The sequence below is a fragment of the Ruegeria sp. CE9 genome (assembly GCF_056537425.1).
The window spans coordinates 387,342-442,630 of sequence record NZ_JBQFRO010000002.1 but is presented as its reverse complement, the minus strand read 5'-3'; the positions used below and the strand labels follow the sequence as shown (position 1 = coordinate 442,630).

General features: G+C 55.6%; 58 protein-coding genes, 1 tRNA gene and 2 riboswitches (1 of these 61 only partly in view). Of the genes, 24 read left to right on the top strand and 35 right to left on the bottom strand.

Features of this window, described 5'->3' with window-relative positions; all coding sequences use genetic code 11:
• The 6 genes from ACR0B3_RS06820 to ACR0B3_RS06795 all read right to left on the bottom strand — a co-directional run.
• A protein-coding gene (locus ACR0B3_RS06820; RefSeq protein ID WP_480808395.1) for a hypothetical protein crosses the window boundary here: on the bottom strand, positions 1 to 223 show its 5' portion. The gene continues 116 nt to the left of window position 1, outside the view; 223 of the gene's 339 nt are visible here — the first part of the coding sequence; it begins with the start codon at positions 221 to 223; the stop codon falls past the left edge of the window.
• Between the two features lie 110 nt (positions 224 to 333).
• On the bottom strand, positions 334 to 933 hold the full coding sequence (gene cobO / locus ACR0B3_RS06815) for a cob(I)yrinic acid a,c-diamide adenosyltransferase (RefSeq protein ID WP_480808394.1): 600 nt from the start codon (positions 931 to 933) through the stop codon (positions 334 to 336).
• Between the two features lie 58 nt (positions 934 to 991).
• Positions 992 to 1,927: a DMT family transporter gene (locus tag ACR0B3_RS06810; protein WP_480808393.1), complete on the bottom strand. Its 936-nt coding sequence runs from the start codon at positions 1,925 to 1,927 to the stop codon at positions 992 to 994.
• Between the two features lie 54 nt (positions 1,928 to 1,981).
• Entirely contained in the window at positions 1,982 to 2,644 is a 663-nt protein-coding gene (locus ACR0B3_RS06805) for an HD domain-containing protein (protein ID WP_480808392.1), read from the bottom strand.
• Complete coding sequence (gene aroC, locus ACR0B3_RS06800) at positions 2,628 to 3,728, bottom strand: chorismate synthase (protein WP_480808391.1); 1,101 nt, start codon at positions 3,726 to 3,728, stop codon at positions 2,628 to 2,630. The genes ACR0B3_RS06805 and aroC overlap by 17 nt, the downstream gene beginning before the upstream one ends.
• Before the next feature lie 125 nt (positions 3,729 to 3,853).
• On the bottom strand, positions 3,854 to 4,300 hold the full coding sequence (locus ACR0B3_RS06795; RefSeq protein WP_480808452.1) for a 6,7-dimethyl-8-ribityllumazine synthase: 447 nt from the start codon (positions 4,298 to 4,300) through the stop codon (positions 3,854 to 3,856).
• A gap of 65 nt (positions 4,301 to 4,365) precedes the next feature.
• Positions 4,366 to 4,564: riboswitch (FMN riboswitch) on the bottom strand.
• 55 nt (positions 4,565 to 4,619) lie between these two features.
• On the opposite strand from ACR0B3_RS06795, the gene ACR0B3_RS06790 reads away from it, so the two are divergent.
• Positions 4,620 to 5,234 carry an FMN-binding negative transcriptional regulator gene (locus tag ACR0B3_RS06790; RefSeq protein ID WP_480808390.1) on the top strand — a complete coding sequence of 205 codons (615 nt, stop codon included), beginning with the start codon at positions 4,620 to 4,622 and terminating at the stop codon, positions 5,232 to 5,234.
• Positions 5,235 to 5,258: 24 nt separating this feature from the next.
• On the opposite strand, the gene ACR0B3_RS06785 is transcribed toward ACR0B3_RS06790, so the two are convergent.
• A complete protein-coding gene (locus ACR0B3_RS06785) occupies positions 5,259 to 5,705 on the bottom strand; it encodes a cytochrome c family protein (protein WP_170722479.1) in 447 nt (148 codons plus the stop codon).
• A gap of 485 nt (positions 5,706 to 6,190) precedes the next feature.
• Here ACR0B3_RS06785 and petA point away from each other — a divergent pair, with 485 nt between their 5' ends.
• Genes petA through ACR0B3_RS06770 form a run of 3 tightly spaced genes read left to right on the top strand, consistent with a single transcriptional unit; the run spans position 6,191 to position 8,921 of the window.
• Positions 6,191 to 6,775, top strand: coding sequence for a ubiquinol-cytochrome c reductase iron-sulfur subunit (petA, locus tag ACR0B3_RS06780; RefSeq protein ID WP_170761039.1), 585 nt, complete (start codon positions 6,191 to 6,193; stop codon positions 6,773 to 6,775).
• 14 nt (positions 6,776 to 6,789) lie between these two features.
• The gene (petB, locus tag ACR0B3_RS06775; RefSeq protein ID WP_170684503.1) at positions 6,790 to 8,121 is read left to right on the top strand and encodes a cytochrome b; all 1,332 of its coding nucleotides are present in this window, start codon (positions 6,790 to 6,792) and stop codon (positions 8,119 to 8,121) included.
• A 17-nt stretch (positions 8,122 to 8,138) separates the two neighbouring features.
• Complete coding sequence (locus ACR0B3_RS06770) at positions 8,139 to 8,921, top strand: cytochrome c1 (RefSeq protein WP_170684501.1); 783 nt, start codon at positions 8,139 to 8,141, stop codon at positions 8,919 to 8,921.
• Positions 8,922 to 9,057: 136 nt separating this feature from the next.
• Here the strand turns inward: ACR0B3_RS06770 and mtaB are convergent, their stop codons facing one another.
• On the bottom strand, positions 9,058 to 10,314 hold the full coding sequence (gene mtaB / locus ACR0B3_RS06765; protein WP_480808389.1) for a tRNA (N(6)-L-threonylcarbamoyladenosine(37)-C(2))-methylthiotransferase MtaB: 1,257 nt from the start codon (positions 10,312 to 10,314) through the stop codon (positions 9,058 to 9,060).
• A complete protein-coding gene (gene dapF / locus ACR0B3_RS06760) occupies positions 10,311 to 11,153 on the bottom strand; it encodes a diaminopimelate epimerase (RefSeq protein WP_480808388.1) in 843 nt (280 codons plus the stop codon). Before dapF ends, mtaB begins: the two co-directional genes overlap by 4 nt.
• Before the next feature lie 210 nt (positions 11,154 to 11,363).
• On the opposite strand from dapF, the gene ACR0B3_RS06755 reads away from it, so the two are divergent.
• Together ACR0B3_RS06755 and ACR0B3_RS06750 are read left to right on the top strand one after the other, a co-directional pair.
• Positions 11,364 to 11,439: transfer RNA gene (locus tag ACR0B3_RS06755), tRNA-Lys, on the top strand.
• A gap of 234 nt (positions 11,440 to 11,673) precedes the next feature.
• Positions 11,674 to 12,342: an AP2/ERF family transcription factor gene (locus tag ACR0B3_RS06750; protein ID WP_480808387.1), complete on the top strand. Its 669-nt coding sequence runs from the start codon at positions 11,674 to 11,676 to the stop codon at positions 12,340 to 12,342.
• A gap of 187 nt (positions 12,343 to 12,529) precedes the next feature.
• On the opposite strand, the gene ACR0B3_RS06745 is transcribed toward ACR0B3_RS06750, so the two are convergent.
• Positions 12,530 to 13,279: a hypothetical protein gene (locus ACR0B3_RS06745; protein WP_480808386.1), complete on the bottom strand. Its 750-nt coding sequence runs from the start codon at positions 13,277 to 13,279 to the stop codon at positions 12,530 to 12,532.
• Positions 13,227 to 13,682, bottom strand: a complete 456-nt coding sequence (locus tag ACR0B3_RS06740) for a hypothetical protein (RefSeq protein ID WP_480808385.1) — start codon at positions 13,680 to 13,682, stop codon at positions 13,227 to 13,229. The genes ACR0B3_RS06745 and ACR0B3_RS06740 overlap by 53 nt, the downstream gene beginning before the upstream one ends.
• Before the next feature lie 440 nt (positions 13,683 to 14,122).
• Here ACR0B3_RS06740 and ACR0B3_RS06735 point away from each other — a divergent pair, with 440 nt between their 5' ends.
• Positions 14,123 to 14,329 (top strand): cold-shock protein, encoded by a 207-nt coding sequence (locus ACR0B3_RS06735; protein WP_010443199.1) that lies wholly within the window; start codon positions 14,123 to 14,125, stop codon positions 14,327 to 14,329.
• A 114-nt stretch (positions 14,330 to 14,443) separates the two neighbouring features.
• On the top strand, positions 14,444 to 15,415 hold the full coding sequence (locus ACR0B3_RS06730; protein ID WP_480808384.1) for a fatty acid desaturase: 972 nt from the start codon (positions 14,444 to 14,446) through the stop codon (positions 15,413 to 15,415).
• On the opposite strand, the gene ACR0B3_RS06725 is transcribed toward ACR0B3_RS06730, so the two are convergent.
• From ACR0B3_RS06725 to ACR0B3_RS06705, 5 genes are all read right to left on the bottom strand, one after another.
• On the bottom strand, positions 15,407 to 15,655 hold the full coding sequence (locus ACR0B3_RS06725; protein ID WP_039524390.1) for a ParB N-terminal domain-containing protein: 249 nt from the start codon (positions 15,653 to 15,655) through the stop codon (positions 15,407 to 15,409). The two genes, ACR0B3_RS06730 and ACR0B3_RS06725, sit on opposite strands and share 9 nt — an antisense overlap.
• A gap of 74 nt (positions 15,656 to 15,729) precedes the next feature.
• On the bottom strand, positions 15,730 to 16,419 hold the full coding sequence (locus tag ACR0B3_RS06720; RefSeq protein ID WP_170403725.1) for a hypothetical protein: 690 nt from the start codon (positions 16,417 to 16,419) through the stop codon (positions 15,730 to 15,732).
• Positions 16,420 to 18,033: 1,614 nt separating this feature from the next.
• Entirely contained in the window at positions 18,034 to 18,306 is a 273-nt protein-coding gene (locus ACR0B3_RS06715; protein ID WP_480808383.1) for a helix-turn-helix domain-containing protein, read from the bottom strand.
• A gap of 70 nt (positions 18,307 to 18,376) precedes the next feature.
• Positions 18,377 to 18,775 carry a helix-turn-helix domain-containing protein gene (locus ACR0B3_RS06710; protein ID WP_480610368.1) on the bottom strand — a complete coding sequence of 133 codons (399 nt, stop codon included), beginning with the start codon at positions 18,773 to 18,775 and terminating at the stop codon, positions 18,377 to 18,379.
• A 38-nt stretch (positions 18,776 to 18,813) separates the two neighbouring features.
• Positions 18,814 to 19,344 carry a GNAT family N-acetyltransferase gene (locus ACR0B3_RS06705; RefSeq protein ID WP_480808382.1) on the bottom strand — a complete coding sequence of 177 codons (531 nt, stop codon included), beginning with the start codon at positions 19,342 to 19,344 and terminating at the stop codon, positions 18,814 to 18,816.
• 209 nt (positions 19,345 to 19,553) lie between these two features.
• On the opposite strand from ACR0B3_RS06705, the gene ACR0B3_RS06700 reads away from it, so the two are divergent.
• Positions 19,554 to 20,030 carry a MarR family winged helix-turn-helix transcriptional regulator gene (locus tag ACR0B3_RS06700; RefSeq protein WP_480808381.1) on the top strand — a complete coding sequence of 159 codons (477 nt, stop codon included), beginning with the start codon at positions 19,554 to 19,556 and terminating at the stop codon, positions 20,028 to 20,030.
• A gap of 660 nt (positions 20,031 to 20,690) precedes the next feature.
• Positions 20,691 to 21,380 carry a hypothetical protein gene (locus ACR0B3_RS06695; RefSeq protein ID WP_480808380.1) on the top strand — a complete coding sequence of 230 codons (690 nt, stop codon included), beginning with the start codon at positions 20,691 to 20,693 and terminating at the stop codon, positions 21,378 to 21,380.
• A 209-nt stretch (positions 21,381 to 21,589) separates the two neighbouring features.
• On the opposite strand, the gene ACR0B3_RS06690 is transcribed toward ACR0B3_RS06695, so the two are convergent.
• From ACR0B3_RS06690 to ACR0B3_RS06670, 5 genes are all read right to left on the bottom strand, one after another.
• On the bottom strand, positions 21,590 to 21,907 hold the full coding sequence (locus ACR0B3_RS06690) for a hypothetical protein (RefSeq protein ID WP_480691725.1): 318 nt from the start codon (positions 21,905 to 21,907) through the stop codon (positions 21,590 to 21,592).
• A 15-nt stretch (positions 21,908 to 21,922) separates the two neighbouring features.
• Positions 21,923 to 23,497: a relaxase family protein gene (locus ACR0B3_RS06685; protein ID WP_480808379.1), complete on the bottom strand. Its 1,575-nt coding sequence runs from the start codon at positions 23,495 to 23,497 to the stop codon at positions 21,923 to 21,925.
• The gene (locus ACR0B3_RS06680) at positions 23,491 to 23,820 is read right to left on the bottom strand and encodes a plasmid mobilization protein (RefSeq protein ID WP_480808378.1); all 330 of its coding nucleotides are present in this window, start codon (positions 23,818 to 23,820) and stop codon (positions 23,491 to 23,493) included. Before ACR0B3_RS06680 ends, ACR0B3_RS06685 begins: the two co-directional genes overlap by 7 nt.
• Positions 23,821 to 23,938: 118 nt before the next feature.
• Positions 23,939 to 24,715: a helix-turn-helix domain-containing protein gene (locus ACR0B3_RS06675; protein ID WP_480808377.1), complete on the bottom strand. Its 777-nt coding sequence runs from the start codon at positions 24,713 to 24,715 to the stop codon at positions 23,939 to 23,941.
• Between the two features lie 851 nt (positions 24,716 to 25,566).
• A complete protein-coding gene (locus tag ACR0B3_RS06670) occupies positions 25,567 to 26,706 on the bottom strand; it encodes a helix-turn-helix transcriptional regulator (protein WP_480808376.1) in 1,140 nt (379 codons plus the stop codon).
• A 1,122-nt stretch (positions 26,707 to 27,828) separates the two neighbouring features.
• On the opposite strand from ACR0B3_RS06670, the gene ACR0B3_RS06665 reads away from it, so the two are divergent.
• Positions 27,829 to 28,935: a saccharopine dehydrogenase family protein gene (locus ACR0B3_RS06665; protein ID WP_480808375.1), complete on the top strand. Its 1,107-nt coding sequence runs from the start codon at positions 27,829 to 27,831 to the stop codon at positions 28,933 to 28,935.
• Between the two features lie 3 nt (positions 28,936 to 28,938).
• Positions 28,939 to 30,450: an L-piperidine-6-carboxylate dehydrogenase gene (gene amaB / locus ACR0B3_RS06660; RefSeq protein WP_480808374.1), complete on the top strand. Its 1,512-nt coding sequence runs from the start codon at positions 28,939 to 28,941 to the stop codon at positions 30,448 to 30,450.
• A gap of 39 nt (positions 30,451 to 30,489) precedes the next feature.
• Here the strand turns inward: amaB and ACR0B3_RS06655 are convergent, their stop codons facing one another.
• Entirely contained in the window at positions 30,490 to 32,067 is a 1,578-nt protein-coding gene (locus ACR0B3_RS06655) for a DUF5928 domain-containing protein (RefSeq protein ID WP_480808373.1), read from the bottom strand.
• A 140-nt stretch (positions 32,068 to 32,207) separates the two neighbouring features.
• Here ACR0B3_RS06655 and ACR0B3_RS06650 point away from each other — a divergent pair, with 140 nt between their 5' ends.
• Entirely contained in the window at positions 32,208 to 33,026 is an 819-nt protein-coding gene (locus tag ACR0B3_RS06650) for a sulfotransferase family protein (protein WP_170725388.1), read from the top strand.
• Between the two features lie 165 nt (positions 33,027 to 33,191).
• Here ACR0B3_RS06650 and ilvD read toward each other — a convergent pair whose 3' ends face one another.
• Positions 33,192 to 35,024, bottom strand: a complete 1,833-nt coding sequence (gene ilvD / locus ACR0B3_RS06645; RefSeq protein WP_480808372.1) for a dihydroxy-acid dehydratase — start codon at positions 35,022 to 35,024, stop codon at positions 33,192 to 33,194.
• Between the two features lie 104 nt (positions 35,025 to 35,128).
• On the opposite strand from ilvD, the gene ACR0B3_RS06640 reads away from it, so the two are divergent.
• Together ACR0B3_RS06640 and ACR0B3_RS06635 are read left to right on the top strand one after the other, a co-directional pair.
• Complete coding sequence (locus ACR0B3_RS06640; RefSeq protein WP_480808371.1) at positions 35,129 to 35,677, top strand: helix-turn-helix domain-containing protein; 549 nt, start codon at positions 35,129 to 35,131, stop codon at positions 35,675 to 35,677.
• 2 nt (positions 35,678 to 35,679) lie between these two features.
• On the top strand, positions 35,680 to 35,949 hold the full coding sequence (locus ACR0B3_RS06635) for a CBU_0592 family membrane protein (protein WP_480808370.1): 270 nt from the start codon (positions 35,680 to 35,682) through the stop codon (positions 35,947 to 35,949).
• 15 nt (positions 35,950 to 35,964) lie between these two features.
• Here the strand turns inward: ACR0B3_RS06635 and ACR0B3_RS06630 are convergent, their stop codons facing one another.
• Positions 35,965 to 36,642 (bottom strand): energy-coupling factor ABC transporter permease, encoded by a 678-nt coding sequence (locus tag ACR0B3_RS06630; RefSeq protein ID WP_480808369.1) that lies wholly within the window; start codon positions 36,640 to 36,642, stop codon positions 35,965 to 35,967.
• Between the two features lie 54 nt (positions 36,643 to 36,696).
• A riboswitch (cobalamin riboswitch) is annotated at positions 36,697 to 36,908 on the bottom strand.
• Positions 36,909 to 37,049: 141 nt separating this feature from the next.
• Here ACR0B3_RS06630 and sseA point away from each other — a divergent pair.
• Positions 37,050 to 37,904: a 3-mercaptopyruvate sulfurtransferase gene (gene sseA, locus ACR0B3_RS06625; RefSeq protein ID WP_480808368.1), complete on the top strand. Its 855-nt coding sequence runs from the start codon at positions 37,050 to 37,052 to the stop codon at positions 37,902 to 37,904.
• Complete coding sequence (locus ACR0B3_RS06620; RefSeq protein ID WP_480808367.1) at positions 37,904 to 39,088, top strand: amino acid aminotransferase; 1,185 nt, start codon at positions 37,904 to 37,906, stop codon at positions 39,086 to 39,088. Before sseA ends, ACR0B3_RS06620 begins: the two co-directional genes overlap by 1 nt.
• Positions 39,089 to 39,157: 69 nt before the next feature.
• Here the strand turns inward: ACR0B3_RS06620 and ACR0B3_RS06615 are convergent, their stop codons facing one another.
• Both ACR0B3_RS06615 and ACR0B3_RS06610 read right to left on the bottom strand, forming a co-directional pair.
• Positions 39,158 to 40,480, bottom strand: a complete 1,323-nt coding sequence (locus tag ACR0B3_RS06615) for an ammonium transporter (RefSeq protein ID WP_480808366.1) — start codon at positions 40,478 to 40,480, stop codon at positions 39,158 to 39,160.
• Between the two features lie 34 nt (positions 40,481 to 40,514).
• Positions 40,515 to 40,853: a P-II family nitrogen regulator gene (locus tag ACR0B3_RS06610; protein ID WP_170675441.1), complete on the bottom strand. Its 339-nt coding sequence runs from the start codon at positions 40,851 to 40,853 to the stop codon at positions 40,515 to 40,517.
• 257 nt (positions 40,854 to 41,110) lie between these two features.
• Here ACR0B3_RS06610 and ACR0B3_RS06605 point away from each other — a divergent pair, with 257 nt between their 5' ends.
• Positions 41,111 to 43,297 (top strand): transglycosylase domain-containing protein, encoded by a 2,187-nt coding sequence (locus ACR0B3_RS06605; RefSeq protein WP_480808365.1) that lies wholly within the window; start codon positions 41,111 to 41,113, stop codon positions 43,295 to 43,297.
• 52 nt (positions 43,298 to 43,349) lie between these two features.
• On the opposite strand, the gene leuB is transcribed toward ACR0B3_RS06605, so the two are convergent.
• Positions 43,350 to 44,453: a 3-isopropylmalate dehydrogenase gene (gene leuB / locus ACR0B3_RS06600; RefSeq protein ID WP_480808364.1), complete on the bottom strand. Its 1,104-nt coding sequence runs from the start codon at positions 44,451 to 44,453 to the stop codon at positions 43,350 to 43,352.
• A gap of 91 nt (positions 44,454 to 44,544) precedes the next feature.
• Between leuB and ACR0B3_RS06595 the strand changes: the two genes are divergently transcribed.
• A complete protein-coding gene (locus ACR0B3_RS06595) occupies positions 44,545 to 45,072 on the top strand; it encodes a redoxin domain-containing protein (RefSeq protein WP_480808363.1) in 528 nt (175 codons plus the stop codon).
• A gap of 6 nt (positions 45,073 to 45,078) precedes the next feature.
• Here ACR0B3_RS06595 and ACR0B3_RS06590 read toward each other — a convergent pair whose 3' ends face one another.
• Positions 45,079 to 45,972: a LysR family transcriptional regulator gene (locus tag ACR0B3_RS06590; RefSeq protein ID WP_480808362.1), complete on the bottom strand. Its 894-nt coding sequence runs from the start codon at positions 45,970 to 45,972 to the stop codon at positions 45,079 to 45,081.
• A gap of 83 nt (positions 45,973 to 46,055) precedes the next feature.
• On the opposite strand from ACR0B3_RS06590, the gene ACR0B3_RS06585 reads away from it, so the two are divergent.
• A complete protein-coding gene (locus tag ACR0B3_RS06585) occupies positions 46,056 to 46,961 on the top strand; it encodes a Rossmann-fold NAD(P)-binding domain-containing protein (RefSeq protein WP_480808361.1) in 906 nt (301 codons plus the stop codon).
• 22 nt (positions 46,962 to 46,983) lie between these two features.
• Here the strand turns inward: ACR0B3_RS06585 and ACR0B3_RS06580 are convergent, their stop codons facing one another.
• The 6 genes from ACR0B3_RS06580 to ACR0B3_RS06555 all read right to left on the bottom strand — a co-directional run bounded on the left by ACR0B3_RS06580 (position 46,984) and on the right by ACR0B3_RS06555 (position 51,950).
• Positions 46,984 to 48,006, bottom strand: a complete 1,023-nt coding sequence (locus ACR0B3_RS06580; protein ID WP_480808360.1) for an endonuclease/exonuclease/phosphatase family protein — start codon at positions 48,004 to 48,006, stop codon at positions 46,984 to 46,986.
• Positions 48,003 to 48,782, bottom strand: coding sequence for a hypothetical protein (locus ACR0B3_RS06575; protein WP_480808359.1), 780 nt, complete (start codon positions 48,780 to 48,782; stop codon positions 48,003 to 48,005). The genes ACR0B3_RS06580 and ACR0B3_RS06575 overlap by 4 nt, the downstream gene beginning before the upstream one ends.
• Before the next feature lie 383 nt (positions 48,783 to 49,165).
• Complete coding sequence (leuD, locus tag ACR0B3_RS06570; RefSeq protein ID WP_480808358.1) at positions 49,166 to 49,771, bottom strand: 3-isopropylmalate dehydratase small subunit; 606 nt, start codon at positions 49,769 to 49,771, stop codon at positions 49,166 to 49,168.
• A gap of 42 nt (positions 49,772 to 49,813) precedes the next feature.
• Entirely contained in the window at positions 49,814 to 50,368 is a 555-nt protein-coding gene (locus tag ACR0B3_RS06565; protein WP_010438761.1) for an HdeD family acid-resistance protein, read from the bottom strand.
• Between the two features lie 38 nt (positions 50,369 to 50,406).
• Positions 50,407 to 51,810 carry a 3-isopropylmalate dehydratase large subunit gene (leuC, locus tag ACR0B3_RS06560; protein WP_480808357.1) on the bottom strand — a complete coding sequence of 468 codons (1,404 nt, stop codon included), beginning with the start codon at positions 51,808 to 51,810 and terminating at the stop codon, positions 50,407 to 50,409.
• Between the two features lie 44 nt (positions 51,811 to 51,854).
• Positions 51,855 to 51,950 (bottom strand): isopropylmalate isomerase, encoded by a 96-nt coding sequence (locus ACR0B3_RS06555; RefSeq protein ID WP_260023663.1) that lies wholly within the window; start codon positions 51,948 to 51,950, stop codon positions 51,855 to 51,857.
• A gap of 103 nt (positions 51,951 to 52,053) precedes the next feature.
• On the opposite strand from ACR0B3_RS06555, the gene ACR0B3_RS06550 reads away from it, so the two are divergent.
• The 4 genes from ACR0B3_RS06550 (at position 52,054) to ACR0B3_RS06535 (ending at position 54,932) form a co-directional block, all read left to right on the top strand.
• The gene (locus ACR0B3_RS06550; RefSeq protein ID WP_480808356.1) at positions 52,054 to 53,406 is read left to right on the top strand and encodes a mechanosensitive ion channel family protein; all 1,353 of its coding nucleotides are present in this window, start codon (positions 52,054 to 52,056) and stop codon (positions 53,404 to 53,406) included.
• Positions 53,407 to 53,570: 164 nt separating this feature from the next.
• Positions 53,571 to 53,930, top strand: coding sequence for a ribosome silencing factor (gene rsfS, locus ACR0B3_RS06545; RefSeq protein ID WP_039541351.1), 360 nt, complete (start codon positions 53,571 to 53,573; stop codon positions 53,928 to 53,930).
• 44 nt (positions 53,931 to 53,974) lie between these two features.
• Complete coding sequence (gene rlmH, locus ACR0B3_RS06540; protein WP_480808355.1) at positions 53,975 to 54,445, top strand: 23S rRNA (pseudouridine(1915)-N(3))-methyltransferase RlmH; 471 nt, start codon at positions 53,975 to 53,977, stop codon at positions 54,443 to 54,445.
• A 1-nt stretch (position 54,446) separates the two neighbouring features.
• Positions 54,447 to 54,932, top strand: a complete 486-nt coding sequence (locus ACR0B3_RS06535; RefSeq protein ID WP_480808354.1) for a flavodoxin family protein — start codon at positions 54,447 to 54,449, stop codon at positions 54,930 to 54,932.
• Positions 54,933 to 54,935: 3 nt separating this feature from the next.
• On the opposite strand, the gene ACR0B3_RS06530 is transcribed toward ACR0B3_RS06535, so the two are convergent.
• On the bottom strand, positions 54,936 to 55,283 hold the full coding sequence (locus ACR0B3_RS06530) for a hypothetical protein (RefSeq protein ID WP_480808353.1): 348 nt from the start codon (positions 55,281 to 55,283) through the stop codon (positions 54,936 to 54,938).
• Positions 55,284 to 55,289 lie beyond the last annotated feature (6 nt).

Below are 55,289 nucleotides of genomic sequence, written 5' to 3'. Positions count from 1 at the left end.
AAATAATCAGATTAAAGACAAGGCCAGATGATACCATCAAGCACACCTTTCCGGGGCGATCTGTAGGCTCAGCAAATGAGATGTGATAGCCTGCCATCGCCTCGGGAATGATCAAAGGAACCCATGAGTGCGCGATCGATTCGAAGAACTGATGGCAGATCCCTGCTGCGCATCGTGTGATTGCGACGCGCTCACCTCGGATGTCGCCGCCTATCTGGATCAAAAGACCTGCAATGCCGAACGATGCCGAGCGCTTGAAGAACGCTCAGCCGCCAGGGGGCATGCGATCAGACGCCCCTCGATACGATCACTGAATGAGGGCAGTGCGCGGGCTTAGAAATCCACACCGCGTTGAGCTTTGATGCCAGCCTGAAACGGATGTTTTTCTTCTGTCATTTCAGTTACCAGATCCGCATATTCCCGCAGGGCCTGTGGTGCGTCACGCCCTGTCAGAAACACGCTGGTTTTGTCCGAGCGCGCCCGAAGTCCCTCAATAACAGTGTCTACTGAAAGGTATTCGTAGCGCAGAGCAATATTGATCTCGTCCAGAACGACCAGATCGTACTCACCGCTTTTCATCAGCTCACATGCCTTGTTGAAGGCCGAAGTTGCGGCCGCGATGTCGCGTTCGCGGTCCTGCGTATCCCAGGTAAACCCTTCGCCCATCGTGTGCCAGGTGACCAGATCGCGTTCCTCAAAGAACCGGCGTTCACCCGTCTTCCATTTGCCCTTTATGAACTGAACCACGGCCACTTTCTGACCCCAGCCCAAGGCACGGATCACAACGCCAAACGCAGCCGAGGATTTGCCTTTGCCCTTGCCGGTATTGATCAGCACCAAACCCCGTCCGGGATCGACCGCTTCTGAGACCTTCTTGCGGTGCTTGGCCTGCACCTCTTGCATCTTTTCTTTGTGGTTTTGTGCGTCACTCATCGGGAAACCTCATAGCCGTATCGCGCCCCAACCTAGGGGAAGTTTGTGAAAGGTAAAGTCACGCTTTTGGGTCTGTCACGGACCGCGCCTTGGTGCGATCCAGACCCAGCTGACGCTCGCGCAGGATAACGACGACGTTGCCGGCGATCACCAAGGCCGCACCGGCCAGCATGACCAAAGTTGGAAGCTCATCAAACCAGATGTAGCCGATGATGATGGCGAAAAGCATTGTGGTGTAATCGTAGGGCGCCAGCATCGATGCCTGGCCGAACTTGTACGAGGATGTCACGAGAATCTGTGCCACCCCACCAATCAAGCCGATGGTCACCAGCAGGACAGCTTGCTCCCAGCTAGGAAGGACCCAGCCCCAAAACACAGTCAGGCCCGAAAGTAAGGTTGCGGTGAGCGAGAAATAAAACACGATCGCGGCGGGATGATCCACCTGCACCAACTGGCGGATATGGATCTGAACAAAGGCTCGGGCGACCGTGGCTGCCAGCACGCACAGCGCGCCGAGTGTTGCGGCAGCTTCAGCCGTGCCTGATCCCAGTCGCGGCCAGATCATGATAAGAACTCCGACGAGGCCAAGGGCGACGGCACCGATACGGATCATCCTTATCCGCTCACCCAGCATGATTGCAGCCAGAATCAGCGTGAAGATCGGGGTTGCGTATCCGATGGCCGTGACTTCCGGCAAAGGCAACAGGCTGAGGCCGGTAAAGGTCAGTCCCATTGCCGACGTGCCCAAAACACCGCGCCAGAAATGGCCCATCGGCTTCTTGACGATGAATCCGTGCGACAACTCTCCACGCCAGGATAACCAAGCGATGATGACTGGAATGGCAAAAAGCGAGCGGAAGAACACCATCTCGCCTGGGGGGAAATCTTCCGACAACGCCTTTACCAAAGCAGACATCACTGTAAACAGCACAAGCGCACTGAGTTTCAGCGCCACGGCCAATGCCGGACGATGCGATGTTAAGGATTTCGCCATGGCGCGAACCTGCTATTTTGCGTGGGAAAGATCAACCTGCTCTGTGAGAGGGTATTACTGTGCCGCCCAGTCCGGTGGCAATGGGGTGCCGATCTCGTTCGACAAGTCATTCAAAAACCGGATCATCCGCGCCGCGCGTTCTTGCGCGATAGACCTGCCTTTTTCGGTCAACATGTCATGTGGCAGGTTCAGCAGTTTGATCTTCCAGTGATCGATCGAGAACTGAAGATCATCCATTGGGCGGGATTTGCCGAACGGATCTGCCGGGTCATACAGCGCCCGCCCCAGCGCACCTGAGACCGAGAAGTTGCGGGCAATTCCGATCGCGCCAAGCGCATCCAGACGATCAGCATCTCGTAAGATACGCGCCTCTGGCGTCTCGGGTGGGATGTTGGCGGAATAACTGTGTGCCGTAATGGCGTGTTGTGTGCGGCAAATGTCTGAGGCCGAAAAGCCAAGATTGGCAAGAATAGGCTCTGATTCTACGGCCGAACGTTGTGATGCCAGATGCCGATCAGGATCATCTTTCGGCAAGTTAACCAAATCGTGCAGATAGCTGGCCGCCAGCAGCACAGTCGTATCGGTTTGCGTATCTGCAATCGCTTGGGCGTTCACCCAGACGCGATCCAGATGGGCCAGATCGTGGGCGGGGTCAGTTTCCATCCGCTGCACGACGACGCCGCGCAGTCGGCTGCGCAGATCAGCCGATCCGTCCACGGTTCTCACCGATTTGGCCACGATGCAGCAGCAGATGGTCGAGGATCGTGCAGGCCATCATGGCCTCACCCACGGGCACGGCACGGATGCCGACGCAGGGATCGTGGCGGCCTTTGGTGATAATCTCGGTCTCTTCGCCTGATTTGGTGATGGTTTTGCGGGTGGTCAGGATCGACGAGGTTGGTTTGACCGCAAAGCGCACCACAATGTCTTGTCCGGTCGAGATACCGCCCAGAATGCCACCCGCATGGTTCGAGCTGTATTGAGGGCCGTTCTGCCCCATGAAAATTTCATCAGCGTTAGCTTTACCGGTCAGTTCTGCGGCGGCCATGCCTTCGCCGATTTCAACACCTTTCACGGCGTTGATCGACATCATCGCGGCGGCCAGATCAGTGTCTAACTTGGCGTAAACGGGCGCCCCGATCCCGGCGGGGACGCCGCGAGCGACCACCTCAACCACCGCACCGACCGAATTGCCAGACTTACGCAGGTCATCCAGATAGGTCGCCCAATCTTCTGCCGCCTGAGCATCGGGCGTCCAGAACGGGTTCTGCTCGATCTCGGACCAGTCGAAATTGGCGCGGTCGATTTTGTGAGGACCGATCTGGGTCATATAGCCTGTGATCTGCACATTTGGCGCGATCTGTTTGATCGCCTCGCGGGCCAGCCCGCCTGCGGCGACACGAGATGCAGTTTCGCGGGCCGAGCTGCGCCCGCCACCGCGATAGTCGCGGATGCCATATTTTTGCCAGTAGGTGATATCGGCATGACCGGGGCGAAACTTGTCCATGATATCGCCGTAGTCTTTCGACCGCTGGTCGGTATTTTCGATCATCAACTGCACCGGGGTCCCGGTTGTTTGGCCCTCGAAGACGCCTGACAGAATTTTCACCTGATCAGGCTCGCGCCGCTGGGTGGTGAACTTGTTCTGCCCCGGTTTGCGCTTGTCGAGCCACTGCTGGATCATCGCCTCGTCGATCGTGACACCGGGCGGGCAGCCGTCGACAGTTGCGCCAAGGGCTGGGCCGTGGCTTTCACCCCAGGTGGTGACGCGGAAGAGGTGTCCAAAGCTGTTCATCGACATGGGGCATGCTCCTTTGAGCGATGTGATTAGCGGTCGCGAGGCTTGGCCTCAAGCGGATTTGCATTTGCGATGGGGTAGCACCGCCCGGTGGGCAGTGCGTTTGAGTATTTGCAAAAAGATGAAGATCAGGCGGCTGCAGAAATCTTTGTCCGGGTCTCGGTTACTTTAAGTGCGGCTTGGGCGGCCTCTCGCCCCTTTTGCACGAAGTGATCCTGGTAGATCGCGTCGTGATGATCGGTCTCCTGGTACTGATGTGGGGTTAGCGACACCGAGAGGACCGGGACACCGGTGTCCATACCTGCGCGCATCAGGCCATCAACCACGGCCTGAGCAACGAAATCGTGCCGATAGATGCCCCCATCTACCACAAAAGCGGCGCAGGCCACGGCGGCATAACGCCCGGTCTGGGCCAGATCGCGAGCCAACAAGGGCATCTCGAACGCGCCGGGGACGTCGAATACATCGAAGTGGTCGGCGGGAATCAGTTCGAGAAACCCATCCAGCGCGCGATCCACGATGTCGGAATGCCAATTGGCTTTGATGAAAGCGTAGCGGGTGTGTGTCATTTGAATCTCCTTGGTTTGCAGACACGTCACCCAAGGCGATCACGAGCAGCCGCGCCGGTCTGCGGCGCGCTGCACGTTCTCTTTCATCCGGACTGTAACCGTCGGCTCTGGCCTCTCACCAGATCTGCTGACATCCTTTGGTGATTCCACAACTTGCCCGAAAACTGGTTTCCACTTTTCGGATCGTGGACACTGCTGAGCCGCTCGCGGGCTTACGGGTCACGCCCGCATACCGCCGGTGGGGAATTTCGCCCCGCCCTGAGAACGAGGTGGACCTTGCCAATCAGATGCCGCTTCTGCAAGAGGAATTGGCAGGAGGATCAAAATGCACCCCAATCCCGCTTTTCGGGCCGAAGCCCGGACCCGCCACGTCGATTTTGCCCGCGCTCGTGCGTTTGGTGTTCTGGCGGTGTCGACCTCGGATGCGCCCTTGCTGAGCCACATTCCCTTCCTGCTGAATGAGGATGCCACTTGGGTGGACCTGCATCTGGTGCGTTCCAATCCGATTGTCCGTGCGCTTAAGCAGCCGCAGCCAGCGCGGATCGCCGTTTCGGGCCCCGATGGGTACATCTCGCCCGATTGGTATGGCATTGATGATCAGGTCCCGACCTGGAACTATGTGGCGGTGCATTTGACCGGGGTCTTAGAGATGCGCCCAGTGGAAGAGCTGCGAAGCGTGTTGGATCGGCAGGCGGCTGATTTTGAGAATCGCCTGCAGCCCAAGCCGCCGTGGCTAGCGTCGAAGATGACACCTGAAGCATTGGAACGGATGATGCGCATGATCGTGCCGTGCCGCTTGATGATCTCAGAGATCGACGGCACCTGGAAACTGAACCAAAACAAGCCGGATGCCGCGCGCCAAAGCGCTGCGGATCATGTGCAATCTGCCGGGGTCGGGGCTGAGGTGGCGCAATTGGCCTCGCTCATGCGCGAGGCCTGAAGTTTCTGGTAGACAGCGACGGAATTACGGCGCCACGAAGGTCGCGAGATAGGCGGCGATGTCATCCGCCCCTTTCTTCAACTTAACGGTCATGTTCGGGCGCGCGGTGTCATCGTTCAGATATTCCTTAATGAACCCGACCGGGTCCTTGGAATAGGCGGCGATGTTTTCTTCGGTCCACACCAGCCCTTCCTGCCCGGCGCGGATCATGTCATCGGTAAACATACCGATGGGCAAACGCTCACTCCCGTAGAGATAGTCGTTCTCAGTCCCTGCGATGCGACCAATCACGCCAAAGAGATTCGGCCCTGTGATGCCACCTTTGACCAGAACTTCGCCATCTTTGATGATCGCGTGGCACGAGGAGCATCGGTTATAGAGTTGTTCGCCCTTTGCTGGATCACCGGCCGCGATCACCTGTGATGAAGTTAGAAGCGAAACAAAAACTGCAGTTGTTGCTATCTTTGGCATTGGACATCTCGGGTTGGAAAGTTTGCTTGGCTGGCCTTTCACGTATTCCCGTTTAAAGTGCAACAGGATTCATGCAGAGATCACGTAAATGAAATATCTATTTTAAAATGAATGATTTAGAAGCATTTGAGTCTCCTCAAAGTAGATATAACCTTATCATCCAGATGCAGCTTTGAATAAGGGCGACATTTTGCGCCGTAGGGGAATCCAGGACTGTTCAGATGTGTTCAGGCAGGTGATTCCCGCGAATCAGTTCGCGTCTGGATTACGGCGATCTGCTGCTTCAAAGCGTCAAAATCTGCATTTGAAATTGAAATTTGGCCTTCTTATCGTGACATGAATGCTTAGATGCGGCGTAATGCGCGTTTAACAGCGCTGGACGAACTCTATTCTCCCCGATAGATACCCCGTTTAAGACGCCGCAGTTCATGCGGTGCGCGAGCTTTATGCCCGTTCGCGGGCGCCAGAAAATCGGAGATAACCTCGTGTCCCAAGCTGAAGACCACGAAGGCACCCGCAGAGATTTCCTCTACTACGTCGCTGGCGGCGCAGGTGTCGTTGTCACCGGGGCTGCCGTTTGGCCCCTGGTAAATCAAATGAACCCCTCGGCAGACGTTCAGGCCTTGTCCTCGATCCGCGTGGATGTAAGCGGTGTTGAGCCGGGCACGCAGCTGACCGTGAAGTGGCTGGGCAAACCCGTTTTCATTCGCCATCGCACCGGTGCCGAGATTCAGGAAGCTCAGGACCAGGATGCCGAAGGCATTGACGCCTTGCCCGATCCATTGGCCCGTAACTTTAATATCGCAGCAGATGCACCGGCAACCGACGCCAACCGCGTCATGCCGTCGCCCGAAGGCGAAGCGCCGGGCGCTTGGATCGTGCAGATGGGCGTATGTACCCACCTGGGCTGTGTGCCGCTGGGCGATGCCGGTGACTTCGGTGGCTGGTTCTGCCCCTGCCATGGTTCGCACTACGATCTGGCGGGCCGTATCCGTAAGGGCCCCGCGCCCGAGAACCTTCCTGTGCCGCCCGCTGAGTGGGTGGATAACAGCACCATCAAACTCGGCTAAGGGAGACCTCACTTATGTCCGGAATTCCCCACGATCATTACGAGCCGAAGACAAACGGCGAAAAGTGGCTGAACAGCCGCCTACCGATTGTCGGCCTGCTGTATGACACCCTGATGATTCCAACACCAAAGAACCTGAACTGGTGGTGGATCTGGGGCATCGTTCTGGCATTCTGCCTGGCGTTGCAGATTGTCACCGGCATCGTTCTGGTGATGCACTACACCCCGCATGTCGATCTGGCCTTCGCCAGCGTCGAACACATCATGCGCAACGTGAATGGTGGCTATATGCTGCGCTATCTGCACATGAACGGCGCATCGCTGTTCTTTGTTGCGGTGTACATTCACATCTTCCGTGGCTTGTTCTACGGCTCGTACAAAGCCCCGCGTGAGATCACGTGGATCATCGGGATGCTTATCTACCTGATGATGATGGGCACCGCCTTCATGGGTTACGTTCTGCCCTGGGGTCAGATGTCCTTCTGGGGTGCGACAGTTATCACCGGCCTGTTTGGTGCGATCCCGTTTGTGGGTGATGCGATCCAGACCTGGTTGTTGGGCGGACCTGCAGTGGATAACGCCACGCTGAACCGCTTCTTCTCGCTGCACTATCTGCTGCCCTTCGTGATTGCAGCGCTGGTGATCGTGCATATCTGGGCTTTCCACACCACCGGCAACAACAACCCCACGGGTGTTGAGGTGCGTCGTGGATCGAAAGCCGAGGCCGAGAAAGACACGCTGCCGTTCTGGCCCTACTTCGTGATTAAGGATCTGTTCGCGCTGGCGGTCATCCTGGTCGTGTTCTGGGCTATTGTGGGCTACATGCCGAACTATCTGGGCCACCCGGATAACTATATCGAAGCGAACCCGCTGGTTACACCTGCGCACATCGTTCCTGAATGGTACTTCCTGCCTTTCTACGCGATCCTGCGCGCCTTCACCGGTGAGGTTTGGGTCGTTCAGTTCGCCAGCTTCATCACCGGCGGCATCATCGACGCGAAGTTCTTTGGTGTTCTGGCCATGTTCGGCGCGATCCTGGCCATGGCGCTGGCACCCTGGCTGGACACCTCGACCGTGCGTTCGGGCAAATACCGCCCGATGTTCAAATGGTGGTTCTACTTGCTGGTCATCGACTTCTTTGCCCTGATGTGGCTGGGTGCGATGCCCGCGGAAGAGCCCTATGCAACCTTCTCGCTGATCGCATCCGCCTACTGGTTCGCCTATTTCTTTGTGATCCTGCCGATCCTGGGTGTCATCGAAAAACCCGATGCCCAGCCGGAAACGATCGAAGAAGACTTCAACGCGCATTATGGCAAGGCAAACGCCGACGCCACGCCGGCCGAGTAAGAAGAGGGACCGGAATCATGTTCAAGAAACTTGCAATCGGTGCCGCGTTTGCCCTCGCATTTACCCCTGCTGCGTCTTTCGCAGCAGGTGGCGAAGGGCATGTCGAGGACTTCGACTTTTCCTTCGAAGGACCTTTCGGAACCTGGGATCAAAACCAGCTTCAGCGCGGTCTGCAGATCTATACTGAGGTCTGCGCCGCCTGCCATGGTCTGCAATACATCCCACTGAGGACGCTTGAGGATCTGGGATATTCGGAAGAGCAGGTCATCACCTATGCGGCCGACAATTTCGAAGTGTTCGACCCCGAGTTGGATGATTTTCGCCCGGCCATCCCGACCGATCATTTCCCGATGTCGAATCTGGAGAACGCACCTGACCTGAGCTTGATGGCAAAGGCGCGCGCGGGCTTCCATGGCCCTTACGGGCTTGGCATCAACCAGCTGATCAAAGGCATGGGAGGTGCGGAATACATCGCCTCGCTGCTGGATGGTTATACCGGTGAAGAAAAGACCGAAGCGGGCGCGACTCTGTATGAAAACACCGCCTTTCCTGGCGGCTGGATTTCGATGGCCCCACCACTGTCAGATGAACAAGTCGAATTTGCCGATGGTCACGCGAACTCGGTCGAGCACATGGCCGAGGATGTCGCTGCCTTCCTGATGTGGACAGCCGAGCCCAAGATGATGGAGCGCAAGAATGCCGGTTTCGTCGGCGTCCTGTTTCTGACGGTCTTGTCTGTTCTGCTGTATCTGGTGAACAAGCGTCTGTGGGCGCCTGTGAAGGGTAAACGTCTGGACTAACGCCACGACGATCCTGATGAATAGCCCCGCGCCTTTTTGGAGCGGGGTTTTTTTGCCTAAGTATTTAAGGGGCCAGCCCCTTCTTGGCCTGCGGCCAATTCATCCCCGGGATATTTTTGGCCAGATGAAGTGCGGATCAGACTGTAAGCTGGGTCGCAGTGTGCGCTTGAATCGTTGCAGTAACGATCTGGCCTTCGGGTTGGGCTGAGTTGAATGTCACCTCAGTGAATTGTTCAGTGCGACCCATCGTTGGGTTTTCCATCAGGATGTGATGGGTTTTGCCAACCTGCGCGGATAGGTGTTTGGTGACCTGCGCTTCTCCGGCGGCGCGCAGGCGCGCGGCGCGTTCTTTGATGATGTTCCCGTTTACCTGCTGCGGGATGCGGGCGGCAGGGGTGCCCTCGCGTTTTGAGTAGGGGAAGACATGCAACCAAGTCAGGTTGCAGTCACTTACCAATTTGATTGAATTCTCGAAATGAGCATCACTTTCGGTTGGGAAGCCTGCGATGATATCGGCGCCGAATGTCATATCCGGGCGCAGTTTGCGGGCCTCTTCCGTAAAGCGGATCGCGTCGTCGCGCAGGTGGCGGCGTTTCATCCGCTTCAGGATCAGATCGTCACCGTGTTGTAGGGATAAGTGCAGATGCGGCATCAGGCGCGGTTCGGTCGCGATGGCCTGCATCAGGTTCTCATCCACTTCGATTGAATCGATTGAGCTGATCCGAAGGCGACGCAGGTCCGGAACCAGCTTTAGGATGCGCATGACCAGATCGCCCAGTTTAGGTGCGGCAGGAAGGTCCGCCCCCCACGAAGTAAGGTCAACGCCGGTCAGGACGACCTCGTTATAGCCTTTGTCTACCAGCCGTTTGATTTGATCCACTACAACGCCCGCTGGGACACTGCGCGAGTTTCCGCGGCCATAAGGAATGATACAGAAGGTACAGCGGTGGTCGCAACCGTTCTGGACCTGAACATAAGCACGCGACCTTGTGCCAAACCCGTCAATCAAATGACCAGCCGTTTCGGTAACCGACATGATGTCGTCCACCTGAACAGCCTCGGTCTGTCCGATAAAGTCTGTGGCCATGCCTTTCCATGTTTCCGGCCGCATCTTTTCAGTATTGCCGATGACCGCATCAACCTCGTCCATCTGCGCGAAGGTATCGGGCTCGGTCTGGGCGGCGCAACCAGTGACGATGAGGCGGGCATCGGGGTTTTCGCGCCGCAGCTTGCGGATCTCTTGACGCGCCTTACGAACGGCTTCGGCTGTTACGGCGCAGGTATTCACGATCACTGCATCGCTGAGTCCGGCTTGCTGCGAAAGCTCTTTCATCGCTTCGGTCTCATAGGCGTTCAGGCGACAACCCAGAGTGCTGAATTTCGGAGGGTTCATCCCAGTGACCTCAGAAATTCCGATGTCAGAGTGCCGGAAAAGACATGGGCTGTGGGTCCGGTCATCCAAACACCATCATCTCGCCAGTCGATCCAGATGGTTCCACCGTCAAGATCCACCTGTACCTTGCGCCCTGTCAGGCCGCGCCGCGCGGCAGCCACGGCTGTGGCACAGGACGAGGACCCAGAGGCCAGCGTGATCCCCACGCCCCGCTCCCATACACGCATGCGGATCTGGTCAGGCCCGGTGATTTGGGCAACCTGCACATTGGTTCGCTCAGGATAAAGCGGGTGATGTTCGTAGCGCGCGCCAAACTCTGCCAGTGGGATAGCCTCGGCATCATCAACAAAGAAGGTACAGTGCGGATTGCCCATGCCCGTTGCACTGGGACCGCCTTCGATAGGCAGCTCAAGTGTATCAACATCTTCGGCCAGCGGAATCTCGTACCATTCAAGCTGAGGAGGCCCCATGTTCACCGATGTCAGCCCGTTGCCCATGTCACGTGCATGCAAAGCACCGCGTTCTGTCGTGAGCGTCAGTTGGGACTTACCCGTTTCTTCCATCAAGAACCGCGCAATACAGCGTGTGGCATTACCGCAAGCCGCCGAGGTCGATCCATCGGCATTGTAGAACACCAAATGCGCATCCGCGCTTCCGTTTTCGATCACTGCCAACTGATCGAAACCGACACCGAATTGACGATGCCCGATTCCCTTTGCCAGAGCAGCAGAGATGACTGCATCATGCGCACGCGCGTCGACAATGACAAAGTCATTGCCCAGCCCGTGCATCTTCATGAAGGGCAAACCGGTATCGTTTTGGCGTTGCATGGCGGGCATATAACCTTGGTCAGACCGTGAATCCACCCTGTGCGTAAGATTCCTCAAAAAAGGGGTTGACCCCCCCGCGCCACCTGCCTAATTAGGCCGCCTATCGGGACGCGGGATATGAATAATATTCTGGCGAAACGAGGCGCAAATTTGGACTTGAACCTGGGTGGCAGATAGTTTTAGAGAGCGCCACGGATCGAAGAGATCCAGCAAAAGAGTGGGCCGTTAGCTCAGTTGGTAGAGCAACTGACTTTTAATCAGTGGGTCGCAGGTTCGAATCCTGCACGGCTCACCACTTTTTACAATAAAATCAAAGAAATAGATGGATAGCTTTGCGCAAATGTTTCTGGCGCTTGCGTTGCCGGAAGCAATACGGAAGCACTAGGATCAGGAAAATAGCGTTGCGACTGAGTCACAGGTCTAAGGTTAAAGAGATCGCGTGGTAGCGGCCTTGCAGAGTTCAGTGAAAGAGTTGCCAAAGCACCATTTTTTAGAGATGGATTGACCCTGTATTCAATCTGATGGTGCCATGGCTGATTTTATTGATCGTACTCGTAGGTCCATTCTCGCACTAGCGGACACTTTGGATCCCGAAGAAATTTCCTTGGTCCCGACTAGTCGCGGTCTTGTAGCGCTGGTGGATAAAAGGTTTTTTAACCACGTGACAAAATACAATTGGTATGCGGTTATATCACGTGAAGAACACATGTATGCGGTTGCGGATATCAAGGGCCAACGCATCTCGCTGCAACGACTAGTGTTGTCATTGGCGCATCCAGAAAAATCAACTGCTGACTTCAAACAAGTATCATTTGAAAACAAGCTCAGTTTTGACTGTCGGGTGTCGAATTTAACCGATCGAGTTGGACGCCAGTCGGTTATGCGCAACCGTAAACCCAAGAAAAACACGTCCTCACAATACAAGGGTGTGTTCAAAGCTAAGCGCACAAATGGCTCCCACTACTGGGGATGCCAGATCAAGGGGGACCTTGGCAGGATTAGCTTAGGTGCTTTTGACGACGAAAAGTTGGCAGCGAAGGTCTATGATGCCGCCGCTTTTCTACTGTTTAACGGCGCAGGCTATTACAATTTTCCTGAACTCTGTCCCGACATCGATGCTTTAGATGTAGCAAGCTCTCGAATACAGCGTTTTAAGAACCGTAAGAGAATGCGGAAGAAAACTACCAATACGGAATAGTTCGGCTGCCGCTCAATGCCATTTGGCCACCAAGCAGACTTTCGCTGCCCTTGCAGTACTAGGCCTAACCAAGGGTAGCTTTGCGCAGAAAGTGAACTCTGCAAAGCTTCGAGTCTGGCCCATTGCGGACTTAATCGGGATATAGCCTAGGCTCTTCTAAATGGTCATTCGTTACAGACACTGAATTTTAGGCGCCGGCAACTTGAGACCACAACCGGCCGTACTTTGCGTCAAATGCCTTCAGAAATTCGCACAAATATAGCGTAAGAGCCTGATAATCCTGACTACTCGGCACATCAGCGTTAGGCTTTTCGCGGTCTTCATGGTGCACCAAAGAATTCCGAGCAAAATATACACGTCGCCCGAAGGCATCGCGCTTTGCATGGGGATCATTGACGACTTCCTTGAAGAACTCTTCGCCACTCTCGATAGCTACCATCGCAGGACTCTTGACCAATAAGAACAATTCCGAAATGGACTCTTTCTCCTTCGCCGTCCAACTTAAGTCTTCTTTACATCTGTCGCGTATCTCCAAGACTGAGGTACCGGGATTTGCAATGCTTTTTAGTTTGTACACCCACGGGAAAAAGAAGAGGCTTTCCAAGCATCGGTAAATATCTAGAAATGCGTGCCTCCATTGGGCAGCGTTGATTGCTTGCTCTAGATTGAAGCTGCTACAGCCCACCCTTCCATCGAGAGAAATGATTGCTTCTGCGACATCGTTGGTAAGAATAGGAGACCTTAGCTGAGGGCTTGCTGCAGCGATCTTCAATATTATTGCTGATACGTCTTTCCCATGAAATGCGTTGCCTGCGCCAATCTCAAATACCCGAACCGATTGGTATACATCCCTTATGCTTAAGAGATCATGCCCCTTGTATTCGTCATCGACGATATCGAGTAAGTCCAGTGCGCTTGCGCATTTCCTGTAGGTCATCCTCCGACGATCCAGCAACCAAGTCCCAAATTTCATGATTGGACCACCGGGCACGATTGCTGTCATCGGGATCAGGTTCACAGTAGCGTATCTTCTGCAACGCCTCGGAAATGACATCGCCGAACAGGGCATCGAATTGGGGCCACGTCCTGATCTGCCACCGATCCTTGAGCAAGTCCTTCCCGGCGCGCACCTCTACCCGCCACACGCGGCTAATGGACGGGTCGGAGGGGTCCAATAGGGGTAGGCCATCCCGCTCAAGGTTAGCGTTCCAGATATCCCACCAGATCGGCTTTTTCTTGTCGATCACCTCACGACGCTTGTCGTAAATGATGACTTGGCGCCCCGGCATTTTGCCTACCGTGACAGATGTAAACTGACCGGATTTACCGTTGCTGCGCATATCATCGTGTGCAGCAAGATAATCGGCGCGGTTCGTGTGGCTGTGAATGACAAAGTTTTCGGGAACAAGTTCAAATTCCGGTGCAAGTACATCGACGCAGAAATCGGCGCGACCGATGCTGACTTGATGCGCTTCAAAGCTAATTCCGAGCCTTATTAGGGTCTTGTCAATGTAGGATCGCGCGTACCGTCAAGTTTGGATCGAAGAGCAACGGTTTCACCTCTACTTGCCTAGTTCTAAGCCAGACAGGCTCAATTTCTCTGTTGTCCGCCAAAGCATCAAGGCTTGTATCGTGCGTGGTCGAAGTCCATATACATAAGGCTTACGTTTTTCTTTTTCGACCTGCTGTCTCCCCAATTCGGCGTTCAGTCTTTCGATTCAGACCGACCGCGCCGAGTCGCCGCAATGATGCGGGCGGCAAGTATTAGGAGACCTCCACCATGGCAAATGGCACAGTAAAATGGTTCAACTCGACCAAAGGATTTGGCTTTATCGAGCCTGAAGATGGCAAGCGCGACGTATTCGTGCATATCTCGGCACTTGAACGTTCCGGCATCAGTGAATTGAAGGATGGCCAGAAGGTTACCTTCGACATTGAAGCGGGCCGTGACGGACGCGACAACGCTGCCAATCTGGCACTCGCCTGACCTTTTTCGGGCACCCTTTCTGGGAGCCCGTTTGCACACTGGGCTACTATAAGCTGTTGGAGAACAAGTAAGTTACAACCAAAAGACTGGGCGCGGGCGCTCGCGCAATACCGTGTGCCCGATGCGAAGCGCAGTATTTATGAAGTTGCGATCACCGTTGTCCCCTTATTCGCGCTATGGGCTCTAGCGTGGATGGCTTTATCTTTTAGTGTCTGGATCGCAATATTACTGGCCGTCCTGAATGCCGCATTTCTGGTCCGTATCTTCATCATTATGCATGATTGTGGTCATGGATCTTTCTTTAGAAACCGCGACGCCTGCAATTGGACCGGCCGGGTTCTAGGTGTTCTTGCCCTGACACCCTATGACGTTTGGCGGCAAAGCCATGCGATTCACCACGCCTCAACCGGTAACCTTGATCGGCGTGGTATGGGTGACATCCCTACATTGACCACTGAAGAATCCCTGAAGCGGAATTGGTTCGGGCGTGCCGCGTATCGTCTGACCCGGATTCCCATCTTCCTATTCGGTGTTGCGCCGATCTATACGTTCTTTCTTCAATACCGTTTACCTCTTGGTTTCATGCGATCAGGCTGGCTGTACTGGGCAAGTGCGATGGGAACAAACGCCGCAATTGCGGGGTTATTGGCTCTGGCTTTTTGGGCCGGAGGCTTTGAGGTGTTGGCGTATGTTTTCCTGCCAACCATGATTGTCGCCGCGTCGATTGGTATTTGGCTTTTCTACATTCAACACCAGTTTGAACACACGACCTGGGATCGGGAAGAGAGCTGGAATCTTCAGAACGCCGCATTCTATGGAAGTTCTCATTATGCCCTACCAGGCATCCTGCGTTGGTTCTCTGCCAATATCGGCGTACACCATGTTCACCACCTTGCCAGCCGCATACCGTTTTATCGGCTAAACGAGGTTTTGCGTGACCATTCTGAGTTGGAAAATTGCCAGCGTATTACTCTATATGAGAGCTTTCATTGTGCACGATTGCATCTTTGGGATGAAAAAAGTCAACGTCTGCTAACATTTTCCGAGGCTTTGTCGAATGCCAATTCCAATAGGTATTTAGTGTAGTCTGGCGCGAACCAGATAGGCTTCGACCGTATCACCGCCCAAGGCGCGAATGGCCTCTAATCGGTGAAGGCCTTCAATTAGCACGAACCTCTTGTTGTCCGAGCGTATCTGGATCGGGGTCTTCTGGCCGTTCTTCAGGATATCTTCGGCCAGCGTCAGAACTTTTTGTTGATCAAGCGTTTTCGCCCGTTTCACAGGTACATAGATCAGGTCGAGCGGATATGGTCTTTTCTCCAACATAAGCTAAGTGAGCAACCTCTCGTGCATTTGTTCCGGTTCGAAGTTCGCTACAAAAGCTGGGGCTGGAACGTATGTCATAGAACCGAACGAACAGCGTCGCGAAGTTCCTGATGCATGATCCAGGTTGCTGGCTCATCTTCACTTTCGATGTGAGAAAATGCCAGGACCTGCGCGGATCCATCATTGTGTGCCGATCCGGCTTCAGGAAGTTCGAGCTCCAGATATTCCGCAATCAATAGTCCGATTTTCTTGAATACTTTGATGGCGGCCTCGCGCGATTTGTAACCGGCCGCCTGAGATAAGTGACCAATGGTCAGACCTTCCTTACCAGCGATTGTAAGTGCTTTGAGCATTGTGACTTGCGCAGGGGTGAGCCTGATCTGGCGCAATGCCTCGGTATATTCTCTTTCACTGGGAACGAGGGTGCCAGAGTTTCCCTCCAAACGGCGTTGACCGCTACGTTTCCTGTCTCGTTCTTCGAGAATTTCTTTTAACGCTTCAATGGCCAATGCTGGTGTTTCACCAACTGCATCGGCAATCATTGTCTGCGTTTTGGCTGGTGGCTTGGGAAACGCGCGCGCAACGCTGTTCCCGCTCAGAATGCCAGCCTTAATCAAGTACTTTCCAAATTCTTCCTCAATCACACCAGATACGTCAGCGTTTCGCGCCTTACGAACACTGCGATCCTGAAATGCTCTTTGGTCCTGACCACGAGCTGACATCTTTGAGTCCGGAAGGGTCACTTGAGGGGCATTTTTACGCATCAGAGAAACACCACCACAATTATCGCTGCAACGCACACTGCTGACGCAATAGATATCTTAATCCCATAGGACCGGCGACGCACCTTTTCGGCTTTGAGACTTTTGCCTAGATTTTCGTCAATCGAGTTATGGTTCACGGCTTAGTCCTTCCGGATTTGTCAGGCGGTATTGATTTCCACCAACCTATTGTCGCGGCACATTTTCGGCGCACTTGTCATTCTGTCTCGTGAACGGCCGATTACATTCCCAACCGTCACCTCTTCGATTTAAGTGAGCGTTGAAAGGGACAAAGATCGCAACACACCTGTCCTGGTTCGCGCGAAAACCACGCTCACACTTCCATCCAGAATATGTGTCAGACGCGAGGTATGCGTGATCGGGAACGATCACAAAGTCACAGCCACCTTCCGTCGCTTTGAACCCTCTCAGACACACCCAGCCATCAGCGCTTCGCCTGTCAGATAAGCGCCCGTTCTCGGGAACTTCTATTGTAACGCACTCCCGGCCCTCTTTGCGAAAACCCCAGTGGCAATGTGCTTCCTGAGCACCAAATCGTGTTTCGACGAACCCGTTTTCAGGCACAAACACTTCTTCACATCTATCCTCGACACGTTGGAACAAGCGATTGCACTTCCATCGATCTCCGGTCGATGCAAGATAGGCATTCTCAGGAACATAGATTTCATCGCAAAACTCCCCAACTTGCTTGAATCCATGATTGCATTCCCAGTCACTGCCATAGGAACTGCCCGTCAAATACGCGTTTTCGGGTATGTCAGTTCTTTGACACGATCCATTCTTGTTTTCAAAACCTTCGTCACAAACTAATCCGTCGGTATTACCTGCGGTTTGAGCAGGAAGCTGCGTTCCTGAGAGCAACACCAAAAGTGTCGGGATCAAACAAAGAATGCGGCGCGTAAACACGATGAAAGACTGATTGAAACGGAGCCTGAGACCTGATCTATCGGTCATTAGGCACGCAATTTATGAGCCATGTGCTCTTCATACGGCGCCTTCTTTCATGGGTCACGCAATGACTGATGCATGTCAGGTGACAATTGCGAATGCTTGCGAGGAACGAGCTCATAGCGAAGACCCCAGCGAAACCCGTTCCTATGCTGGGGCACATGCTACAATTAGTCTGAAGGCCATTGGATCATCGAAGCCGGCAGCATCGCGGCGACGAGTAAATCTTCCCAATACACTCTTGTCGTTCTTAGTTTATGAAGAGTCAATGACGCATCCTCGTCACGAAGCGTGTGCTACGGAGATGGTTATTTTTGAGATCGGTGAATGACTAGGTGGCTTTGAGAACAGCTGAAAGGAAAAATTCAGCGTGATACCACCTTTGAAACGGAGCTATCGGCGAATTGGCAGAAACTGAGTTCTGTGATGCGCAGTGCAGCTTCACAAACGCATAGCGTTAAAAGTCTGCTTCAATGGCCAATTTCGGGCATTAAGGCACAATCGTGAGATAGGAATTCTAGGCACATTTATACGGCAGTGTGATCGGCCGATTGCCAAAGTAAATTTGCGTTCTGTTCCTGGCCAGACAATGACACCAATCGTGTCCGTGGCCGGCAGGCAGAACGAAGCGATCTGCACGGGTATCGTTCAAATCTGTTCCCGAAGACGAGCAGCTGTTTCTTTTGGATGAGCATCCAGCAGCGCGAGAAGCTTGAACGCTGGCCCTCCGGGGCGGCGGGTGCCTTTCTCCCACAATTCGTAACCGAGCTCGCTCATCCCGATAAGGTTGGCCATTTCCGCCACGGTCAAACCAGCCTTTTCGCGGACCTCAAGCGGTGTAGCGACGAGTTCGGAATTGTTGTCGGAATGGGTGCCTTGCGCCGGATCAAAGGGTACAAGGCTGGGATCCGGTCCTGTCATCATCTACTCCTAGTATTGTCATTTGTGTCATGGCCTCAGGTCATGCCTGAAGTTCGCATTTGCGCAGATGTCAAAGTCTGGCGCGCAGGCGTTTTTCGACTGTGCTCAATCTGCGTGTCGTCTGTGCGATATCCGTTCGGAGGGTCCGGATTTCATCAAGGATGCCCTGAATATCCTCCGATCCGGAAGTGGTATCGGTCGGTTCAAGCACACCTTCTCCTTCACCGATCAGAAGCCAAACCAGCGAGACACCAAGAATGCCGGACATCATCTGCGCCTTGTTTGCACGCGGCTCAGTACGATCCTCTTCCCATCCTTGCACGGTCTTCAGTTTGACGCCCAGGCGACTAGCGAGTTTCTTTTGCGAATATCCTACAGCTTCGCGCGCGGCGACGATCCGGTCGCCCAGAGTTGCCGCTTCATCACCGTAGTATGAGGTGTCGTTTGGTATCGTTGTGGCTACGTTCATTCTGCTCTCTCACTTTGGTTGAAAATGTCGTGGCGCGGTCAGGCCGCGAGTTCATTACGATCCTCAAGACAGATCGTCACAAGGTTGCTGTTTGCATGGCGGCGATATTGGGTCAGTGCCTGCGTGATGAAGGGTTGGCTGTCCATCCGAGAACGCTGCCACCGTGCAAACCGACGGAACAAAGCCCAGGTGCGCTCGTCGTTGGACGCAATCACAGTCTGAACACGGATTACATCGGCGCAGACGTCCCGACGCATCACCTGACCCAGCATTAGCGACGCAAGGCCCTTGTCCGTCTCACCCTCTGAAACGCCGACCTGCCAGATAAACAGGGTTTCCGGGTCATATGGCAGAACATAAGCCAGCATCGCGCCGACCGGGTCTCCATCCAGTTCCGCAATGATTGAGAATTCTTTGAAGTCATCAAACGCTGCCAGTTCGCCCAGCAAACCACCTATAGCTTCCTGATCCCCCGTTCTGGCCAGCGAAGACACCGCAGCGCCGTCTTCCGGCAATGGGGGACGCAAAACCGGAATGGGTTGTTCGAACAACTCCAAAGAATGCTGCATGTACCGCTCCATCAATAAACTTTGATCGGCTAAGTACCACAGGAAAGACAAAACTTCAAAAGACGAAGCTATCTCTTGCAGAAGCGTCATAATTCTACCTCTACTAGTGATATTTTAATTAGTAGACCTAATTATTTCACTTTCCGTTAACGCTTGAGCACTCAATGCAATTTTGACAATCTCACTCCAATCGAACGCGGAGTAGATACATGGATCGTATCGACAGCAGCCTTGTCGCCCTGCGCCGAATCCTGCGCGCCACCGAGATGTCCGGCCGTGAACTGGCGCAATCCGCCGGGCTGACCGCGGTCCAGCTTCGTGTGCTGCAAGTGATTGGCGAGACCGGGCAAACCACGGCAAAGGCGATTTCAATGCGCATGCATGTCAGCCAGGCCACTGTAACAGCGCTGGTGGACAAGCTGGTTTCGGGCGGCATGGTTGTGCGCGAGAAATCCATGACCGACCGACGGCAGACCAATATCCTGATCACGGATCGAGGGCGCAAAACCCTTGAGGACGCCCCTGATCCACTGCAACAGCTCTATGTGCAGCGGTTCAAGCAAATGGAGGACTGGGAGCAGGCAATGCTTGTTGCCGCGCTCGAAAGGGTCGCAACGATGCTGGACGCCGAGGACCTTCAGGCTGGCGCGATCCTGACAACCGGCGATTTGAACAAGACGGAGTAATGTGCCGGAAAGACCGACCTCTTCGCGTGTCTTTTTGTTAAGGCTTTCATCAAGAAAGGATTTGGCGGCACGAACGGAATCGTCGTCAACTTGGTCGTTCTTTCATTACCACATATTCATTGCGCTAGCGGCCAATCCTTACCTTTAGAACGACAGTTGCGCTTTGGGCGGCGAGCAGTAAATGAAACCCTTAGCAGGCATCGCCTAGCCAGTCCCCATGGGTAATGCAGCGTGTCTTTCGTCAACCTTGTCTACCTGGTCGGATCATCCCGGTAACGCCTAGGATCTGATATTGCCGTCTAAGCCGGTCGCGGCATGGATTTGCTGCGAGCCCCGAAGCATCTATGTTCAATAGAAAGCTCTCAACCTGGGCTTTGGGGCAATTTAGGTTGACAATTCATCTGTGAAATCGCCGGATTTCTTGGGCAACAATCTTGGAGGTGGTGAACGCTCGCCGCTCCGGTCTGCGGCCAACACCGAACTAGGAGATTCGCAATTTCTATCGACAGTTTTGCGGACACTGCGATTGGAAGACACCTGGCCGACGCTGCACGTCGTTGCCGCATGGTTTTCTTCACTGGATTACCAGCGTCTGGAAAGTCATTCCTGTTGCGCCAGCAGATATCCATTTCAGTCTCATTGAGACGTCGCGTGCATATCATGCGTTGGGATTCAGGGCTCGCGGCTTTTCAGACCGAAGACATACTCGCAAGGTATCCAGATGTTTCGGATGGAACTCATCCGTTGATCCGAAAGGCAGCCGGGCTGTGGGGTCGGAGAGCCCTGGCGCGATGGCTGGCAGAGAATACCGATCCCACAGACATGATTGTCGGTGAAGTCCCTATCATCGGAAACAGGTTTTCCGAGTTCATCCAGGCGCAGTCGGATCAGGTTGAACCAACCTTAGCATCCGAGGAAACCACATTCATCTATCCCGTTCCTACAAAGAGCTTGCGTGCCAATCTCGAAGCCTTCCGAAGGTCTACGTTTGCGAACCCAAAGCATCCTGATGAGACCAGAGATGCGCCTCCATCGACAATGGAACTGGCTTGGCGTTTGACGTGTGCCAAGGCCGCAGAATTGGGTTTGATCTCTGAAGCGGACAGTCATTCTCCGTACGAAGAGATGATTTATGTGCGGTTTTTTGAGCACCTACTGCAATACCGAAGCGCCATCAGAATTGGGGTCGATACGATTTATTCAAATGCCGGGTCAGCCCATGATCTAGGGGCGAGTATTTTGGAACTTATTGCAAGCCCGGATGAAGTACGGTGTGTAATCGCAGAGGTAGAGGCTGCTTTTACAGTCGAGGAAGCTACCCGAGACGTTGAAAACTGGTATCGGGTATAGCCTCGTGTAAAAGTTCGCTCTTTGGCGTCTTGGAAACTGCAAAGTCTAATTGTGAATGTCCGCTTCGGGCTGCTAGCGGTCCAATGCATCCGCAGCGCTCAAGCGGCGCAGCAATGACCGCAAGGGGCTCAAAACTGCTAGCCTGGGCGTACGACTGCATTGATCCTGTGCACAGTCTCAACGGGATTGTGCGCACAGCCAAATGGGATTCAGGTGCTCGGTATGTTGGGATTTTGCAAAGTGTTAGTATTGACTGTCTGTCCCACCTCGATCGCCTTCGCATCCAATCCTAACTCCCTGATCAAAAAACCATTGTCACCCCACTTTTGGATGTAGCGCAAGTAGCCTTTGCCTTCGGTATCCATAAACAGACAACGGATGTCTCCGTATTCGCCCCAAACACCTGCAATAGCGATCAACGGGACACCTTTTGGCAAGCGACGCACTTTCTCGAAGTCACGATAGTCGATCCCGAGCTCGAGAGCTTGGTGAAAACTCATGGTGAAGCGTTCGTGTGAAAACAACATTGTTTTCCCTTCAATTTATAGATGAAAGCCATAGTTACGGTCTTGCTCAAGGCGCTGCTCGTTCAGATCTCGTTCAGCTGTTTTTCGGCGGTTCTCGCTAGCTTCAAACTGGTCTGCAAGTTCTCTTCCAGCGTGGTGTAGTTCTGTTCTTCGGTCAGCAATTCGGCCAATGTAGCTACGGACTTGAGATGTGATTTCATCAGCAGCTCGATGCACTGCGTTAAGCCATTTAGCCTGGCCTCGATCCCGGTCATCGATCGTTCTTCCAAATTGCGCAATTCCTTGGCGGAGGTCTCGCAAGCCGTCACCAACCGCTCGACGCACGCGAGCAAATCTCGCTCCAAGGCTGTCAGAGGTTGATCCATCTAGTTCGGCTCCACTCTGATGCATGAAACCAATCGGCTCGCCACCGAACAGGTGCGCATGCTTGAAGTCTCTGGCGGCAGGATCAAATACGTCGCTTGCTCGTGAAGCACCGTCTGAATACCCAACCTCTCTAAATGCGTCGTGGTCGCAATCGTTGAGAGTTTCCAACTCCACAGAAAGGTCAGCCCTAATGTTGATAAGATCAGTACCAGACAGACAGTCGCCATCGCCCAGGGTGAAATCCGTAGCAATCGTTTGATCGTGTCGATGTGACTCTGCCAGGTCGTCCCGCTCCAATCCAGAAACATGCGGGTATCTGCTTCGATTGTATTCCGCGCGTGTGTCACACACCCTTGAATATCGTTCCTGAAGTTCTGCAATTGAGTTTCCATCAAGGCAACGTGTTCCTTGCGGATCTCGTCCAGGTCCGCGTTCAATTTCTCGCTCAGCCGAGTCGGCTTGCCAGTCGTCACGGAATATTTCTCCTTTCAATCGCCAGCGTTCGTGGGTCTCGGGGTCTTTGGCGGTGATGTAATTCTTGCTGGCGCGGGGGATGTCGAAACCAACATCCGTCAAGGTATCGATCATGCTGGCGCGGTCAGTGATGGCGCCGATGCTGATCTGGTCGAGGATCCAACGGTGCAGATCTTCGCGGCCTTGCGCGCGTGTCGGGGTCTCCAGGGCCGCCTGCACTTCTTGCGCCCGCTCTAGCTCCATCGGATCGGCCCAGCCGTGCGTCTTGTTCATCAGGTCACGCAGGCTGTCGTAGGCTGTCTGATAGCCTGGAGGCGCGATGTTGAGGCTCTTGCCTGTAGTCAGCTCCAATCGTGGCGTGCAGAAGTGCAGTTCGAACCGGTCCTCGTGGCTGTGACGGACCCAAAGCATGTCGTATTGCTCGCCGTCCAGCCCGGCAAAAGCCAGCTGCTCGAAGGCGTCCATGACCTCGGCCTGCTGCGCCTCGTTGGGGGCGTCTTCGGCTGCAAAGCTGATCACGCCCGCACGGTAAGTCCACTGGTGGCGGCTGGCGTCGATCAGCGCCTCGGTGCGGCTTGGGTCGCCGCGCAGCACCTCGGGCAAGGGATCGCGCACCACGGTCAGGGGGTGGCCATCGGCATCGCGGATCAGGTCGCGATTGCCGTCATAGGCCAGCACGCGCTCGGCCACGAGGTAGCCGACCGGTCCCGCGCCCGCGCCCTTGCCGTTAGGGAAGAACTTGATCAGCACTGTCGCGCCTCTTCGAGGAGCTGGGCAAGTTGGCGTTCGATCACCAGCAGGCGGCGCGCGACGGTCAGGCTGTCGAGGTCGGTGCGACCCACCAGCATGGCGCGGTTCAGCCATCTCGCGATCTGGTTGAGGTTGCCACCGATGCGCCCGACCGCCAGCACCAGGGCCGGATCGACGCGCGGCACGGGCTTGCGGCGGCGCGCCTCGGTCAGGCCAAGCGCCTCGCGCAGGAGCGTCGCGGTGGGCAGGCCAGCGGCCTCTGCCTTGGCGCGGAGCTCGGCTTTCTCAGCCGCCGTGCAACGGAAGACGAAGGTCTCTGTCAACGGCTCCTTTGCGCGGGCTTTTCCCGCGCCGGTGGGGTTCGAAGGGGAGGCTTGCCGCCCCTCGCAAGGTCCCGTGGCATCCGCGCCAGCGTATGACATGGGTCGCCTTGCTGTTTGCTCAGACCGCATGGCGGTACTCCGTGTTTTCTGACGTCTCGCGGATCAAATCTCTGAGCAATTGGAGCTGGTTCTGCCACTCAGCGCTGCCCAACAGCGCCGGTGTTCTCGCTGGAAGCCAGAAGCCCAGGTGATGTTCATGCGGTGACAGGGGAAGGCTGCGTTCCAGCGTGGTCATGCCTTCCCTGGCCAGCCTCTCGTTCCAGTCCCGGACAAAGCAGATGCCCCTCGGGACGAAGACTAGGTGCTGGCCATCCGGGGCTCGTTTTGAGCGTGTTCCGCTGGATTGCCCTTCATCGGGCAAATCCGGCGCGGACACGCGCCCTCGTTCTTTTCTAAGTTCTTGTTCTCTGTTCGGGGGGCGATCCTGTCCCCCTTTCCCGGGCAGGTCTGTCCCGCTTTGTGGACAGGATTGTCGCCCTTTGGCGCCGCTAAGCGGGACAACCTTGTCCCCCTCCCGGCGGCGATCCGTGGCTCGTTTCAGAGCCGCTTCGGTCGGGCGATAACGCGACGCGTTCCCCTTGTTGGTCCCGCGCTCGATGGTCATGTAGCCCGCCGCCTCGACTTTGTTCAGCGCTCGCTTGACCGACTTGGCGTGCTTGCCGATTGCCGCGCCGATGGTCTCGAAAGACGGGCGGCTCTCGCCGGTCTCATGATCGGCATGTGCCAGTGCCAGATAGAGCGCCACGCGAAGGCCGTTGTCGTCCAGTTCGTGGTCGGTGACCATCTCCAGCAGGTATTGCAGCTTGATCTTGCAGAAGGGCAGTAGCTCAGACATCCGCCCCTCCCGCGATTGCGATCACGCCCGCGATCTGGTATCCATTCTGTGCAAACTTTTCGATTTGGCCGTTGACGCGGGTGCCAGCCCAGTCAGCGGCCTTTCGGTTTATGGGGCCCCTGAAACGGTTCGCCAGAGGCCTGAAAAGCCCAATCAAATCAAGGGGTGGGATTTTCCGGTTCGCCAGCGCAAGCCTTTGATTTCCCTCACCCCACACAGTCCTGCACGGCTCACCACTTTTTTAAATAAAATCAAAGATATAGATGGGTAGCTTTGCCCAGATGTTTCTGTCGACTGCATTGCCGGAAGCAATACGGAAGCACTAGGATCGTGGAAAATAGCGTTGCGACTGAGTCACAGGTCTAAGGTTAAAGAGATCGCGTGGTAGCGGCCTTGTAGAGTTCAGTGAAAGACTTACCAAAGCACCATTTTTTAGGGATGGATTGACCCTGTATTCAATCTGATGTTGCCGTAACTGATTTTATTGATCGTGCTCGTAGGTCCATTCTCGCACTGGCGGACACTTTGGATCCCGAAGAAATTCCTTGGTCCCGACTAGTAGCAGTCTTGTAGTGCTGGTGGATAAAAGGTTCTTTAACCATGTGATGAAATACAATTGGTATGCGGTAATATCTCGCAAAGAACACATGTATGCGGTTACGGATGTCAAGGGTCAACGCGTCTTGCTGCAACGACTAGTGTTGTCATTGGCGCATCCAGAAAAATCAACGGCTAACTTCAAACAAGTATCATTCGAAAACAAGCTCAGTTTTGACTGTCGGGTGTCGAATTTAACCGATCAAATTGGACCAGTCAGATGAGGCTGCTCAGCCTGCGTGGAGCACAAACGGTCACTCTCGAACTGGAGGGCGAGTGGACAGTGCAAGCCGGACAATGTCGAGTCGGGATTTACATGCAAGCTTTGCAGATGAAGACTTGATCTGTTCGCGCGTCGTATTAATGCTTGTTGAACGGATTTTAGCTATTTCTTCGGTTTTTGTCCCCTGGATTATATATTTGCAGACGTCTAGTTCGGCGGGGCTCAGAAGATCAAATGCTTCAAGACCGGAGGCGTTGAGGCGACGGTGGTCTTCAGGGTCTATCACTACCAAAAGCGCCAGAGTTGCTCGGTCCACCTCGCCTTCCCGGATTGGAGCAGCCTTCGCGACGAGAGGCAATTTGCCTGATCGTCGATTAAGTGTAGTAATGAGCTCTTCTGCCCTTGCGCGCACGTTGAGGGCAGACTTCAAAATCGTGCGCAATGCAAAGGGCTCACCTGGCAGAACAGAAGCTGCGATACCGCCGTGGTCGGTAAGTGCATCTCGTTCGGCTGTTGTCTCTTTGAAGGTGCGATTGGCCACCAGAATACGGCCATCAGCTCTGCATAGCGCTACGGCGAAGTCGAGCGTGTCAAAGGCGTCCAAGAGCGCAGTATAACTTCGGGTAAGCCCTCGAAGAACTCGACCGGCCTCAAGCGAGTTTGCGAGAATTGGAATTAGTTCGTTCATGCTATCCCGCGTTCTCACGGGAATGTCCGCCCCGAATTGCGCCATGTGGACTGCTCCAACATCCGCCCAAGGACCGATATCGTTCATTTTTGCCACGTTGCGGCTTTTCGATTGTCCCGCAGCCAATACACGGTCCCGAAAGGGATTTTCGGGTAAGAACTGGTCATGATCGAGGTCGTATAACTCATATTCAGAATAGAATTCACCCGACGGTTTCCGAGCGAAACGCGAATATCCTTCAATTTCTTCTCTTGGGACAAGCGCCGGTGTTTTGGTGGCCTCAATAACGTTCCGGCCACGAATGGAAAACTCCGAAGAACTGTGAAATATCTGGCTTCCAAATTTTTCGAAATCATACTCAAAAATCATGAAAGCGGTCGCGCCAAGATATGATACCACTTGATCACAGACCTCAGGCCACAGGTCAGGTCGATAAGAGGCTTCGACGATACGTACGATCAGTTCCGAAAATTTTTTATCCATTATTCACACCTACAAGGTGCAAACTATGAAATTTCACTTGCAGATTGGTCAACTTAAATTTTGGAGTTCAGTGTTTAAGTACTGAAGGTCTCAACACTAAAGAGGAACAAAATGCTTCAGGCTGATAAGCACCAATTACTTTAGCAAAACTCTGATTCTTCGCGATTGACAGAAACTGGCTAAGACCTGTCGAATGCAATGTCAGCACGCCCGTAACCCTGCTTTGTAGAACTAGGCTCGCGCCACATCTGACTAAACTGATGTTATGGCGCAGCGCCCTTAGCGCGCTGACAGTTGGCCTGCCGCCCCCCCATTTATAGCGGGCTGATTATGACGGGCTTTTGTGGTAAAATGCACAGGCCTCCCGGTTCGGGAGAAGGGGAAGAACCCACCGTCTCACAAATGATTGAGAGTGAAGGTGGTGAGGGGCTGGATGAGGGGGTCTTAGCCAGCCCCTCTCTTGAGGGGGTATCCGGTGTGGTAGTGTTGTTCCGTTAAACCCAATCTATCCTGTGACCATCTTGTCTGAAATTGGGGGATTCCCGTAGACCCCTTTTTTTCTCAAACACAATTCAAACACGCTGCACCAATACCAAGTAGATGCGGCGCGTCGTGATGGGATTAGTGATTTCTATGAGGGGCTGTTCGATGTCGATGCCATCACCGCCTAAACCTAAATCCTTCGGATTCCAGTGGTCTCTCATTTCCTCTGAAAGCTTAACTATGTGTTTGGCAGTGAAAACATCGGTTATTTTCCACTCGGGGCTAGATCGGCGTCCCAAATAGGCGATGTAGGCTGCAATCTCAGCGAATGGTTATTGATGTGTCAATTTGCGGGCCTTCTTGTTTTCCCGCTCAGCAAATGGGCGAGGTGATATAAGGAGCCTTTAGGAGGCGGAAACCGACTGCCACTGTCCTGTGAGGCTGTGCTCGATAATGATGGTAGAAATGGTGACAAGGCTAAGCCGGGGTTATTAGCCGCGGCTTAGGGGTAAGCTGCCCAGCACATAGACGGATATGGCGTCATAATGACGGAAATGACGTATGAATCGTCAGGGTGCACGCTGTGATGTGAACAAGCGAAGTCTCATAATTCATTAAAACAACGGACGGAGGCACGTTTTGAGCTGGAATATTTGCGTAGTCGGTGCAGGTAAGATCGGTCAGATGATCGCGACGCTGCTGAAAACATCGGCACATTATTCAGTAACAGTGGCTGATCACGATCTATCGGCGCTCGCTGTGTTCAAACAACGAGGCATCACGACTCGACAAATTGATGCGCGTAATAATTCCAATTTAGAACAGGGCCTTAGAGGGTTTGATGCAGTGATCTCTGCCGCTCCATTCTTTCTAACACCAACAATTGCAAGCGCGGCCAAGGTTGTGGGGGCGCATTATTTTGATCTCACGGAAGATGTGGCTGCGACCAACGCAGTGCGTGAGCTGTCGCAAAACAGCGACACAGCTTTCATGCCGCAATGTGGCCTGGCGCCCGGGTTTGTCGGGATTGCAGGTGCTGCGCTGGCAGCGGAATTCGATGAGATTGACAGCCTGCATATGCGGGTCGGAGCGTTACCGCTCTATCCGACGAATGCGCTGAAATACAATCTGACTTGGTCCACGGACGGGTTGATCAATGAATACTGCAACCCCTGCGATGCGATTGTGAACGGCGAAAGAACCAAGACTGCACCGCTCGAAGACTATGAGTTGATCGGCCATGATGGGGTGGAATACGAGTGTTTCAATACCTCGGGTGGGCTTGGTACGTTGCCCGAAACGCTCGAAGGTAAGGCGCGGGCCGTGTCATATCGCTCGATCCGGTATCCAGGGCATCGCGACATACTGCGCCTATTGCTGAATGATCTGGGGCTGGAGCGCCGCCGGGATCTGCTGAAAGAGATCTTCGAAACCGCCCTGCCACGCACTGATCAGGATGTGGTTCTGGTCTATTGCACCGCCAAGGGGATGGTCGGTGGAACGCTGCGCGAGAAATCCCTGATCAACAAATCCTTTGCCCGCACCATCGATGGGCAGGTCTGGAGCGCGATTCAGATCACCACCGCAGCAGGTGTGCTGGGTGTGGTTGATCTGATGCGCACGGGTGTTCTGCCGTCACGTGGTTTTATCCGGCAAGAGCAGGTGAAACTTGACGATTTCCTGAACACCGAATTCGGCCGGCTCTATCGCGCCGGCGATGTAACCGAACAAAACAAGGCGGCCTGAGATATGAAAGACGTTGTGATGACTGCTGATGCAATTCTTGCGAAATTGGACCTGACGACCGCGGAACTGACAGGTGGGTCACTGCGGGTGACTTCGCCAATTGATGGGAGCGTTCTGGCCGAGGTGCAAGAGACACCGATGGCCGAGATGGAGGCGATCTTTGCCCGTTCGAAAGCGGCGTTCAAGGCATGGCGCGTTGTACCTGCGCCACGCCGGGGCGAGTTGATCCGACTGCTGGGCGAAGAACTGCGTGCCGCCAAAGAAGACCTTGGCGCGCTTGTCAGTTGGGAGGCGGGCAAGATTACGTCCGAAGGTCTGGGCGAAGTGCAGGAGATGATTGATATCTGTGACTTTGCCGTGGGCCTGTCACGGCAGCTGTATGGCCTGACGATAGCATCCGAACGCCCCGGTCACCGGATGATGGAAACATGGCACCCGGCGGGGCCCGTGGGTGTGATCTCGGCTTTCAATTTCCCTGTGGCGGTGTGGTCGTGGAACGCGGCGCTGGCGCTGGTCTGCGGTGATCCGGTGATTTGGAAGCCGTCCGAAAAAACACCGCTTACTGCGATGGCCTGCCAGAAGATATTCGAGCGAGCACTCGCCAAATTCGGGGATGCACCCGAAGGTTTGTTGCATACCCTGATCGGAGGTGCCGCATTGGGTGAGGCACTGGTTGCAAGCGAGGATGTGCCGGTGATCTCCGCCACCGGGTCCACTCGGATGGGACGCGCGGTCGCGCCGGTTGTGGCGCAGCGCTTCGGCAAGTGCATTCTGGAGCTTGGGGGCAATAACGCAATGATCGTCGGTCCTTCGGCGGATCTGGAAATGGCTGTGCGTGCAATCGTGTTCTCGGCGGTTGGAACGGCCGGGCAGCGCTGTACCACCCTGCGCCGTTTGATCGTGCATAACTCGATCCGAGAGGAACTGGTGGCACGGCTCAAGAAAGCCTATGCAGGCCTGCCGATCGGTGACCCGCTGTCTGAGGGGACGTTGATTGGACCGCTGGTGGATGAAGCTTCGGGTGCCGCCATGACCGCAGCGCTGGAGGCCGCAAAGGCCGAGGGCGGCACCGTGTTCGGCGGCAACCGCGTGACCGCAGATGTACCCGCTGGTGTCTATATGGAACCGGCTATCGTCGAAATGCCGGGCCAGACTGCGACGGTAAAAACCGAAACTTTTGCACCGATCCTATATGTCATGGGGTATGACGATTTTGCTGAGGCGGTTGAGATCCAGAACGACGTACCGCAAGGCCTGTCATCCTGTGTCTTTACATTGAACATGCGCGAGGCCGAGCAATTCCTGACTGCAGCAGGCTCGGACTGCGGGATTGCCAATGTGAACATTGGTCCCTCAGGCGCCGAGATCGGTGGGGCATTCGGCGGTGAAAAGGAAACTGGCGGCGGACGTGAAAGTGGTTCGGACGCGTGGAAATCCTATATGCGGCGTCAAACCAATACGGTGAACTATTCGGCTGAGCTACCGCTGGCGCAAGGCGTCAAGTTCGATATCTAAGGTACCAGACCCGGCGGTGCCGATACGCATCGCCGGGTCCTAGTCGGCAAACAAGTAATCCAGTTTCAGTATCGCCCTGGCTTGATCGGCACCGATTCCCAAGAACTCAGAAATAACCGTTTCGTTCTCTGAAACCTCTGCGGTTTCGCGTAGATGAAACAGACCATCATTCTGAGTGTTTCGGATCAGTTCAGATTCGTAAGCCAGCGCGTTGCGTAGGGTGGGCAACAAGCGTGCAAGCGAGGCGTCCGAGCTGTTCTGCCCAGCCAAGCCAACCCGTTGCGCATGGCCGGTCAGATAATCGTCGGAATATGTGCACTCGATCTCCAAAACATGTGTGCGGGCCTGATCAGCGCAGAAATCCTGAATGACGTCCAGATTTGCCGGATCAACACACAGCACCAGTTTGTCGCTTTGAAAATGATCAAACAGCATCCGAACAACCGCCCTCCGGTGGCGAGATCGCTTTGTCAGAGTCGTTTGAATCCCACCCAAATCGGGCAAAGCCGTATCCGCTTCATCAAATAGGTATTCTATGCAAGGCAAGTTGGTCTCGGACGCGATCTGATCGACCAAACGCTTGGCGACATGCCATTTCTTGCACACGATCAGAAATAGCTCGCGATCTGGTCCCAAAGTATTTCCGGCTTCCCAAAAACGTTGTGTAAAACGTCGCCCGACTCGTCCGCGGGTGGTCAGAAAATGATAGAGATTGCGCCCTTCGTCAGAGATGTGAAACGTGATCCCTTCACTTGCGTAGAGCTGACCCAATCGATCCTTCAGCTCATGCGCTTCGGGGCTGATCTTACGAGCGAATAGGTAACTCTGGCCCAACAGCATATCATAGTGATCATTGTAGAAAGTAACTGGCATGCCGTAGTCGGAAAACATCAGGAATGTCAGCGTACGATTTTCGATCTCTTGCTTTGGGATCAGATGGCGGACAAGGGTTTGAAAGAACGTCTCGTCCGGAATCCACGTGGTGGAGAAGAAGCGGGCCACATCGCGCCGTTGGCGCAGGAACTCAAGGATCATCTCGACCGTGCGCCGACGCAAGCACCACCATTGGCTACCGATCATAACCTGTAGGTCCGCCGGAATCTCGCGGGTCAGGCCAAATCGTTTTTGCATCTCATAAGCGGAATAGAACAGGCGTGGCTGATTGCGTTCGTTGAAGAAGTGGCGATAAACCAGCCGGTCTTCTTTCATACCGGTCTTGATCCAATTGCTCTCGAAGAAATCATGGCTCTCGATGAAATCCATATCGTTCTCATCGAGAAATTCGTGCACGTATTCGGCGGTTTTGATTGCCATGCAATCGCCGGACAGCATGTAAAAGTGGGTGACCCTTGGAAACTGATCCACTGCTGCTTGCAGCGCGTGAAGCGTGGCCTGAACCAGAGACCATTCACCCCATCCGCATTTGATCCGTTTCTTCGCAAATGCAACGTTTGGGTTGTCTTTTAGGGAATCGCGTATGCGCGCGTAGTCGGCGTCACTTGCGCGCGCATCGAAGTGTATTGCCATGCAATCACCCGCAGCCGTCAGCTGGCCGGCCTGAGCGATGATCGCGTCAGGGTCTTTGTGACATAGCAAGATATAGGCAATCGTTGCCATTTGTGTTTCGGAATTCCCGGTTTTTGCTGTTCGCAATCGTGATACTTAGGATGAGCGATTGAATAAACAGAATAATTTTGGTTCTTTGAGCCAATATTACCCGAGTATCGTACTGATATCCGGCCAAGGAGGCGCAGCAGATGGGTTTTCCCGGTACATGGATGACCGAAAGTCAAAGCATGGTCTATCGTGTCGTGCCAAAATGCGCCTGTTCGACGATTGGCCAGATCATGTATTTTTCCGATCATGGCAGGTTCTTTGATGGCGATATCCACGATGCCCAGGACGGGATGCACAAATGGGCCTTCGGCTCCAGCCAGGACCCGATAGCCAGAAACGTGAGGTCACACGAATCTTACACATTCACCTGCGTGCGCAATCCGTACACGCGCATCCTCAGTTCCTTCTTTGACAAAATCTGTGGCATCCAGCGCAACGGCAAACGCTATCGCGGCAATCTAGTGCCGACGCTGATCTACAACTACGGGATCGAAGTCGGAGGCGAGGACGGTAAGGGTGAGTTTGATCAGATCGCCAGCTTCCGCCGGTTCCTGCTATTTGCCCGGGATACGATCCGTTGGCGGCGTCCGATGGACCCTGATATTCACTGGTCGGCCATGTCGGGCCATGTCTCGACCCTGATTTCCAATGGCGGCAGGTACGATCGGATTTTCTGGACTGAGAAATTCAATGACGGCATGCAGGGGGTGCTGGAGCATCTGGAAACGGCGCATCCTGTAAATCTTGCCGAAATCCCGCGCTTTAATGAATCCGAAGGCCATGGCCCCAAACGGGCGCATCCGGTCGAGGATTATTTCGACGATCTGTCGATGCATCTGGTTTATGAAATCTACAAACAGGATTTCGAACTGTTCAAATACGATTTCGAAAATCCCGCGAACAAGATGCCGACGGGTGAGATCGATTTAGACGAGATTCACGCAAAACTCGGTGACTGACGCCAACGCAGAGGCTCCCGCCCATCGTCAATATCTCTGACAAGATCTCTCCTCTGGTTGGGCCCGGCACCGCGCAACGCGCGGCGCCGGGCCCAAAATCCGCGAAGGGTATCGGCGTAGCCGAAGCCATGAAGCGGGTGCGGGAGTTCTCCGCGTCCGCTGGAATTACACCTGACGGACCGCACCTTTTGCGGCACTGGTTGTCAGCTTGGCATAAGCTTTGAGCGCGGTAGACACTTTGCGCTTGCGCGGTGCAGCTGGCTGCCAGCCTTTTTCATCCTGCTCTTCACGTCGCGCTGCGAGTTCCTCGTCAGAGACAGCCAGATGGATGGTCCGATTGGGGATGTCGATTTCGATCGTATCACCGGTATTCACCAATCCGATCTCACCGCCTTCGGCCGCTTCCGGCGAGACGTGACCGATCGACAGGCCCGAGGTGCCGCCCGAGAACCGTCCGTCGGTTAGCAGGGCGCAGGCTTTACCCAGACCTTTGGATTTCAGGTAAGACGTCGGGTAGAGCATTTCTTGCATACCCGGGCCTCCGCGAGGTCCCTCATAGCGGATCACTACCACATCGCCTTCTTTCACTTTGCCCGTCAGGATGTCATTCACCGCCTGATCCTGGCTTTCGCAAACATAGGCCGAGCCGGTAAATTTCAGGATATTCTCATCAACCCCGGCAGTTTTCACGATACAGCCATCGCGTGCGATGTTGCCAAACAGAACAGCCAGACCGCCATCTTGGCTAAATGCGTGCTCTTTCGAGCGGATCACGCCGCCTTCGCGGTCTGTGTCCAGCTCTTTGTAGCGGTTCGACTGGCTGAATGCTTGCGTCGTCCGGACACCACCGGGGGCGGCTTTGAACAGATCCTGCGCCTGTGGGTTGTTGGCGACCTTGATGTCCCAATTAGCAATCGCTTCGCCCATCGAGGCCGAATGCACGGTCGAGCAGTGGTTATGCAACAGGCCCGCTCGGCTGAGTTCACCGAGGATTGAGAAGATGCCGCCAGCGCGGTGGACGTCTTCCATATGTACATTCTCAGTGTTCGGCGCGACCTTGCAGAGGCAGGGCACCTGTCGGCTGAGACGGTCCATGTCAGACATGGTGAAATGCACCTCACCCTCGTGCGCGATAGCCAGTAAGTGCAGAACGGTGTTGGTCGAACCGCCCATAGCGATGTCGAGGCTCATGGCATTCTCAAAGGCGTCGAAGGTCGCAATCTCGCGCGGCAAGAAGCCTTTTTCGTCCAAATCATAGTGCCGCTTGGTGATTTCGACGATGCGGCGACCGGCTTCAAGGAACAGCTCTTTGCGGTCCGCATGTGTGGCCAGCGTGGACCCGTTGCCGGGCAGCGCCAGTCCCAATGCCTCGGCCAGACAGTTCATCGAGTTTGCCGTGAACATGCCGGAACACGACCCACAGGTGGGGCAGGCATTCTCTTCGATGTGCTGAACCTGCTCGTCGGTGAAGCGATCATCAGCGGCGGCAACCATTGCGTCCACAAGGTCGATCTTCTTGGCGTCCAGATCGGCGATATCGATCTTACCCGCTTCCATTGGTCCGCCAGAGACAAAGATAGCCGGAATGTTCAGGCGCATCGCGGCCATCAGCATACCCGGAGTGATCTTGTCGCAGTTCGAGATACAAACCATGGCGTCCGCACAGTGCGCGTTGACCATGTATTCGACCGAATCCGCGATGACCTCTCGCGAGGGCAGGGAATACAGCATCCCGTCATGGCCCATTGCGATGCCGTCATCCACGGCGATGGTGTTGAACTCTTTGGCAACGCCACCCGCTTTTTCGACCTCACGCGCGACCATCTGGCCCAGATCCTTTAGATGGACGTGGCCGGGCACAAATTGGGTGAACGAATTCACGATGGCGATGATCGGCTTGCCGAAATCATCATCACTCATTCCGGTGGCGCGCCACAGGCCGCGGGCACCGGCCATATTGCGGCCATGGGTGGATGTTCTGGATCGGTACAGTGGCATGATGCTGTTTCCCTATTGCCCAAGCTGAGATATTGGGTGTGTACGTTATAGCGCACGTAGCATATGTACGTTATAACGCACAAGGCAAATCGCAAGGCACGGCTATGGAATCGGACGAAGTAACGCTGAAATTAAGGGATGTGCGCGCGGCTTCGGGGTTAAGCCTGTCGAAAGTCGCCGAAATGACCGGGGTCAGCAAAGCGATGCTAGGTCAGATCGAGCGCGGAGAATCAAGCCCGACGATTGCGACGCTCTGGAAGATTGCCAAGGGGTTTCAAATGCCGCTCAGCGCGTTGATCGGCACTGCCGCGGGGCGTGATCCGTCTGCCGAGGTGTTTCAGACGGTGACATTTCCCGGCAGTATCTCGGTCAAGATTGTGTTTCCGTTTGATCCGGCCCTTGGGGCAGAGACCTTTCACGTCACGCTGAAACCGGATCAAAGCCATAGCTCTCCGGCCCATGCGCCTGGTGTCACCGAAGAGGTCTTTGTTTTGAACGGCCCCCTTCAGGTCCAGCGGGACGGAGAGTGGCTGACGTTGCAAAATGGGCAGGGCTTGCGCTTTGCCGCTGATCTGCCGCATGGCTACCGCGCGGGCCCCGAGGGGGCTGTGTTTCTGAACATGCACCACTATGGGCAACAGGCGGCGGGTTAATCATGACAACATTTCTGAACTCATTGACCGTTGCAGATGCAATCGGGTCATTTGGTGCCTTTTTGGTTGTCTCAGCCTATTTTGCGACCCAGATGCGCCTCATGAACTCTGAAGATCTGGCTTTTCCTGTGGTGAACCTGATCGGATCGGTTCTGATCGTGTTTTCGCTGATGCATAACTTCAATCTGGCATCCATGCTGATCGAAGGGTTTTGGATCATTATCAGCGTGGTCGGGATCATCCAGCATTTCAGGTTGCGCCGCGCAGGGTAACGCGGCGCAGGATGTTTAGGCTGCGCGAAGAAGGCGCGGAGTGAACAGACCAAACTTGTCCAGCCCTTTTATGGACTTTGCCGCGGCAATAACGGCCAGATCAGCCAAAGGTTCGATCAAGATAACCATCATGTATGCAGCACCAAAGCTGGCCACGGCGGTCATGTTTTCAGCACCAAAGCCTTGGCCGTAGAACGCCCAGAATGCCACCCAAAGGACAACGCCACCCTGATAGGCTGTCGAAAGCGCCAATGCTTGTGAGTATCTGAGGTCAACATATGCCGTATTCGGCGCAATGATTCGGCTTGCCAGCGCCTGCAAGGCAAACAGGGGCACCAGCAAGGTTGTCATGTTCATTCCGAACTGGGGCAGATCGAACGGCGCAAGGAAGAACCCCTGTACAAACAAGCCCAGGATCAGCCCGATCGCGGCCGGGGCGGCACCAAACAAAAGGAACAGGGTCGAGCCCAGAATGAAGTGAACTTCTGACACCCCGACCGGAAAGTGCGGTAGAATTTCGAAGAACGTAAACACAAGGCCGGTGGTCAGGGCAGACCGTACTGCAAGGCTTGCGATACCGCTATTTTTAACGCTCTCCCGTGCCAGCTTGAGACTATAAAGACCTGCGCCAGCTGCGGTAGCATAGCTCAGGACAAGTTTGGCGCCGTGTACGACGCCCGGTTCGATATGCATAGTTTGTTCTCCTTACCGTCACACCCGACGGCAGAAACGTGTTGATAATGGGCAAGGCCCGGTTTGTGCATGGCAGGTCTCCTGACTCGCGGATTGGGATCGATCCCGGCCTTCCCAACCGATCCTGTCGGTCAGTGGCCCTGATGGGGCGATACTCCGCTTACAGTTGCGGGGGCAGTTCCGGAATTGACTGAGAACGTCGCACCGGATTCCCTTTTCATCCCGCCGGGATAAACCCTTTGGGAACCATACCGCGCAGAATTCTACCGCAGAATGCTCGGTGTCAAGTACGCCGCGCGTGTGATCGCAAAAAAACGTTGCCTGCCAGCGCTCTGACCTGCGGCGTGACTTGAACGTTTCGCCAAGCCGCTATAGGGACAAATCAAGCTCGCTTAGGGGAGGTATTGATGCAGGACGATCCTAAAACCCTCGTTTCCACCGAATGGTTGGCCGTACATCTCAAAGATCCCGATCTTCGGATACTGGATGGGTCGTGGTACCTGCCGCAGCAAAAGCGCGATGCCAAGGCCGAGTATGACGCAGGCCATATCCCAGGCGCGCGGTTCTTTGAAATCGACGAGATTTCTGACCACCGGTCAGAGCTGCCGCACATGGCACCTCCGGTCGAGAAATTCATGTCTCGTCTGCGCGCAATGGGCGTCGGAGATGGCCATCAGGTTGTTGTTTACGATGGGGCCGGTCTGATGTCGGCCGCGCGGGTCTGGTGGCTATTCCGGCTGATGGGACAGGAAAATATTGCCGTGCTGGACGGCGGTCTGCCGAAATGGCAAGCCGAAGGTCATGAGATCGAGGACCTGCCCCCGGTGATCCGCGACCGCCACATGACCGTGCGTGTACAGAACCGCCTTGTTCGGAACGTCACGCAGGTTTCGTCTGCTGCGAAATTGGCTGATCACGAGATCATTGATGCGCGCTCGGCCGCGCGCTTTGCCGGGACCGAGGCGGAACCGCGCGAAGGTTTACGCTCAGGCCATATTCCCGGCTCGCGCAACGTGCCATTTGGTCTGCTCTTGAACAAGAACGGCACGATGAAATCGCCCGAGGAATGCCGCGCGATATTTGAAAATGCTGGCGTCGATCTGTCGAAGCCTGCAATCACATCTTGTGGGTCTGGCGTGACCGCTGCGATCCTCAGCCTTGCGTTGGAACGCATGGGCAAGAAAGACCACGCGCTTTATGACGGCTCATGGGCGGAATGGGGTGCATTCCCGACCCTTCCTGTCGCAACCGGAGAGAACTGATGTTCGAGAACCTCAAACCGCAGCCAGCAGACAAGATTCTGGCGCTGATGCAGATGTATCGCGATGACCCGCGTGATCAGAAGATCGATCTGGGCGTTGGCGTCTACAAGAATGCCGAGGGCATCACCCCGGTCATGCGCGCCGTCAAAGCAGCCGAAAAGCGCATTTTGGAAGAGCAGGAAACCAAGGCCTATACCGGCTTAGCGGGCGATCCGGCCTATGCTGATGCGATGATCGGTCTGATCTTGGGTGCATCAGTGCCGCGCGCCAATATCGCCGCTGTAGCAACTCCGGGGGGCACCGGAGCCTGCCGCCAAGCGTTTGAGATGATCCGCATGGCCAATCCCTCGGCACGCGTATTTGTGTCGAACCCGACATGGCCGAACCATTTGTCGATCCTGAATTATCTGGGCATCGAAACCGTCCAATACCGGTATTTCGACAGCGAAACCCGAGGTGTCGACTTCGACGGCATGATCGAGGACCTGAAATCTGCCAAGGCAGGCGATGTGGTTCTGCTGCACGGCTGCTGCCACAACCCGACTGGCGCCAACCTGAACATAGTGCAATGGCAAGAGGTTGTGAACCTGATCAACAAGCGTGGCCTCGTGGCGATGATCGATATCGCTTATCAGGGCTTTGGCGATGGTCTGGAAGAAGATGCGCAAGCGACTCGTCTGGTGGCCTCATCCGTCAAGCGCTGCCTGATCGCGGCATCCTGCTCCAAAAACTTTGGCGTTTATCGCGAGCGTACCGGCCTGCTGATGGCGATCAGCGATGATCCAGCGCAAACGGCTCTGAATCAGGCGACTTTGGCGTTCCTGAATCGGCAGAACTATTCCTTCCCGCCCGATCACGGCGCGCGAGTGGTGACGACGATCCTGAATGATGAGGCTCTGCGGGCCGATTGGGCCGCCGAACTTGAAGAGGTTAGGCTGTCCATGCTGGGCCTGCGTCAGCAACTGGCAGATGAGTTGCAACGCCTCAGCGGTTCGGACCGGTTTGGCTTTGTCGCTCAGCACCGTGGCATGTTCTCACGCCTGGGCGCGGCACCCGAACTGGTTGAAAAACTGCGGGCAGATCACGGCATCTATATGGTCGGCGACAGCCGCCTGAATATCGCCGGGTTGAATGCGACAACCGTGCCAATTCTGGCGCAGGCGATAATTGATGTCGGCGTCTGAACAGCGTCTTTAAAAAAGGAAAACCCGGGCACGACGCCCGGGTTTTTTTGTTTGAATATAGGTGGCTGGTTAACCTTTGGAGAATTCCGGATAGGCTTCCATGCCCAGCTCTGCCATGTCGAGGCCGTTGATCTCATCCTCTTCGCTGACGCGGATGCCGATGGTGGCCTTCAGGATTGACCACAAGACCAGCGCAGCGACAAAGGTGAACACGCCGTATGCGATGATACCGGTCAACTGAGTGATTAGGCTGGCTTCACCGTAGAAGATCACGGCGATAGTGCCCCAGATACCGGCGAACAGGTGAACCGGGATCGCACCAACAACATCGTCGATCTTGAACTTGTCCAGCATCGGAACCGCGAAGACCACGATGATACCACCCACAGCACCGATCCACAGAGCGCCGAACAGGGTAGGGGCCAGCGGTTCAGCTGTGATTGAAACCAGACCGGCCAGCGCGCCGTTCAGCACCATGGTCAGGTCAGGCTTTTTGTACATCAGCTGCGTCATGATCAGGGCTGCAACAGCACCGGATGCGGCGGCCATGTTGGTGTTGGCAAAGATGCGCGACACGTCCGATACATCTCCGACGGTGCCCATCGCCAGTTGCGAGCCGCCGTTAAAGCCGAACCAGCCCAGCCAAAGGATGAAGGTACCCAAGGTAGCCAAGGCCAGGTTCGAACCGGGCATCGGGTGCACTTTGCCGTCCTTGTACTTGCCAATACGCGGCCCAAGGATGATGGCACCTGCCAGCGCTGCCCAGCCACCGACCGAGTGCACAATGGTCGAACCCGCGAAGTCCGAGAAGCCAGCCTCGGACAGCCAGCCGCCGCCCCACTGCCACGAGCCCGAGATCGGGTACATGATACCGGTCAGAACAACCACGAAGGCCAGGAAGGGCCACAGCTTGATCCGTTCAGCCACCGCGCCGGACACGATCGAGGCGGTTGCTGCGACAAAAACCAACTGGAAGAAGAAGTCCGAGCCGACCGAGGCATAGTCCAGCGCGGCTGCATCCGCGCCAACACCTACCGGGTCAAGAACGGTCGTCGAGAAGAAGGGGCCCAGCCAACCCGAAATGGTCCAGCCATCACCTGGATACATTAGGTTGAAACCGATCAGCCAGTACATGATCGCTGCAATCGAAAACAGAGCGATGTTCTTGATCATCTGCATGGCAACGTTCTTGGACCGAACCAGCCCGCCTTCGAGCATGGCAAAGCCTGCGGCCATGAAGAACACCAGGAAGCCACCCATCAGGAACAGCAGCGTGGTGAAGATATATTGAGTGTGAAGCGCAGGCTCGCCGCTGGCGGCCTCTTGCGCAAGGCCCATCTGCGGCAACGCGACGATCGCGGCGGCAGGGATGAGAGATTTCATCAGGTTCATTGTCAGTCCTCGAATGATGTTGGGTGGGGGCGCCTTAAAGCGCGTCTTCGTTGGTTTCCCCGGTCCGCACGCGCAGGGCCTGCTCGACATCGAGGACGAAAATCTTGCCATCGCCGATCTTGCCGGTCTTGGCGGTGGTGGTGATCGTCTCAACGATCTGGTCGGCCATGGTGGCGGGCACCACGATCTCAAGCTTGATCTTGGGCACGAAATTCACGGCGTATTCGGCACCGCGATAAATCTCGGTGTGGCCCGATTGCGAGCCAAAGCCCTTGATCTCGGTCACCATCATGCCGCGCACGCCTGCATTGGTCAGTGCCTCGCGCACCTCCTCAAGCTTGAACGGTTTGATTGTCGCAATGATCAGTTTCACGTCTTTCCCCTCTACTACTCCGGGCAGTCTAGTATTTTGCACCTGCAGAAAAATGCGCGACCGGGTTTCAGATGGAACATTTTCCGAGGGTAAAAACGGGCAGAAAATCAGCAATCATGCACATTTTTTGCACAAACCGTGAAGACTGATTAATATTTGGGCAAACTTGTAAGGGGAAATACCGGAATTTCACACCTCTACATGGTCGATCTGGCGGGGTATGGTGCCTCAAAAGCATAATCGGGCAGAGTTTGAGCATGGCTGAGTCCAACCGCCGCAAACCGCGACTGGTCGCGGACAAAAGGTACCCGTCCAAAGGTCGAAAACCTGCGGCGACCAAGCGGTCTGCGAAACCCGCGGGCAAGAAATCGACGGCCCGAAAGACCGCTGCGCGAAAAACAACGCGCAAGAAAACACGCCGCAGTTCCGGTGGAAAAGGGGGCGGTATCTTTCGCCGCATGTTCCGCTGGCTCTGGCGCCTGTTCTGGGGCATCACATGGCGGGTCGGCGCGGTTGCCGGGCTTCTCTTGGCGCTGGCGGTGGGTGTTGTCTACACCTCACTGCCGGATGTGGATGCCTTGTTGGATGGGCGGGCCAAGGGTTCGGTGACCTTGCTGGATCGAGATGGCAAGGTCTTTGCCTGGCGCGGGGATCAGTTTGGTGGGGTGATAACGGCAGATACGGTTTCTCCGCATCTGAAGAACGCCGTGATCGCGACTGAGGATAAACGGTTCTACCGCCATTTCGGCGTCAGCCCGCGCGGTGTGGCAAGTGCGGTGCGCATCAATCTGAGCGAAGGGCGCGGACCGTTGTCGGGCCATGGCGGCTCAACCATCACGCAGCAAACGGCCAAGCTGCTGTGTTTGGGCGTTCCTTATGATCCCAGCGCTTGGGAATCCGAGGCCGCGTACGAAGCCGATTGCCGCCAGGGCTCGCTATGGCGCAAGGCCAAAGAGGCGGTTTATGCCATCGCGATGGAGGTGAAATACTCCAAGGATGAGATCCTCACGATCTATCTGAACCGTGCTTTCCTTGGCGCCGGTGCGCGCGGGTTTGAGGCTGCAAGTCAGCGATATTTCGGAATATCAGCGGCAGAAGTTTCTCCGGCCGAGGCAGCGATGCTGGCGGGGCTTTTGGTCGCCCCTTCGCGCTATGCGCCCACGAATAACCTGCAACGCTCACAGGACCGTGCGCGGTTGGTGGTTGGGCTTATGGAGGCCCAGGGCTATCTGAGCAGCGCCCAAGCGAGCGAGGCGCGTAGCCGTCCGGCGCAGTTGTCCGAGGCCGCCGCCGCCCGCGCTGGGGGATACTTTGCCGATTGGGTGATGGCCAGCGGGCCCGAGTTCTTTACCCGCAACACGACCGAGGATGTGGTGATCCGGACCACACTGGATCAGCGCATCCAAACCTCGGCGGAAGAAGCGCTGAAATTCATCTTCCAGGAAAAAGTACGCGAAGGATCCAAAGCGCAAGCAGCCATTGTGGTAATGTCTGCAGACGGTGCTGTCCGAGGTATGGTCGGCGGACGCAAGACCCGCGTGTCTGGTGCGTTCAACCGGGCCACACAGGCTCTGCGACAGACCGGTTCGTCGTTCAAACCGTTTGTCTATGCGACCGCGTTAGAACTTGGGTATTCGCCGCTCGACACGGTGATGGACGAGCCGACCTGCTGGAACATCGCGGGATCAGGTCAGTGGTGTCCGAAGAACTACACCAACAAGTTCTATGGCCGCGTGACGCTGGCGGATGCTTTGAAAAACTCGTTGAACATTCCCGCGGTCAAAGTGGCGGATATTTCGGGCCTGGATAACGTCCGCACGGTTGCGAGTGGTTTTGGCCTGTCGAGCGATCTAGCAGAAGGCCTCGCGCTGGCGCTGGGCGCATCGGAAAGCACTTTGATCGAGATGACGGGGGCTTATGCCGGCATCCTGAACGGCGGCTCGGCAGTTGATCCTTATGGCCTGACCGAATTGAAGCTGCTGGGTGAGACCGAGCCTGTCATGGTCACAACAACCGGTATTGGTGAGCGTGTGATAAACGACAAGGCCGCCAAGCAACTGACCTGGATGATGGAGCGCGTGGTTTCAGAAGGCACAGGCGGTCGTGCGAAACTGCCGGGCTGGCAGGTGGCAGGCAAGACCGGCACAACTCAGGCCGCGCGGGATGCCTGGTTCATTGGTTTCACGGCGGATTATGTGGCAGGTGTCTGGATGGGCTATGACGACAATACGCCGTTGTCAGGTGTCACTGGTGGAGGCCTGCCGGCAGAGATCTGGAAAGAAACTATGGTGCGTGTGACCGAAGGTATGACGCCCACGCCACTGCCGTTGCTGGCGCCGGATCCACCTGTCAGAACCGCTCAGCCACAACAACCACGTCGCCAGAAAGAAACCGGGCTGGATCGGGCAATCAACAATCTGTTGAAAAATATCTTTGGCAACTAACAAAAAAGGCGGCGCGCTGGGCACCGCCTTTGGAAACTGATGAATTGTGTAACTAGACGCTTTCGTCCAGCGCCGCCAGAATTGCATCACCCATTTCACTGGTCGAAACCGGCAGAACACCTTCTTCTGCCAGCAGGTCAGCCGTGCGAACACCATTGGCCAGAACCTTCTCGATCGCCGCTTCCAGACGACCTGCTTCGTCGCCTTGATCAAAGCTGTAACGCAGCGCCATGGCGAAGCTGAGGATACAGGCAATCGGGTTGGCTTTGCCCTGACCCGTGATATCGGGGGCAGACCCATGCACCGGCTCGTACATCGCCTTGGGGCGACCATTGGCCATCGGTGCGCCCAATGAGGCGGACGGCAGCATGCCCAGTGAGCCGGTCAGCATCGCGGCACAATCGGACAGGACATCGCCAAACAGGTTGTCTGTGACGATCACATCAAACTGTTTAGGTGCGCGTACAAGCTGCATGGCACCATTGTCGGCATACATATGTGTCAGCTCGACCTCGGGATATTCTTCACCGACGCGGGTCACGACTTCGCGCCACAGGATGCCCGATTCCATTACATTGGCTTTTTCCATCGAGCACAGTTTCTTGTTCCGGCGCATCGCCAGCTCAAAAGCGGAACGCGCGGCGCGTTCGATTTCGGATTCGGTGTAACGTTGGGTGTTGATACCTACCCGCTCGTTGCCTTCCTCAAAAATGCCGCGCGGCTCACCAAAATAAACGCCCGAGGTCAGCTCGCGCACGATCATGATGTCGAGGCCAGCCACCACGTCTTTCTTCAGCGACGAGAAATCGGCCAGCGCGTCAAAGCACTGAGCGGGACGCAGGTTGGAATACAGGTCCATTTCCTTGCGCAGGCGCAGCAGACCGCGTTCTGGCTTCAGGCTGAAGTCCAGATCGTCATATTTAGGGCCACCAACGGCACCCAGAAGAACCGCATCAACCTCTTGCGCCTTAGCCATGGTTTCGTCCGACAGGGGCTTGCCGTGCGCGTCATAGGCCGCACCGCCGACCAGATCCTCGCTCACGTCAAAGTGAAGGCCGCGATTGGTGCCGAACCAATCGATGATTCTGCGCACTTCGGCCATAACTTCGGGGCCAATTCCGTCTCCGGGCAGGATGAGGAGCGAGGGGTTGGACATCGACAGTCTCCTTGCGTTTTGTCGCACACGCCCTAGCGTTTGCAGCGCATCGGGTCAATGAGACGAACCCATCAAATCATGAGGAAACCACATGCTGACACCCGGAAATCCGGCCCCATCGCTGAAAATCGAAACTGTGGGCCACGGCACCTTTGATCTGGAACGTCACGCAGGCGAAAACGGAACGCTGGTGATTCAGTATCGCGGCCTGCACTGTCCAATCTGTATTCGCCAGATGGGTGAGGTCGAAGCGGCGCTGGATGATTTCGCCGAATTGGGGATCGAGGTGATCATGATCACCACGGATACCGGCGAACGCGCGGCGGAAACGGTTGAAAAAGCCGGGGTGTCGAAGCTTCGCGTAGGTTACAGCCTACCTATGGCTGATGCGCGCGACGTTTGGGGGCTGAATATCTCGGTGGCCCGCGAAGGCAGTGCCGAGCCTGCATTATTCGCCGAACCGGGGCATTTTTATGTCAAACCCGATCAGACGTTGTATTACGTCTGGCAGCAGACGACGCCGTTTGCCCGACCACCCATGTCGGATATCGTTGGCGGTTTGAAATTCACCCTGGCTAATAACTATCCGGCGCGCGGAACCTATACCGGCGCGTTGTAGTCGGAATTACAATCGGGCCTTCAACCCTTCAGCCAGCAAATCCCAGACCCTGCGAATACGTGGGGTCTGTCGCATCGCCTGAGGCGCGGCCAACCAGACGGGCAGCACCGGAATCTCGACATCAATGTCCAACACCTCGACCTTTGGATCAGCCTGCACAGTGCTGAGCTGGCTGAACCCTACGCCACAACCTGCGCGGATCAATTCCCAGTAAGCCGTCTGGTTATCGCACCGCGTGGCAAAACTGTCCCGGCTGGCAGGCCAGCCCTTGTTACGCATCGCGGTAATAATGTCTTCGTTGGTGTCAAATCCCACAAGATCGTGCTGCATCAGCTCTGTCGGCGTATTTGGCCGTCCGGCGCTGTCTAAATAGGATCGGGCGGCGCAGAAACACAGCGGAACCTCTCCGATATGTTTGGCAACAATATCGACCTGTTCAGGGCGGTACATGCGTACGGCGATGTCAGCTTCGCGAAACAACAGGTTTTCACTGGCGTCTGAGGCGACCAGATCAAGCTGAATGGCTGGTTCCGCCTGCCGGATCGCGGCGATGATCGGCGGCAGCAGATGGTGCGAGACAAAGACCGAGGCGGTGATCCTGACCGAGCCTTCCAACTGTTGCGCCTGCCCGGCCGCCGTCAGCCCAAGCGCATTGACAGCGCCGTGCATCTGCTGCGCCATAGGCAACACTTGGTGCCCCACATCGCTGAGCGTCAGACCGCGTGCGTGACGGTCAAACAGGGATACGCCAAGCTCTTGTTCCAGCGCATGCACCTGTCGCCCCAGCGTTGGCTGGCTGCGCCCCAGTTGCTTTGCGGCTGCGGACAAGGAACCCGTTTCCGCAACGGCAAGAAAGCTTTGGATCAAGGACCAGTCGGAAAGTCGAAGAGGATTAGCCATTCAAAAACGAATACATAATCTGCAGTTTTTGGCAATTTCCAAAGATGAGTGAATGAATAGATTGGTGGTGAATGGAGGGACAGATGCCACAGTCAGCACTTATTCTCGGGGCTAACGGCCGATTTGGTCGCAATGCTTCCCAAGCCTTTTCCAACGCTGGTTGGGTCGTGCGCCGGTTTGATCGCCGTAACGAAGATTTACACACGGCGGCGCGCGGAGCAGATGTTGTTGTGAATGCCTGGAACCCGCCATATCCCGATTGGGCAAAACAGGTGCCTGAACTGCATCGCCAGGTGATCAAAGTCGCTTCAGAATATGACCTGACGGTGATTGTACCGGGGAATGTCTATGTATTTGGTGCGGAGACGCCCGGCCCATGGTCGGCCGATACGCCGCATCTGGCACAGAACCCACTGGGCCGCATTCGGATCGAAATGGAAGAGGCGTATCGCGCCTCATCCGTGCGAACCATTGTTCTGCGAGCGGGTGATTTCATTGACACTGAGGCTTCGGGAAACTGGTTTGATCAGATATTGATCAAGCACTTGCAGCGTGGTCGCTTTGTGTACCCCGGGAATCCCGATATCCCACATGCTTGGGCCTATCTGCCCGACCTGACATGCGCTGCCGTCGCACTGGCTGAAATGCGTGATCAACTGCCACGCTTCTGTGACATTCCTTTTGCCGGGTACACTCTGACAGGCAATGAAATGGCGCAAGCTCTGTCGCCGCTAGGTGGACAGGAGGTGGTGCTCAGACAGATGGCGTGGTGGCCTTTGAATCTGGCCCGACCATTCTGGCGCTTGGCACCTCACTTGATCGAGATGAAGTATCTGTGGAATACGCCGCATCGGCTGGATGGGCAATTCTTTGATCAGCTCTTACCAGAATTTGTGCAGACCGACCTGATTGAGGCGCTTAAAACGGCGATCCCTGATCGCTCTGCTGATGCGCACCAAGAACAACAAGGGGCGGCTTTGCAGTCATGAATGCGCGCCGATCAGACTCAGTCTATCTGTCGAGTAGATCGACCCAGATAAGCCGGTGGCGACTCGCCCTCGCAGCCGCTTCACTCTCGGCGGTTTCGGGCCAGTAAATGCCTGCGTCCTCCACCTGCCAATCGGCTGATGGCAGGACGTAGTCTACTCTCATCTCACCGACGCCTTTCCAAAACACCGTTGTGGTGGACCCGGTATGGTCAACAGGAAGGGGATCCTGAATCAGAGGGTCGGCCAAAAGGTCTGTGATTGCGGCCTTCCGCCCCTCCCCCTTTCTGGGGTCCAGATTCGCGTCGCCTGCAATGATGAAACGGCCTGTTGGTTTGGAGCCCAGGTCGCCGTTCAACAAAAGTGACCAGAGGCGAATTTCATCCTTGTTGCGCAGCCCATTCCGGTCTTCCGTCCCATCAAAGACTGGGGGGCTGGCATGGAAGGTCATCAGATCCAGACGACCACCTGGGGCCTCAATAGGAACGACCCAATGCGCCGTTGAAGACAGTCTTTGGACAGACTGCGCCTGATCCGAGGGGAATGGCATTCCATCGACAACCGGCAACACAGACCCGGGTAGGTCGCGCCATAGCAGCTCTGAATAGGATAGGACCTCATCTTTCACGATAGGATAGCGGGACAGCACTGCCAAACCGTTCTGACCTGTGAAACGGCCCCAGCCCTGCGCATCACCCGGGCCTCCGGTCTCACCATCTCCATCCAAATCCAATGTGGTTTCGAATCCAGAATTGGGTTGCTGGGTGAAGCTGTAGGGATAGTCCAAGCCTGAGTCTTTCAGCGCCTCCGAAAGAGTCGTCAGGGCAAGCCCATCTAAATCCCAATCGATCCCTTGTAGCGCAACAATATCAGGGCGGGTTGCCAGCAGCACCTCAATCACCGCGAAGACTTGCGAATCTTCGCGCTGGATGTCGCGCAACAACAGCCCGGGACCATCGCGGCTGAGCTCGGTGTTATAGCTTGCAACACGCAGCGTCTCTGCCTGCGCCGCAAACGGCAGCAAGAGCAGGACCAAGTTGCGGATCATGCGACTTGAGTGGACTCGGATGTTGAGTAGGCGCGGCGTTTTTCGACGATCAGGCTGGCAATGCGCAGTGTCGCCATGCCGCGCATGATCATACTGGCGGGCAGGAAGGCCCACGCGCAAAGCGTCCAAATCATGGTCTGCGGATTGCTGAGCGCAATCGGAGTGACAAACGCAGCCATCAGTTTAATCAGGGCCGGAATCAGGAAGGGCAACAATGCCCCAATCGCAATGTTCAAACGTCCGTCGCGTTGCAAGCGCGTGACGACATCGCCGCCTTTGGTCGGATCAAACAGGGGTAGATTTGTCCAAACATTGAAGGCGCCGTTGCCCGTTGGCCATCCCCGAAACTTCACCGCATAGGCGAAGCTGGCGATGGTAACCAGTGCGGCGATATAGGCGGTGCTTGCTGAAATACGCACCAGTTCCACCAGGGGCTGACTGGCGTCTGCGGGTAGCATCAAAACCACGAGGCGAACGGGGGAATAGGGGAAATCCACCACATTCGCGATCATCAGGCCAATCGAATAAAACAGGCCCGTGAGATCTGAGGGGGCATAGGCGTTTTTGCAAATCAGCGTCAGGAAAGTGACCATGGACATCAGTCCAACAAAGCGTAGCCTGTTCACAGGGGGGGCATCGCGAAACTCAATAAAGCTGGGAAAGGCCGAGTTGTATTCCGAGAAGGTCAGGATAAACGCAAGAATCGCCAAAAAGACGACAATCTCAGTCCCATTTGACGTCGATGAAGGCAGGTACAACGCAGGTGTTAGCACCATGAGTGCTACTAATAATCCGCGTATCGCCGCCCCCGTAGTGCGTGCAATCACAATCCGAACCCTTTTTTCAAACCGGAGCAGTCGATTCTGTGCCGACTTATCATCCAACTTGGTCTTACCGCTTGTTCGCCTGCGGCTACCTCATGGAAGCCTACATTGCTGATAAGCGGTATTTCGCTCAAGTCGGAGTGCAGAAAACACGGAGTTTCGGGCAAAATGATGGCGCAACTGGTGCGGGATTGCATCATTTTCGACGCAAATCCGGCGTGTATCTCAAAGTGATACCTAGATGTAGTAGTTCCGTAGATTTCAACCCCAAGAACGCGAACGGGGCCGCCTTAGCGACCCCGTTAAGTTGAGTATCAACAGATTCGTCCCCAGAATCATACCCAGGGACGGGCCTGACTGGCGTGATCCTCGAACTTGTCGATATGATGGTCTTTCTCCATCGTCAGGCCGATATCGTCCAGACCGTTCAGCAGGCAGTGTTTGCGGTGCGGGTCGATATCAAAGCTGATCTCGACACCATCCGATGTCGTGATCTTCTGATCTTCCAGGTGGACTGTCATGCGTGCGTTTTCGCCTTTATGCGCGTCATCCATCAGAATCGCGTGATGCTCTTCTTCAACCACGATGGGCAGGATGCCGTTCTTGAAGCAGTTGTTGAAAAAGATGTCGGCAAAGCTGGTCGAGATCACGACCTTAATGCCGAAATCCTTGATCGCCCAAGGCGCGTGTTCGCGCGACGAGCCGCAGCCGAAGTTGTCTCCGGCCACAAGAATCTCGGTTTCGCGATAGGCGGGTTTGTTCAGAACGAAATCCTCGTTCTCGCCGCCATGGTCGTGATAACGCATCTCGTCAAACAGCACGACACCAAGGCCAGACCGTTTGATCGTTTTCAGGTGTACCTTGGGGATGATCATATCAGTGTCGATATTGATCAGGGGCATTGGGGCGGCCACCCCGTGGACTATTTCGAACTTTTCCATCTCTACACTCCTGCGGGGTAGGGCCGCGCCCTTGCCTCGCGTTTAAGCTTCTTTCGCTTCTGTTGTTTCGTCCTTGGGTGCGTTCTTGACGAAGAACGCCATGAAGACCAATCCGAACCCGTTGAACAGCATCTCAATGCCCAGGAAGATCCCCAGTATGCTCAGCAATGCCTGCGGCTCTTGCCCCACATAGCTCCAGATGATGCCTGCGAGGATGATCGACAAGATGCCCGAGATCATCGTGGGCCAGAAAAACTGTGTTCCCTTCATCTGAAACGACAGGATGATCCGCGCGATGCCGCCTGCCATGAACAGGATCAGCACCACAGTCGCGAGCGTCAGCGTGCCCTGCAGCGGGTGATCCAGAAAGGACCAGCCCAGGAACAGCATGACCGCACCCATGATGAGTGACAGGATTTTGTTGCCAGCGCCTTCAACCGTGAAGCCACCAACGATCTGCAATCCGCCCGCAATCAATAGCAACACACCGGTCACTACCGTAACGGCAACGGATGCCACGACCGGAGCGCCCAGTACGAACACCCCGAATGCTATGGACAAAAGTCCCAGCAGCAGCCACTTGACCCAATCACTCATGTTAGTCTCTCCATCAAATATCTATATATGAGAGACTCTTACATCAATTCACGCACGTCTGTCAGCCGTCCTGTGATTGCCGCCGCGGCAGCCATCGCAGGGCTTAGCAGGTGGGTGCGTCCGCCCCGGCCCTGCCGGCCTTCAAAATTGCGGTTCGAGGTCGCTGCACAGCGCTCGCCCGGTTGCAGTTGATCCGGGTTCATCGCCAGACACATTGAGCATCCTGCCAGACGCCATTCGAACCCGGCATCTTTGAAGATTTCGGCCAAACCTTCTTCTTCGGCCTGTGCACGCACCAAACCCGAGCCTGGCACGACCATGGCGCGCATTCCGTCCTTGATCTTTTTGCCTTTCAGGATTTCAGCCGCAGCACGCAGGTCTTCGATCCGACCGTTGGTGCAAGAGCCGATGAAAACAGTGTCGATTTCAACGTCGCTCAGCTTTTGACCGGCTTCCAGACCCATGTACTCTATCGAGCGGCGGGCCGCATCGACCTTGCCGCCTTCAAAATCCTCGGGATGCGGTACAGACGCTGTGATCGGCAGAACATCCTCGGGGCTCGTGCCCCAGGTCACGACCGGAGCGATGTCTTCGCCTCGCAGTGTCACGACCTTGTCGAAATGAGCGCCTTCGTCGGTGTAAAGCTTCTTCCACCAGTCCATCGCGGCTTCCCACTGGGCACCTTTCGGCGCATGAGGCCGGCCTTTGACATACTCGAACGTGGTCTCATCCGGTGCGATCAAACCAGCGCGCGCGCCACCTTCGATCGCCATGTTGCAGACGGTCATGCGGCCTTCCATCGAAAGGTCCCGGATCGCTTTGCCGCAATATTCGATGACATAGCCGGTGCCACCAGCAGTACCGGTCTCGCCAATCACGGCCAGAGTGATATCCTTGGCGGTTACACCCGGCTGCAATTTGCCAGTGATTTCCACCTTCATGTTTTTGGATTTCTTCTGGATCAGGGTTTGGGTGGCCAGAACGTGCTCAACCTCAGACGTGCCAATACCATGCGCTAGCGCACCAAACGCGCCGTGGGTGGCGGTGTGGCTGTCGCCGCACACAACCGTCATGCCGGGCAGGGTCCAGCCCTGTTCGGGGCCGACGATGTGCACGATGCCCTGACGCACGTCATGCACAGGATAATAGTGAATGCCAAAATCCTTGGCGTTCTTGTCCAGCGCTTCGACCTGAATACGCGATTCCGGGTTTTCGATCCCGTTCACGCGGTCCGGGGTGGTCGGAACGTTGTGGTCCGGTACAGCGATCGTCTTTTCCGGTGCGCGCACCTTGCGGCCTGCCATACGCAGACCTTCGAACGCTTGCGGACTGGTGACTTCGTGCACGAGATGGCGGTCGATATAGAGCAGGCAGGTGCCATCATCGGCTTCATGCGCGACATGGGCATCCCAGATTTTGTCATAGAGTGTTTTGGGGGACATTGGTCCTCTCCCCGTATGTAATGCGAAATAGCTGGCGAGGTGGCTTAGGCCGCGGATAGGCGGGCCAGAACCGTGCGGGCAGCCCCAAAGAACCGTTCACGCAGGCGCGCGCGGTCTTCCAGATTCTGTTCTTGGGCCACATTGAGTCTCATGCGCCTCAGATATAACGGGGTTTGCTGTCAATCAAGGTGCAATCCGGCTGCGGGCTTGCATCCCTTCACGCGGATGGCCAAGCTGGCAGGCATGAACCAGGATCTGCTACCGGAAACGCTGTCCGAGCTTTATGCCAACATGACGGCAGCCTTTTCAGCACAGTTTGCGACCCTGATCGAACTGATCGTCACACCCGGCTGGCGCCAATATCAGTTGGTGATCATCCTGTTTCTGTGGGCGTTGGCGTTTCTGCTGAAACTTTTGACGCAAAAGCGATGGGATGCATGGGCCCGTGCCCGCACTGGTTGGCCGAAATGGCGATTGCGCATTCTAATTCAGTTCATGCGGCGTCTAACACTGGTTTACTTCGTCTTGCTGTCCTGGGGGCTCTATTGGGTCATGCAGCAGACAACATGGCCTTCGCGCAGCTATATCATCGGTGTTTTTGCAACGCTTGCGCTGGCCTGGCTGGCGATCGCGCTGGTCTCACGGTTGGTGCGCAACAGGACACTGCGGCAGATCTTCAAGTGGTCGATGTGGGTCTATGCAACGCTGATTGCGCTGGGGTTGACGGATGACGTGGCCGAATTCCTTGACGGTGTGGCGATCTCGATCGGCGATCTGCATATCTCGGCTTTGGGGATCATCAAGGCTGTTCTGCTGATCGGCATCCTGCTGACACTTGCACGGATCGGGACCCGCGCGGCCGAGCGCGGATTGAAAGCCAATGATGACATCACACCTTCGATGCAGGTGTTGCTGGCCAAGGGCATTCAGGTGCTGCTTTATGGTGCGGTGTTCATGGCCGCGATCCGGACGCTTGGCTTTGACTTGACGGGGATCGCGCTGTTGTCTGGTGCAATTGGTGTGGGGATAGGGTTTGGACTGCAAAAGGTCGTCTCGAACCTAATATCAGGCATCATCATCCTGATGGACCGGTCGATCAAACCGGGCGATGTGATCTCGCTGGGCGACACGTTCGGCTGGATCAATGCACTGGGCGCACGATATGTCTCGGTCGTTACCCGAGACGGGCGCGAATACCTGATCCCGAACGAGGATTTAATCACCAATCAGGTGGTGAACTGGTCACACTCGGACAAGTTCGTTCGGTTGGATCTGGAATTTGGCACCAGCTACGACGACGATCCGCACAAGGTGCGCGCAACGGCGATCCGGTCGGTCAAGATGGTCAAACGGGTGCTAAGCGGCGGCAAGCATGAACCGGTTTGTCACATCACCGGTTTTGGCGACAGCAGCGTAGACTATGTTCTGCGGTTCTGGATCAGTGATCCGACCAAGGGGCTGACCAATATACGGGGCAATGTCTACCTTGCGTTATGGGACGCGTTTCAGGCCGAAGATATCTCGTTGCCCTTCCCGCAGCGCGAAGTGCGCCTGCTGCCCGACGACGCAGAGGCGCAACAGCTCGCCAAAGAGTGAGGGGATGTCACAGCGCAAACCAGCCCTTTCATTGAAATGTTGCAATCCCCTTGTTACCTTATTAGTACCCCGGCGCCGGGGTTTGGCGGCGCGCAGCAAAGGAGGACTATGTCCTGTCTCTACATACACAGGCGGGTTTGCCCGCCGATGATGGGGCCAGTGTAATGGCCCACTCTCAGTCAATCAGCGACAAGCTGCTTGAGCGTATCCTTTCCTCACTTTCCGATGACAAGGCCGAAGACGTCGTGCAGATCAACCTGCAAGGTAAGTCTTCTGTTGCGGATCACATGGTGATTGCCTCGGGCCGGTCGACCCGACAGGTTTCGGCCATGGCGGAAAAGCTGACGGATCGCATCAAGCAGGAATTCGGTTTCACCTCGAAGGTCGAAGGCAAGGATGCCGGCGACTGGGTGTTGATCGATACGGGCGACGTGGTCGTTCATATCTTCCGCCCTGAAGTGCGCGAATTCTATCAGCTGGAAAAGATGTGGCTGCCCCAGGGCGGCAGCGCCTCGGCGAACTGAGGCGCCATCCCGGTCTGCATTAACAGGCCGGAGGCGAGAGAGATATGCGTATCAGCATAGTTGTGGTCGGGCGATTGCGCGCCGGACCGGAGAAGTCCCTGCTTGATGATTACCTGACCCGATTTAACCGGACCAGCCGAAGCTTGGGCCTTGGTCCGGCACGGGTGATCGAGGTCGAGGATAAGAAAAACGCTGGCATGGGGGCAGAAGCCGCGCTGTTGCGTAAGGCGCTGCCCAAAGGCGCTGTGATCTGCACGCTGGACGAGCGTGGGCGGGTCATGTCGTCTCCTGATTTTGCTAAAAAACTAGGTGGGTGGCGTGATGCAGGGCGTCAGGATTTGGCGTTGATCATCGGTGGAGCGGACGGAATAGACCCTAATCTGAGGGCTGAGGCCGATTTTTCCATCTCCTTCGGGTCGATGGTCTGGCCTCATATGTTGGTCCGTGTGATGCTGGCCGAACAACTGTATCGGGCCGCAACGATCCTGTCGGGCGGCCCTTATCACCGGGTCTGACATGGCGCAGCTTTTGATCGTTTATCATTCCCGTACGGGCGGCGCGCGCCAGATGGCTGAGGCTGCCGCCGCGGCCGCGCACGATGAAGCTGATACAATTCTAAAAACCGCCGATCAGGTCGAACCTGAGGATATGTTGGCGGCTGACGGTTATATCTTTTGCGCGCCCGAAAATCTGGCGGCGATTTCTGGTCTGATGAAAGAATTTTTCGACCGCTGCTATTATCCAGTGCTTGGTCAAGTCGAAGGGCGTCCCTATGCGCAGATGATATGCGCCGGATCAGATGGTGAAAATGCCGCGCGCCAGATGGCACGGATCGCAACGGGGTGGCGTCTGAAAGAAGTGCAACCGCCACTGATCATCTGCACGCATGCGCAAACGCCCGAAGCTATCCTGGCCAAAAAAACCATACCACAGGAGCAACTTGAAACCTGCCGCGAGATCGGTGCTGCCTTGGCGGCTGGTCTTAGCCTTGGGGTGTTCTGAGCGTTAGTTCAGATCGACCACGGTCGTGTCTACGCTCCAGCCCCCGACATTGTCGCGGGCCTGAATTTGCACCTGCGTGGTTCCGTCGGGGATAACCACCCCGCCCAGAGATCGGGTAAAAGGCTGCTCATCGACATGAGGGTGATGCAGCACGCGCATCCCCAACTCGTTTCCTTGCATATCCAGCACCCGCCAGCCATCGGCGTAGTCGTCCCAACCTGTATCAGGATGACGGATCGTGACGTCGAACCGCCAGGTATCTCCGCTCAAGCGAGCCGAGACCTGTTCGATCGTCGGAGGGTCGGCAAAAGCGGGGCTGGCTAGTAGGGTGCTGAGAATCAGATAGCGCATGGGGCT

Coding starts and splice junctions, on each gene's coding strand:
- cobO (WP_480808394.1), bottom strand. CDS start 933: ATGAGTGACGCACAAAACCACAAAGAAAAGATGCAAGAGGTGCAGGCC.
- ACR0B3_RS06810 (WP_480808393.1), bottom strand. CDS start 1,927: ATGGCGAAATCCTTAACATCGCATCGTCCGGCATTGGCCGTGGCGCTG.
- aroC (WP_480808391.1), bottom strand. CDS start 3,728: ATGTCGATGAACAGCTTTGGACACCTCTTCCGCGTCACCACCTGGGGT.
- ACR0B3_RS06790 (WP_480808390.1), top strand. CDS start 4,620: ATGCACCCCAATCCCGCTTTTCGGGCCGAAGCCCGGACCCGCCACGTC.
- ACR0B3_RS06785 (WP_170722479.1), bottom strand. CDS start 5,705: ATGCCAAAGATAGCAACAACTGCAGTTTTTGTTTCGCTTCTAACTTCA.
- petB (WP_170684503.1), top strand. CDS start 6,790: ATGTCCGGAATTCCCCACGATCATTACGAGCCGAAGACAAACGGCGAA.
- ACR0B3_RS06770 (WP_170684501.1), top strand. CDS start 8,139: ATGTTCAAGAAACTTGCAATCGGTGCCGCGTTTGCCCTCGCATTTACC.
- mtaB (WP_480808389.1), bottom strand. CDS start 10,314: ATGAACCCTCCGAAATTCAGCACTCTGGGTTGTCGCCTGAACGCCTAT.
- dapF (WP_480808388.1), bottom strand. CDS start 11,153: ATGCCCGCCATGCAACGCCAAAACGATACCGGTTTGCCCTTCATGAAG.
- ACR0B3_RS06750 (WP_480808387.1), top strand. CDS start 11,674: ATGGCTGATTTTATTGATCGTACTCGTAGGTCCATTCTCGCACTAGCG.
- ACR0B3_RS06745 (WP_480808386.1), bottom strand. CDS start 13,279: ATGACCTACAGGAAATGCGCAAGCGCACTGGACTTACTCGATATCGTC.
- ACR0B3_RS06740 (WP_480808385.1), bottom strand. CDS start 13,682: ATGCGCAGCAACGGTAAATCCGGTCAGTTTACATCTGTCACGGTAGGC.
- ACR0B3_RS06735 (WP_010443199.1), top strand. CDS start 14,123: ATGGCAAATGGCACAGTAAAATGGTTCAACTCGACCAAAGGATTTGGC.
- ACR0B3_RS06725 (WP_039524390.1), bottom strand. CDS start 15,655: ATGTTGGAGAAAAGACCATATCCGCTCGACCTGATCTATGTACCTGTG.
- ACR0B3_RS06720 (WP_170403725.1), bottom strand. CDS start 16,419: ATGCGTAAAAATGCCCCTCAAGTGACCCTTCCGGACTCAAAGATGTCA.
- ACR0B3_RS06715 (WP_480808383.1), bottom strand. CDS start 18,306: ATGACAGGACCGGATCCCAGCCTTGTACCCTTTGATCCGGCGCAAGGC.
- ACR0B3_RS06710 (WP_480610368.1), bottom strand. CDS start 18,775: ATGAACGTAGCCACAACGATACCAAACGACACCTCATACTACGGTGAT.
- ACR0B3_RS06705 (WP_480808382.1), bottom strand. CDS start 19,344: ATGCAGCATTCTTTGGAGTTGTTCGAACAACCCATTCCGGTTTTGCGT.
- ACR0B3_RS06700 (WP_480808381.1), top strand. CDS start 19,554: ATGGATCGTATCGACAGCAGCCTTGTCGCCCTGCGCCGAATCCTGCGC.
- ACR0B3_RS06695 (WP_480808380.1), top strand. CDS start 20,691: ATGCGTTGGGATTCAGGGCTCGCGGCTTTTCAGACCGAAGACATACTC.
- ACR0B3_RS06690 (WP_480691725.1), bottom strand. CDS start 21,907: ATGTTGTTTTCACACGAACGCTTCACCATGAGTTTTCACCAAGCTCTC.
- ACR0B3_RS06675 (WP_480808377.1), bottom strand. CDS start 24,715: ATGTCTGAGCTACTGCCCTTCTGCAAGATCAAGCTGCAATACCTGCTG.
- ACR0B3_RS06670 (WP_480808376.1), bottom strand. CDS start 26,706: ATGGATAAAAAATTTTCGGAACTGATCGTACGTATCGTCGAAGCCTCT.
- amaB (WP_480808374.1), top strand. CDS start 28,939: ATGAAAGACGTTGTGATGACTGCTGATGCAATTCTTGCGAAATTGGAC.
- ACR0B3_RS06655 (WP_480808373.1), bottom strand. CDS start 32,067: ATGGCAACGATTGCCTATATCTTGCTATGTCACAAAGACCCTGACGCG.
- ACR0B3_RS06650 (WP_170725388.1), top strand. CDS start 32,208: ATGGGTTTTCCCGGTACATGGATGACCGAAAGTCAAAGCATGGTCTAT.
- ilvD (WP_480808372.1), bottom strand. CDS start 35,024: ATGCCACTGTACCGATCCAGAACATCCACCCATGGCCGCAATATGGCC.
- ACR0B3_RS06640 (WP_480808371.1), top strand. CDS start 35,129: ATGGAATCGGACGAAGTAACGCTGAAATTAAGGGATGTGCGCGCGGCT.
- ACR0B3_RS06635 (WP_480808370.1), top strand. CDS start 35,680: ATGACAACATTTCTGAACTCATTGACCGTTGCAGATGCAATCGGGTCA.
- ACR0B3_RS06630 (WP_480808369.1), bottom strand. CDS start 36,642: ATGCATATCGAACCGGGCGTCGTACACGGCGCCAAACTTGTCCTGAGC.
- sseA (WP_480808368.1), top strand. CDS start 37,050: ATGCAGGACGATCCTAAAACCCTCGTTTCCACCGAATGGTTGGCCGTA.
- ACR0B3_RS06620 (WP_480808367.1), top strand. CDS start 37,904: ATGTTCGAGAACCTCAAACCGCAGCCAGCAGACAAGATTCTGGCGCTG.
- ACR0B3_RS06615 (WP_480808366.1), bottom strand. CDS start 40,480: ATGAACCTGATGAAATCTCTCATCCCTGCCGCCGCGATCGTCGCGTTG.
- ACR0B3_RS06605 (WP_480808365.1), top strand. CDS start 41,111: ATGGCTGAGTCCAACCGCCGCAAACCGCGACTGGTCGCGGACAAAAGG.
- leuB (WP_480808364.1), bottom strand. CDS start 44,453: ATGTCCAACCCCTCGCTCCTCATCCTGCCCGGAGACGGAATTGGCCCC.
- ACR0B3_RS06595 (WP_480808363.1), top strand. CDS start 44,545: ATGCTGACACCCGGAAATCCGGCCCCATCGCTGAAAATCGAAACTGTG.
- ACR0B3_RS06590 (WP_480808362.1), bottom strand. CDS start 45,972: ATGGCTAATCCTCTTCGACTTTCCGACTGGTCCTTGATCCAAAGCTTT.
- ACR0B3_RS06585 (WP_480808361.1), top strand. CDS start 46,056: ATGCCACAGTCAGCACTTATTCTCGGGGCTAACGGCCGATTTGGTCGC.
- ACR0B3_RS06580 (WP_480808360.1), bottom strand. CDS start 48,006: ATGATCCGCAACTTGGTCCTGCTCTTGCTGCCGTTTGCGGCGCAGGCA.
- ACR0B3_RS06575 (WP_480808359.1), bottom strand. CDS start 48,782: ATGGTGCTAACACCTGCGTTGTACCTGCCTTCATCGACGTCAAATGGG.
- leuD (WP_480808358.1), bottom strand. CDS start 49,771: ATGGAAAAGTTCGAAATAGTCCACGGGGTGGCCGCCCCAATGCCCCTG.
- ACR0B3_RS06565 (WP_010438761.1), bottom strand. CDS start 50,368: ATGAGTGATTGGGTCAAGTGGCTGCTGCTGGGACTTTTGTCCATAGCA.
- leuC (WP_480808357.1), bottom strand. CDS start 51,810: ATGTCCCCCAAAACACTCTATGACAAAATCTGGGATGCCCATGTCGCG.
- ACR0B3_RS06550 (WP_480808356.1), top strand. CDS start 52,054: ATGAACCAGGATCTGCTACCGGAAACGCTGTCCGAGCTTTATGCCAAC.
- rsfS (WP_039541351.1), top strand. CDS start 53,571: ATGGCCCACTCTCAGTCAATCAGCGACAAGCTGCTTGAGCGTATCCTT.
- rlmH (WP_480808355.1), top strand. CDS start 53,975: ATGCGTATCAGCATAGTTGTGGTCGGGCGATTGCGCGCCGGACCGGAG.
- ACR0B3_RS06535 (WP_480808354.1), top strand. CDS start 54,447: ATGGCGCAGCTTTTGATCGTTTATCATTCCCGTACGGGCGGCGCGCGC.
- ACR0B3_RS06530 (WP_480808353.1), bottom strand. CDS start 55,283: ATGCGCTATCTGATTCTCAGCACCCTACTAGCCAGCCCCGCTTTTGCC.